Annotated in this window: 46 protein-coding genes (2 of these 46 cut by a window edge); 21 read left to right on the top strand and 25 right to left on the bottom strand. The window is 61.2% G+C overall.

Annotation, left to right across the window (positions count from 1 at the left end; translation table 11 throughout):
• On the bottom strand, positions 1-1186 hold the 5' portion of the coding sequence (locus EOC94_RS16255) for a PAS domain S-box protein (RefSeq protein WP_337125939.1). Its footprint begins 512 nt before the window's first position; the window shows 1186 of its 1698 coding nt (coding positions 1-1186); it begins with the start codon at positions 1184-1186; its stop codon lies beyond the left edge, outside the window.
• Between the two features lie 307 nt (positions 1187-1493).
• Here EOC94_RS16255 and EOC94_RS16250 point away from each other — a divergent pair, with 307 nt between their 5' ends.
• The 3 genes from EOC94_RS16250 (at position 1494) to EOC94_RS16240 (ending at position 3879) form a co-directional block, all read left to right on the top strand.
• On the top strand, positions 1494-2204 hold the full coding sequence (locus EOC94_RS16250) for a helix-turn-helix transcriptional regulator (protein WP_095485208.1): 711 nt from the start codon (positions 1494-1496) through the stop codon (positions 2202-2204).
• A gap of 233 nt (positions 2205-2437) precedes the next feature.
• Complete coding sequence (gene istB / locus EOC94_RS16245) at positions 2438-3076, top strand: IS21-like element helper ATPase IstB (RefSeq protein ID WP_127291734.1); 639 nt, start codon at positions 2438-2440, stop codon at positions 3074-3076.
• 212 nt (positions 3077-3288) lie between these two features.
• Positions 3289-3879, top strand: a complete 591-nt coding sequence (locus EOC94_RS16240; protein WP_127291730.1) for a flavodoxin family protein — start codon at positions 3289-3291, stop codon at positions 3877-3879.
• A gap of 248 nt (positions 3880-4127) precedes the next feature.
• Here the strand turns inward: EOC94_RS16240 and EOC94_RS34095 are convergent, their stop codons facing one another.
• Positions 4128-4337 carry a hypothetical protein gene (locus tag EOC94_RS34095; RefSeq protein WP_185928254.1) on the bottom strand — a complete coding sequence of 70 codons (210 nt, stop codon included), beginning with the start codon at positions 4335-4337 and terminating at the stop codon, positions 4128-4130.
• Between the two features lie 498 nt (positions 4338-4835).
• On the opposite strand from EOC94_RS34095, the gene EOC94_RS34575 reads away from it, so the two are divergent.
• Positions 4836-5069 (top strand): NAD-dependent epimerase/dehydratase family protein, encoded by a 234-nt coding sequence (locus tag EOC94_RS34575; RefSeq protein ID WP_245465577.1) that lies wholly within the window; start codon positions 4836-4838, stop codon positions 5067-5069.
• 156 nt (positions 5070-5225) lie between these two features.
• On the opposite strand, the gene EOC94_RS16225 is transcribed toward EOC94_RS34575, so the two are convergent.
• The 5 genes from EOC94_RS16225 to EOC94_RS16205 form a co-directional block, all read right to left on the bottom strand.
• A complete protein-coding gene (locus EOC94_RS16225) occupies positions 5226-7445 on the bottom strand; it encodes a lipopolysaccharide biosynthesis protein (protein ID WP_127291728.1) in 2220 nt (739 codons plus the stop codon).
• A gap of 73 nt (positions 7446-7518) precedes the next feature.
• Complete coding sequence (locus tag EOC94_RS16220; RefSeq protein ID WP_127291725.1) at positions 7519-9738, bottom strand: exopolysaccharide transport family protein; 2220 nt, start codon at positions 9736-9738, stop codon at positions 7519-7521.
• Position 9739: 1 nt separating this feature from the next.
• Complete coding sequence (gene asnB / locus EOC94_RS16215; RefSeq protein ID WP_127291723.1) at positions 9740-11737, bottom strand: asparagine synthase (glutamine-hydrolyzing); 1998 nt, start codon at positions 11735-11737, stop codon at positions 9740-9742.
• A 4-nt stretch (positions 11738-11741) separates the two neighbouring features.
• Positions 11742-13010: a polymerase gene (locus tag EOC94_RS16210; RefSeq protein ID WP_095485213.1), complete on the bottom strand. Its 1269-nt coding sequence runs from the start codon at positions 13008-13010 to the stop codon at positions 11742-11744.
• Positions 13007-14230: a glycosyltransferase family 4 protein gene (locus EOC94_RS16205; protein WP_095485555.1), complete on the bottom strand. Its 1224-nt coding sequence runs from the start codon at positions 14228-14230 to the stop codon at positions 13007-13009. The genes EOC94_RS16210 and EOC94_RS16205 overlap by 4 nt, the downstream gene beginning before the upstream one ends.
• 1104 nt (positions 14231-15334) lie before the next feature.
• Between EOC94_RS16205 and EOC94_RS16200 the strand changes: the two genes are divergently transcribed.
• From EOC94_RS16200 to EOC94_RS16190, 3 genes are all read left to right on the top strand, one after another.
• The gene (locus tag EOC94_RS16200; protein WP_127291720.1) at positions 15335-17098 is read left to right on the top strand and encodes a calcium-binding protein; all 1764 of its coding nucleotides are present in this window, start codon (positions 15335-15337) and stop codon (positions 17096-17098) included.
• A 252-nt stretch (positions 17099-17350) separates the two neighbouring features.
• Complete coding sequence (locus EOC94_RS16195; protein WP_127291717.1) at positions 17351-19099, top strand: calcium-binding protein; 1749 nt, start codon at positions 17351-17353, stop codon at positions 19097-19099.
• A gap of 503 nt (positions 19100-19602) precedes the next feature.
• On the top strand, positions 19603-20349 hold the full coding sequence (locus EOC94_RS16190; RefSeq protein WP_127291714.1) for an FkbM family methyltransferase: 747 nt from the start codon (positions 19603-19605) through the stop codon (positions 20347-20349).
• A 60-nt stretch (positions 20350-20409) separates the two neighbouring features.
• On the opposite strand, the gene EOC94_RS16185 is transcribed toward EOC94_RS16190, so the two are convergent.
• Entirely contained in the window at positions 20410-20712 is a 303-nt protein-coding gene (locus EOC94_RS16185; protein ID WP_095485216.1) for a DUF982 domain-containing protein, read from the bottom strand.
• Positions 20713-20929: 217 nt separating this feature from the next.
• Between EOC94_RS16185 and EOC94_RS16180 the strand changes: the two genes are divergently transcribed.
• From EOC94_RS16180 to EOC94_RS16170, 3 genes are all read left to right on the top strand, one after another.
• The gene (locus tag EOC94_RS16180; protein WP_127203859.1) at positions 20930-21991 is read left to right on the top strand and encodes a glycosyltransferase family 4 protein; all 1062 of its coding nucleotides are present in this window, start codon (positions 20930-20932) and stop codon (positions 21989-21991) included.
• A 48-nt stretch (positions 21992-22039) separates the two neighbouring features.
• Entirely contained in the window at positions 22040-24202 is a 2163-nt protein-coding gene (locus EOC94_RS16175) for an amylo-alpha-1,6-glucosidase (RefSeq protein ID WP_095485218.1), read from the top strand.
• A gap of 164 nt (positions 24203-24366) precedes the next feature.
• A complete protein-coding gene (locus EOC94_RS16170) occupies positions 24367-26145 on the top strand; it encodes a trehalose-6-phosphate synthase (RefSeq protein ID WP_126106502.1) in 1779 nt (592 codons plus the stop codon).
• Between the two features lie 96 nt (positions 26146-26241).
• Here EOC94_RS16170 and EOC94_RS16165 read toward each other — a convergent pair whose 3' ends face one another.
• The 3 genes from EOC94_RS16165 to EOC94_RS16155 are packed head-to-tail and all read right to left on the bottom strand — an operon-like array spanning position 26242 to position 29160.
• Positions 26242-26913, bottom strand: coding sequence for an ABC transporter ATP-binding protein (locus EOC94_RS16165; RefSeq protein ID WP_126106501.1), 672 nt, complete (start codon positions 26911-26913; stop codon positions 26242-26244).
• Positions 26910-28151, bottom strand: a complete 1242-nt coding sequence (locus EOC94_RS16160; protein WP_095485221.1) for an ABC transporter permease — start codon at positions 28149-28151, stop codon at positions 26910-26912. Before EOC94_RS16160 ends, EOC94_RS16165 begins: the two co-directional genes overlap by 4 nt.
• Positions 28152-28158: 7 nt before the next feature.
• Positions 28159-29160 carry an efflux RND transporter periplasmic adaptor subunit gene (locus EOC94_RS16155; protein ID WP_245329867.1) on the bottom strand — a complete coding sequence of 334 codons (1002 nt, stop codon included), beginning with the start codon at positions 29158-29160 and terminating at the stop codon, positions 28159-28161.
• Between the two features lie 174 nt (positions 29161-29334).
• Here EOC94_RS16155 and EOC94_RS16150 point away from each other — a divergent pair, with 174 nt between their 5' ends.
• Positions 29335-30018, top strand: coding sequence for a TetR/AcrR family transcriptional regulator (locus tag EOC94_RS16150; protein ID WP_245461348.1), 684 nt, complete (start codon positions 29335-29337; stop codon positions 30016-30018).
• Positions 30019-30134: 116 nt separating this feature from the next.
• On the opposite strand, the gene EOC94_RS16145 is transcribed toward EOC94_RS16150, so the two are convergent.
• From EOC94_RS16145 to EOC94_RS16125, 5 genes are all read right to left on the bottom strand, one after another.
• The gene (locus EOC94_RS16145; protein WP_185928248.1) at positions 30135-30533 is read right to left on the bottom strand and encodes a cupin domain-containing protein; all 399 of its coding nucleotides are present in this window, start codon (positions 30531-30533) and stop codon (positions 30135-30137) included.
• Between the two features lie 145 nt (positions 30534-30678).
• Positions 30679-31557, bottom strand: a complete 879-nt coding sequence (locus EOC94_RS16140; RefSeq protein WP_210212081.1) for a methyltransferase domain-containing protein — start codon at positions 31555-31557, stop codon at positions 30679-30681.
• 206 nt (positions 31558-31763) lie between these two features.
• Complete coding sequence (locus EOC94_RS16135; RefSeq protein WP_206616832.1) at positions 31764-32312, bottom strand: cytochrome c; 549 nt, start codon at positions 32310-32312, stop codon at positions 31764-31766.
• A gap of 142 nt (positions 32313-32454) precedes the next feature.
• Positions 32455-34977 carry a two-component system VirA-like sensor kinase gene (locus EOC94_RS16130; protein WP_127291706.1) on the bottom strand — a complete coding sequence of 841 codons (2523 nt, stop codon included), beginning with the start codon at positions 34975-34977 and terminating at the stop codon, positions 32455-32457.
• Positions 34974-35864 carry a cytochrome c peroxidase gene (locus EOC94_RS16125; protein WP_164759029.1) on the bottom strand — a complete coding sequence of 297 codons (891 nt, stop codon included), beginning with the start codon at positions 35862-35864 and terminating at the stop codon, positions 34974-34976. The genes EOC94_RS16130 and EOC94_RS16125 overlap by 4 nt, the downstream gene beginning before the upstream one ends.
• A 59-nt stretch (positions 35865-35923) precedes the next feature.
• Here EOC94_RS16125 and EOC94_RS16120 point away from each other — a divergent pair, with 59 nt between their 5' ends.
• The gene (locus tag EOC94_RS16120) at positions 35924-36901 is read left to right on the top strand and encodes a response regulator (RefSeq protein ID WP_348627344.1); all 978 of its coding nucleotides are present in this window, start codon (positions 35924-35926) and stop codon (positions 36899-36901) included.
• 44 nt (positions 36902-36945) lie between these two features.
• Here the strand turns inward: EOC94_RS16120 and EOC94_RS16115 are convergent, their stop codons facing one another.
• Positions 36946-37248: a DUF982 domain-containing protein gene (locus EOC94_RS16115; protein ID WP_095485556.1), complete on the bottom strand. Its 303-nt coding sequence runs from the start codon at positions 37246-37248 to the stop codon at positions 36946-36948.
• Between the two features lie 316 nt (positions 37249-37564).
• Here EOC94_RS16115 and EOC94_RS16110 point away from each other — a divergent pair, with 316 nt between their 5' ends.
• Positions 37565-39022 (top strand): NCS1 family nucleobase:cation symporter-1, encoded by a 1458-nt coding sequence (locus tag EOC94_RS16110; protein ID WP_095485230.1) that lies wholly within the window; start codon positions 37565-37567, stop codon positions 39020-39022.
• Between the two features lie 154 nt (positions 39023-39176).
• Here the strand turns inward: EOC94_RS16110 and EOC94_RS16105 are convergent, their stop codons facing one another.
• From EOC94_RS16105 to tpiA, 5 genes are all read right to left on the bottom strand, one after another.
• On the bottom strand, positions 39177-39716 hold the full coding sequence (locus tag EOC94_RS16105) for a DUF1697 domain-containing protein (RefSeq protein ID WP_095485231.1): 540 nt from the start codon (positions 39714-39716) through the stop codon (positions 39177-39179).
• Between the two features lie 18 nt (positions 39717-39734).
• Positions 39735-41372, bottom strand: a complete 1638-nt coding sequence (locus EOC94_RS16100; RefSeq protein WP_095485232.1) for a CTP synthase — start codon at positions 41370-41372, stop codon at positions 39735-39737.
• 137 nt (positions 41373-41509) lie between these two features.
• Positions 41510-42640 (bottom strand): L,D-transpeptidase, encoded by a 1131-nt coding sequence (locus EOC94_RS16095; RefSeq protein ID WP_095485557.1) that lies wholly within the window; start codon positions 42638-42640, stop codon positions 41510-41512.
• Between the two features lie 212 nt (positions 42641-42852).
• A complete protein-coding gene (gene secG, locus EOC94_RS16090; RefSeq protein WP_095485233.1) occupies positions 42853-43332 on the bottom strand; it encodes a preprotein translocase subunit SecG in 480 nt (159 codons plus the stop codon).
• Positions 43333-43618: 286 nt separating this feature from the next.
• Complete coding sequence (gene tpiA, locus EOC94_RS16085) at positions 43619-44386, bottom strand: triose-phosphate isomerase (protein ID WP_095485234.1); 768 nt, start codon at positions 44384-44386, stop codon at positions 43619-43621.
• A 144-nt stretch (positions 44387-44530) separates the two neighbouring features.
• Here tpiA and EOC94_RS16080 point away from each other — a divergent pair, with 144 nt between their 5' ends.
• From EOC94_RS16080 to lexA, 6 genes are all read left to right on the top strand, one after another.
• Positions 44531-46423, top strand: a complete 1893-nt coding sequence (locus EOC94_RS16080; RefSeq protein WP_127291704.1) for a SurA N-terminal domain-containing protein — start codon at positions 44531-44533, stop codon at positions 46421-46423.
• On the top strand, positions 46420-47430 hold the full coding sequence (trpD, locus tag EOC94_RS16075) for an anthranilate phosphoribosyltransferase (protein WP_127291701.1): 1011 nt from the start codon (positions 46420-46422) through the stop codon (positions 47428-47430). Before EOC94_RS16080 ends, trpD begins: the two co-directional genes overlap by 4 nt.
• Positions 47431-47434: 4 nt before the next feature.
• On the top strand, positions 47435-48286 hold the full coding sequence (trpC, locus tag EOC94_RS16070; RefSeq protein ID WP_095485237.1) for an indole-3-glycerol phosphate synthase TrpC: 852 nt from the start codon (positions 47435-47437) through the stop codon (positions 48284-48286).
• A gap of 66 nt (positions 48287-48352) precedes the next feature.
• Positions 48353-48850, top strand: a complete 498-nt coding sequence (gene moaC / locus EOC94_RS16065; RefSeq protein ID WP_095485238.1) for a cyclic pyranopterin monophosphate synthase MoaC — start codon at positions 48353-48355, stop codon at positions 48848-48850.
• Positions 48850-50055: a gephyrin-like molybdotransferase Glp gene (gene glp / locus EOC94_RS16060; protein WP_095485239.1), complete on the top strand. Its 1206-nt coding sequence runs from the start codon at positions 48850-48852 to the stop codon at positions 50053-50055. Before moaC ends, glp begins: the two co-directional genes overlap by 1 nt.
• Positions 50056-50159: 104 nt before the next feature.
• Positions 50160-50897: a transcriptional repressor LexA gene (gene lexA / locus EOC94_RS16055; protein ID WP_127291698.1), complete on the top strand. Its 738-nt coding sequence runs from the start codon at positions 50160-50162 to the stop codon at positions 50895-50897.
• Here lexA and EOC94_RS16050 read toward each other — a convergent pair.
• Entirely contained in the window at positions 50891-53335 is a 2445-nt protein-coding gene (locus EOC94_RS16050) for a ComEC/Rec2 family competence protein (protein ID WP_127291696.1), read from the bottom strand. The genes lexA and EOC94_RS16050 overlap by 7 nt on opposite strands.
• Before the next feature lie 102 nt (positions 53336-53437).
• On the opposite strand from EOC94_RS16050, the gene gltX reads away from it, so the two are divergent.
• Together gltX and gltA are read left to right on the top strand one after the other, a co-directional pair.
• Positions 53438-54862 (top strand): glutamate--tRNA ligase, encoded by a 1425-nt coding sequence (gltX, locus tag EOC94_RS16045; RefSeq protein ID WP_126106487.1) that lies wholly within the window; start codon positions 53438-53440, stop codon positions 54860-54862.
• 181 nt (positions 54863-55043) lie between these two features.
• The gene (gene gltA / locus EOC94_RS16040) at positions 55044-56372 is read left to right on the top strand and encodes a citrate synthase (RefSeq protein ID WP_095485242.1); all 1329 of its coding nucleotides are present in this window, start codon (positions 55044-55046) and stop codon (positions 56370-56372) included.
• A 54-nt stretch (positions 56373-56426) separates the two neighbouring features.
• Here the strand turns inward: gltA and lpxB are convergent, their stop codons facing one another.
• Positions 56427-57593 (bottom strand): lipid-A-disaccharide synthase, encoded by a 1167-nt coding sequence (gene lpxB, locus EOC94_RS16035; RefSeq protein WP_127291693.1) that lies wholly within the window; start codon positions 57591-57593, stop codon positions 56427-56429.
• A protein-coding gene (gene lpxI, locus EOC94_RS16030) for a UDP-2,3-diacylglucosamine diphosphatase LpxI (RefSeq protein ID WP_185928246.1) crosses the window boundary here: on the bottom strand, positions 57583-57671 show its 3' portion. It continues 814 nt past the right edge of the window; only the last 89 of its 903 coding nucleotides appear in the window; its start codon lies off the right edge, out of view — the gene reads right to left on this strand; its stop codon occupies positions 57583-57585. Before lpxI ends, lpxB begins: the two co-directional genes overlap by 11 nt.

The raw sequence follows: 57671 nt of genomic DNA, 5'->3' as shown, positions 1-57671 counted from the left end.
CGACCATGTTCACGAGCGCCGTGATCACTGGGAACAGGTTGCTGAATCTGTGACGTTGTTCCAGCATAATGCGCTCCCGCTTCTTTGCCGCGGCGCGCAGCAGTGTGGTTTGTCGTCGCTCAGTCAGGTCGGCGGCCACTCCAAGCCGCTGTAGACGATCATCGTATTTCTCTTCCCTTCCGCGTAAGGCAACCCAGCGGATATGGCCGTCCGGTCGTCGGACGCGAATCTCGACGTCGTAGTTCGTGACCGATGCGAGCTTTCTTGATGCCAACAGCTTTGGCCAGTCCGCCGGATGAATGACGGCCGTCAGGTCCTCGAGGCGGCGGCTAGCCGCTGGGGGCAGCCCGAGAATGTCCCAGAACGTGCCCGAGCCGGTGACGATCCCGTCTTTAAGATCGATCCGCCACGTGGCCAGGCGTCCAGCAGACAAAGCGAGATCTAGCCACTCCTTCTGAGCCCGAAGCGCTTCGTGTGCAGCCCGCCGTTCCGAAATATCGTCGACCACCACGAAGATGCTCTCTAAGAGCACCCCATCGGGCATGGACGAAGACAGGGTTAGCCGAGCCCAGAATGCCGTGCCGTCCTTTCGTGTCAGACGAACCTCCGAAGCGAACGAAGCACTGTCGTTACCCAGGCCCGCCAACAACTGCGCCAAGGCATCGCGGTCGGCCGGATGAACGAGTGTCCTGAGCCGCAAATGGGCAAGCTCCTCCTCCTTGTAACCTGTCATCTCACAAAGACGTCTGTTGGATTGCAGCAGCTCACCATCCTCGTTGGTGTTTGCAAATCCCATGGCAGCACGTTCGAAGGCCCAACGGTAGCGGCTCTCGGTTGCTTCGACGGCGGAGAGCCTGACCTCGGCGATTTCCAGCAGCTCACGCAAGTCCTGGCGCAGCCGATGGAACGTCATGGCAATCACCCCGCCCGAAACCAGAAGCAGGATGGCGCGCGCCCAATCTTCGCTGGAGATCTGACCATGCAGGGTACCCCGTGCCCATAGGCCGGCTGCCACCATCAGGATCGTCGCGGCAAGCGCGGGCGCGCGGTCTTCAAGATAGGAAATGATAATAATAGCTGGAATAAACTCTAGAAAACTCGAGCCTTCCCCAATGTATACTGACGCTTTTGTTTCGAATATCAGTGTGGCGAATAGTACCGATGCGGACGCAATATGAGTTAGCAATCTGGCTGACGGGTCCGAATTCCACCTGCGAGAATGCGAGTTCATAGGCATAGGCTACAACCTTTTAACTAGGCCGTCGAGACTAGAGCAAAAAACGTACAACCTAGTACGACTGCCGGATTGCCATACCACTATCACAGCGCGCATTTTATCAGGGCGGGGGAGCATGACTTGGTCAGAACTCCTCAGAATATATCGAATTTTAAGTTAGATAGGGCCCATTTTTGTGAGCCCTATACATAAAAGTTTGTTTGTAAATCCCGGACAATTTGTTTCGGGATAGTGAACCTTGGGGAAGGTTGGAAAAATGACTCTGATCGATAGACACAGTGATGCTGTTGCGGGCAACCGATACATTGCGATGGGCGCCAAGTATAACGCTGAGGCGAAGATGGCGCGGCCCTCATATGCTTATCCTTCAGCGCGTGCAGCAGATCGTGCGGACGCAGGGGTCGACGAACCAAGGAGACGCAGCCTGGAATCCATCACCGGCATGCTTGATCGCATCGGCTGTGGCTATCTCGTGCTGAACCGCGAAAGAAAAGTAATCGAATGGAACGCAGCCGCTCAAACCACGCTGGAGCGCCAGGGCGAAGCGGCTGAAACAGCCGGTGGGCTTTCGATAGCTCTAAGGCGGCTGATCGCAAATGTTCCGGCTCATTTCCTGCCGGGCTCACTGTCTTGGGTGGTGATCCGCAGCAGAGGCGACAGGCCGGTGATACTGAAAGAGAACGGACTTATCGCTCCTGACGGAACCAGCATCGTGGCATTGCTGGACCGTGAGAACAGATCGGGACCAAATCCTCAGACACTGCAAAGGATGTTTGGCTTGACGAGCGCAGAAACACACTTGGCGTTGCGCTTGGCTCAGGGCGATGCGCCGTTGGAGATCGCCCGCAGTTGGCGCCTCAGCCGCACAACGATCCGCTCACAGCTTGCCTCGCTTTTCGCCAAGACAGAGACGAGACGTCAGGCGGAACTGGTGGCTCTTCTGGGGCGCATTTCGGTCTTGCCATAAGGGCCGCCGCCTGAAGCCTGTTCCATCCCGATAGAATCGGGATGGAACCATAACTTATTGTTTATTAATGATCTATTTCTAAAACCAGCTTCCATTTTTCTGGATCCAGGCGCCGGGCGTGGGCATCCACCGGGGTTCAGGCGCCCGGAATTTGGAGCTGTTTCGACGTAGGTTGCCCAACTGCCGCTGGCTCCGATGCGCCGGCGTTCGCGGTCAGACCGCTCCGGGATGAAATTAACGCGGACGAACTCGATCGCCCCACCGTCGTGGCCGACCTGCTCACCTCCGAGATCGCCGAGAAGCAGGCTCGCTCGATCAAGTACCAGATGACCATGCTGCCGCTCGCCAAGGATGTCGAAGACTTCGACTTTACCGAGACCGGGATCAACGAGACCCTGTTTCAGGACCTCGCAGGCGGTGACTTCCTCGCCCATGAACGCAATGTCGTGCTGATCGGCGGCACCGGCACTGGAAAAACCCACCTGGCCATCGCCATTGCCCGCGCCGCTATCCGCAATGGTGCCCGCGGCCGCTTCTTCAATGTCGTCGATCTGGTCAACAAGCTCGAGGCCGATACCCGAGCCGGCCGGCAGGGACGCATGGCCGATTATCTCGGGCGCAAAGACTTCGTCGTGCTCGATGAACTTGGCTATCTGCCATTCGCCCAGTCCGGTGGCCAACTGCTATTCCACCTGGTCAGCCGCCTCTACCAGCAGACCTCGGTCATAGTCACCACCAACCTGACCTTCGGGGAATGGCCCTTGGTCTTCGGTGACGCCAAGATGACCACCGCGCTCCTCGACCGGCTCACTCACCACTGCGATATCGTCGAGACCGGCAACGAGAGCTGGCGCTTCAAGAACCGCGCCTGAACCCCAACCCGCTGAACCGCCCAGGTGCGCAACCCCGAGCAGCCTCGACGGATCGGATCGGCTCACCGACCTTAGGAGGTCAATATTGTGATCCGGAAAATTCAAAGGTAAAGAGCGAGTATCGTCGACTTTGAAGCCATCGGTGGGGATACTCAAAACTTCGCCCCGTGCCATTCGGTATCGAGCTGTCACGCCTTACTAGGGATCCTCACATGGACAAAGCGACGACCATCATTGGAATAGACTGCAGCCCACGCGCGTCCAGTAACTCAGCGCGGATGCTCGGCGAGGTTTTTCGCTCGCTCGAGAGAGATCGGCGGGTGAAGGTCGTGGAACAGGTGCGTCTGGCCGATGAGCGTATCGACTGTCTCGGGTGCGAGCAGTGTTATCAAACGTTCGGATACCACGGCGACGGGATCGATCGTGTTCTGTCACTCATGAAAGAGTCGGACGTGATTCTGGTGGCTACTCCCACCTGCTTCGGAATGCCGCCGGCCCTGGGCGTCGTCTTGCTCGACAGATCGGATCCCCTGTGGCGCGACGGACAACAGCTCAAAGGAAAACTCGGAGCGGTCATCGTCAACGGCGCCACCGATCCCGCGGACGATCCGAGTGTGCGCCTATGCGCGGACAACATGATCAAGTTTTTCGAACAGCACGAGATGCCCTGCGTCCAGCCGGTCCATCTGGGGGGAACGCTCGCGTATCCCGAGCAACGGTTTCCGGACCCGCTCCCCGCCGGGACGATGGGCGTTCTCGAGCAATTGGCTGACGAGATCCAGCAGTGGGTCGGGAGCAGGTGATACCGGCACATCTCTTGCCTCCTCGCGTGGTGAGACACGAGGGCCCAAACATGACCAATCTTCCCACCCGACTTTCGGAACACCTGAGTCTCAGCCGGTTACCGCTTTGCGTCCTGAAATCGCAAGAGCTCCTCGTGCTCGGCGCGGGTATTCAATCGGCGGTGGAGCAACTATCTTCCCAGCCCGATACCGCATGTTCGTTCGGAGTGTACGGTAGGCAGGGAAGTAAATGGGTGTCACTGGCGGAATTACTCGCCCCGGGTGCCGACGAATGGTGGGCCGGGCCGATCGAGTTCGAGCGCCTCGCCGATGATCACGCGGCGCCGTTGTCGTATCCCACGAACGGCCTCTTTCTCTTCACGGTCGAAACGGAGCCGGTGGCGCTTCTCGTTTGGCACGACGATGACGAGCACCCGCTTCTTCTGCGGCTCGAAATCGCCTGTCGTTCCGTCGATCACGCGGACCGAATCCTCGCGCAACTCATGAATGCGTCGCGCGAACGGCTTCGATCGTCTCCGTGCGCGATGTCCATCACGCCCGGGCCGTCGAAGGGCTTTATCTCCCGAGTCGTTTCGTCACCTGTCTCCGACCCCGAACAGCTCTTCCTTTCGGCAGACCTCACCGAGCGGCTTCGTGATTTCGTCGCGCCTGAACCCCAACCGGCTGAACCACCCAGGTGCGCAACCCCGAGCGGCCTCGACGGATCGGATCAGCTCACCGACCTAGGGGGTCAATATTGCACGCCGATAAGGGGTCAATCTTCAACGCCGTTTGACAGTGCCGAGCCGGGGTTCACACCCCGCTGCGAATGGATGTGGCGGACGCGGCGTGTTCAGCTGCTGCTGTTTTCAGATTTTCGGCCGTCACACTTTTGCGCGCCTCCCGCTCAGGCCGCTGTGCGTTACTCACTCCTTGACTGCATACCTAAGCGCGCTCGAACACCGTAGCGTTTCTCAATGTGCCGGCACTTCGGCATTAGTCACCTCGTTTACGCCTCGTCCAGATCCGTCTATGGCACAAATCGAACCATGCCGTTTTCCGAGCACCATGGCGCGCCGACCATCTCGTCAGCCTCTACCCCCACCAGGCGCTCAAGCAAATTCATAGCGCATTCGTATAACCATCTGTTCGGCTTGCCCGCGACCGGATTGCGCTTCTTCACGTCTGTGGCCCACAAGGCGTCCATGTAGTCTGAGAACACGAGTTGTCGGCCGCGCCCTGTCGGACCGGCGCGCCGTCAGCGTGACCAATCTGACGTTCGCAAATCAGTCTGGAGCAGCCCTGTGTTGAAGCGGCTCAGTGAGCGGATTGGAATCCACTGTCACACCAGCTCCGACAACCCCAGGTCAGCGCATGAACCAATACCGTTGCCGGCCGCCGACTGCGCTTGCTCTGAACGACGTTAGCGCAAAGATCAGCGCAGGCATGATCTTCAGTCGTTTGCTGATATAGATTGCCATAACCACGTTCCAAACGGCCAATGCAAGCGCCAAGCCTACTGCGGCGCCCAGCGGACCGTAAAGCTCGATTCCTGCCGCACAGCCTATGATGCCGGCAGTCGCGCCAACGATCATGGCTGCTGCTGCTGCCCATTCGTTTCCGGTCATGGTCAAGAGATTCAGCTGGGGCCCGCACAGCGCGACAAAGACATACCCGAAGATCAGTACCCGCGCGATGGGTGCTCCTGTGCTGAAATCGTCACCGAACCAGTTCATGAGAGGTTTAACAATCACAACCAGCGGGATAGCCATCGCTATGGCGCCGGCAGCGGAAAGTATGGCGGCTCGTGAAAACAACTGCTGCAGACCCTTCCGATCGCCTCGGGTATGAAGGGCAGCCGCTGCCGGCGAAAACATCACGCCGACGGCCACGAGGGCAAGACTCACAAGCAACGCGACGTTCAGTCCCAAGGCGAAGATTCCTGCGTCTCGAATATGACCTGTCCAGCCGAGCACCATAACCCCAGCCCGACTGATGAAAATATCGAGCCCAGCCATGAGCATGATTGGTGGAACCGCCGCCCACCACTCTTGCGACGCGTCGCTGGGTTGAGTGTGCCGCAACCCAGGCGGCTGAAATTTTGCCACCATGATGAACACCAGTCCGACCGTGATGCCCGAACTTGCCAGCACCGCCTGCATCACCAAGGGTGCGTTGAGGGTCCATGATCCGGAAAAGGCCGCGACTCCCAGCAACATCAACAACAGGCCGTCGCGCACGATGCGTTCCGGCAAAAGGGCTGAGACACCACCGCCGAAGGCACGGATAAGTGCTGCGCCCAATGCGGAAGCGGTGACCAAGGGGACCGCGGCCATGCCAAGGAGCTGGCTGATTTCAAGTTCCTTGTGGGAGGGATCTGAAAAGAAAAAGATCAGAACGGCGCCGATCATGCCGAACAGTGTCGCCGCCGCCAGCGATCTTTGCAGAGCGAACCTGACTACACCATGTGCCAGGTCAAGCCGCCCGTTTGCCCTATAGGTGGACACGAAGCGCAGTAAGGAAATATTGAAACCAAGCGTTGCAAGATAGCCGAGCACGGAGGTCCAGGCCAGGACATAGGAATAGATGCCATAGCTGGTGGAACCGACGAGGCGGGCAATCAACAACTGCGCCAAGCTGGTCAACCCAGCACCGCCGATATAGATCATCAGAGCGAAAATACTGGCGTAGCCGAGGCTCCGGCCCATGTCTTTCTTGTGAGACAAAACTATATCCACCGCGGCAAGAGAGGCCACAGAGGTTCGTGCGGTCTTCACAGGATTACAATCGTCGATGTCGCTTGGGTCAGCGTCGAATGTCTCGTGGTCTTGGCTGGCTTTGGCCGCAGGTCCACCTCCGGCTTCCACAATTTTCGAGATTATCTTCCGCTCGACACATTGAATGCCTTCTAACGACGACTGATCGTCGAGAGTTCGGATCGGAATGACTTTTCGGTCGGACGCGACAAGGATTTCATTTATGCTTTGAAACACCCCAAAAGCGCGCATGTTTGTGTCAAAGTCTGCCTCGAAAATTCGTTCCGCAGGCGCTTCATGCTCCATCCGCTGCTGCAAGCGTGTCTCCACGATCGCGCGTGGCGCAACGACTCTGAGCGTGAAATCAGCCGCGGGCGCGAGGCTGAGCGCCTTTGCGAGGGCGGCCCTGTCTGCGGTTCCATTGAACATTGCCAGCGACGCGATCGCCTGGACGTAGCCCTGATCGAATATGACCACATCTCTGGATTGCTTCGCCTCATCCCAGCGGCGCGAAAGCTTCAAAATGTGCTGCCAGAGCCGAGCTCGCCATATTCGTTTTTTTGGCGGCATCATTCTTATTATGGAAAGGGACGTTGAAAGATCCTTGATCCTGCCTCTTGGAGAAAGCAGGATTTTTGATGTTGAAAATATTGCCGATATGATCCTGAAAATTGCCAGGAAGATTCCGAGATCGACGCTCGATCCCCTCTCGCGAGGCCGGTGACTGAGGGCGACCGTGACCTGGTACCCCTCCCCGCGCAGTCGCCGGGCAAGGGCGTGAGCGAACGTTCTCTTGCCGGATCCAGGCGGTCCGAAGAGTTCAATGATCATGGGTCCAATCCGATCGTGGCAATACCCGCGCGATTTCCGCGACCGTCGTTGCTTCGACGTCCGCTTGTGACGCTCATGATGGTTCCTCAAGCAAAAGATCAGCACTGTCCCCGAACTGGTAGCTGGCATGCTTCTTGAGATTAACCTGCGTGAGAACGCTCCCCACAGGGACCGAAACCGACGCATCGCTCGCAAGCGTTTCCAAAACCCCACGCGCCATGCTGCGTCGCGTCCTGCCCCAGCGAACGGCGAAAAGAACCGCATCAGCCCAGCCAGTCAGAAGCCCGGCCTCCGGTCCTCCAAGTCCCACCGGTCCATTTATGATGACGACGCTGTAGATCGAGTGCAGCTCATCCGTGAACAGGGAACTGTCGGCCGTGGAAAGCAATGCCAGCAGATCCTCCGAGGGTGCGAGAGCCATGAAGTCGATTCCGATTTCAGGCATTCCCGCGATTGCATCGCGCAAGGCACAGCGTTCACTCACATAGTCTCCGAAGAAAAAGTGAGGCTTGAGAGCCTTGAATTCGTCCAGGAATTCGTTCGTGAGGCGGGCGCCCGTACGGTCAAGATCGAGGAAAAGCACTCGTCCCCCCAGTCGGGTGGCTGCCAAGGCCAGGCTCCATGCAAGCTCGGTCTTGCCATCATCCTGGACGGTGGACGTTACGAGAATGACGTGCGACGAGCGATCCCCCGCTTGCTTGGGCGCCGCGGCGATAAGCAGGGACGTCACGGCGCGGCTGTATCTGGACCTCTGCTGCGCTAAAACCAGCTGCTTCAGCCGCTTGGCGTGCATCGTGGGAGCTTGTGGTATCAGCCCCAAGCATGGAACCCCGAGCGCTGCTTCAGTTTCGGCCTCGCCGCGCAAGGTCTGATCGAGGCGGTTGCGAATAACAACGAAGACGCCGCCAAGAAGCCCAAACACAACCATACCGGGTGGAATAAGGAAAATCGGCGACAGGGTCTTTGGATTCGTCGGCGGCCATGCCGCCGAAAGGACCGACACTCCGGCCGAGGGAGTTGCGATGCGCCGTATCAATTCCTGTTGTTGGGTCAGAAGCTGGTTGTATCGTTGCGTCAAGATACTGACCTGCGGCTCCAGCGCACGCAGCCCGGACAGCCGGCCCGCGGTATCGGCCACAACCGCATCGAGCACATCCTTGCGGCTTTCCAGAGCTGCAATTTGGGCACGGTAGATGCTGGCCTCCGCTGCGATCCGAGCGGTGGCTTGTTCGATCTCGCGATTGATCGCATCGCGCAGATTTTTATCTGCCGCGTCATTGGCCTGGCGAGCCGCCAATTCGGCCAACACCGGCGATCCGATGGCTTGAGCGAGCGAGGCGACCGATGCCCCCTCCTTTCGCAGTTCCTGAATACGTCGAAGGCGAGATTCCGTGGCGGAGAGATCTGCTTTCGACAAGGAAATCTGCTGGCTGAGTTCAGCCGTCTCCTTAGCGGCGTTGTCCGCAGCACCTTGGTCGATTGCACCATGGCTCAGCCGATACTTTTCCAGGCGATCGGTCGCTGCTGCCAGATCGCGTTGCACACCTGGCAGGGCAGCGACTATCGAGGTGAGTTCCACTCTGTCCGCTGCCTGACGTCTCTTTGCGAGATCGTCGATGTACGATTGGGCGAATGTATTAGCTACCATTGCGGCTCGCGCCGGATCCGGATCGGTAAAGCCTATGCTGATGACTCTCGATCGCAGCTCCTGGCCAACCCTCATGCCCTTCCGCAACGCCTTTAGTTCAGCCGCATCCGCAGCGTCCGGCTTGCTCTGCGGCAAAATTCCGCCCAACAGACCGTCTGCAAATGAGCGCAAATTCGGCCGGTCGCCACGAGCGGGGTTGGGACGAGAATTTCCAGTTCCGGCATCACCTTGTTCAGCAGTGCTGCCAGCCTCCGTCTTGCGCAGCGCTGCCATCACGCGTCGCAGATTTCCTTGCGACAACAGCATGGTTATATTGTCGTCAATGCTGGCATCCAGCATCTCCGAGGCGGGCTCCGCGCCGGCGGGCCCGTTCCTGCTCGGAGCATCGAGAATAACTTGCGTGCTCGCCTCATACCCGACGGGAACTGCCAAACCCGCAAGCCCGGCCAAAACACCGCCCAGGGCTACCATGGCGAGCAGGAACCATTTTCTCCTCGCGATGGTCGTGAGTAGCTGATGGATCGGGGCCTGCGTGTCCATCGGCTCACGCAGCGGGCGCCTCATGCGCGGCCTGTTCTCGTGCGCGGCAACGTGCATCTCAGTGGCGCGCGGAAGTTGCTTGCGGCTGACTATGGAACCTTCCATCTTACACTCCTGCCAGTTCGAACACGCGACGCAGGTTCGTTGCTGGCGCCGGTGCCCTACGGGCCTCGTTGCGCCAAGCCTGGAACATCAACGCCGCCCACAAATCACGAGAATGATCCTGCCTTCCATCCAAGTGATCTCGCCAGCACGCCTCGACCTTTGCAAAGTCGAATATCCCGTCTCCGGAGAGGCGCATGTCGGTGAGAACATCGCTGGCCCAGATGCGCAGCGGACCTCTCAGCCAGACTGCTATGGGAACATCGAAACCTTGCTTCGGACGATCGATCAGCCGCTCGGGAACATACCGATGCAGCAACTGACGAAGGAGCCACTTGCCTTTGCCGTGGCGCACCATTACGTCCGCCGGTAGGCGCCAGGCGAAGTCGACAACGCGATGGTCGAGAAGCGGGCATCGTCCCTCGAGGCCGGCGGCCATGCTGGCGCGATCCAGCTTCACCATTATGTCGCCAGGCAGGTAGCCGACCATGTCATCGTACAAGAGACGGGACAGCAGATCATCAAACGGAGGTTCGCCCTGAACCGATACGGGTGTTTTCTGATGGGTGAGGTTCTCGGTCGATGATCCACTGAGCCGCTGATACAATTCGTTCTCATCTGCCGCTGCGAGCAGCCGAGCCAGGCGATCCAACCGGTCGCTCCGCAGCGCGTGCCGGGCATGCACCGAAAGCGGCAGCTTACCGACGAGATCGTGACGGGCTGCACGAGCAAGCAATCCAACACCTGCAGCAAGCGTCTGACGCAGCGGCGACGGCAGCGTATGCAGTCGTCTCGCTCGAGCTGCCATAAGGTGGCGAGCGTAGCCGGCGAAGCATTCGTCGCCGCCGTCGCCCGTCAGAGCCACCGTAACGTGCTGGCGAGCGAGCCTCGCCACGAGCAGAGTTGGTATCTGCGATTCGTCGCCGAACGGTTCGTCCCAAATTTGCGGCAGTTCTGGAATGACCTCCTGCGCGGCCGCGCTGGAAAGGTGGAGTTCGGTATGGTCGGTGCCCAGATGTCGGGCGACCGCCGCAGCGTGCGGAGCCTCATCGAACCCGCACTCTCCGAAAGCTATGGTGAATGTGCGCACCGGCTTCTGCGACTGCGCTTGCATCAGGGCAACAACGGCTGAACTGTCTATCCCCCCCGACAGGAAGGCTCCCAGCGGGACGTCAGCGATCATGCGCTCCCGAACGGCAAGTCGAAGCAGGACATCGAGCTCATTCGTCAGTTCTTCATCGGTGCCGACAATCGGGTCCGCCCTACCCTTCGTGGCGGTGTCGGCCAGCGACCACCAGTACCGGATGCGATCCAAAAGCGACGCGGCACTGCGCGCCTCGGTAAAATTTGCGGCCGTTACGGACAGTACCGAACCAGGCGGCAACTTGAATACGCCTCGCCAGATGCACTTGTCATCCGGTACCCATCCCCTCGACAGCATCGTCGTGGCGACATCGAGATCGAGTTCCTGACAGAAACCTGGAAAGCAGTTGATCGCCTTCAACTCGGAGGCAAAAACGAGCGCGTCGCGTGTTGAAGCAACGTAAAGCGGCTTCTTGCCCATTCGATCGCGGGCGAGATGAAGGGTCCTGGTCTCCCTGTCCCACAATCCAAAGGCGAACATGCCGGCGAAGCGCTTGAGTGCGGCATCGAGCCCCCAACTCTCAATCGCGCACAGCAAGACCTCGGTATCGCAGGTGCTGCGGAAACGATGGCCCGCGCCTTCAAGTTCGCGGCGCAGGTCGTGGAAATTGTATATTTCGCCGTTAAAGGTGATGGCATATCGGCCAGTTGCCGAATGCATCGGCTGGTGTCCTGCTTCCGACAAGTCGACGATGGCCAAACGCCTGTGGCCGAAGGCAACGCCGGCTTCCCGATCTCGCCAGAAGCCGTAGCCATCAGGCCCACGATGACGAAGGGCTGTCGTCATTTGCGCTATTGCCCTCAGCGGCTTCGCACTGGCCGCATCGGTTGCAAGAAGAATTCCGGTGATCCCACACATCCCGTCACCCCAAGTCCGTGGATGTTTTTCTAGAAGATACCGAAGCTGCTCGCGGCGTTCCGGCAACGAGACAGAGGGTCAGCCCAAACCAAACGATCGGGTGGCGGATGATCAGGTGCGGAAACCCGTAAATCATGATCGCCACCACCAGCGCAAAAAGCGCGTCGAGCTTCGCACGCCATGCTGACATGGCGGCCGAGCCGACGATCCAAAACAGGGCCAGGATCGCAATCAGACCACCTTGAGTGTACAGATCGAGTACCGTGTTGTGGGCCTCGAAAGGTTCGGGCAGAAACTGCCGATAGTAGACGGAGGGGCGGGCCACATGCGGGCCGGGACCGAGGCCAAGTGACGCTGACGTCACGCCCTTGTAGACTGCATCACCCCAGAGCCTGACGCGAAGTGTAGCGGTTGAGGCGGTCTCCTCGCCGCCCCCCCCCTTGCTGAGGCTCTTGGCGAAATTTTCGACGCTGCTCATGTCCTTGAGCACGTAAGGCGTCATCGACATCGCCAGGGGGAGGAAGCCGATCATCAAGAGCACGGCGACTTGCCGGGAAACGCCGACCTTGTCACCGGTCGTGAGCCATGTCCGAACCCGCAGCCCTAGAAATATCAGGCAGGTCAGGACGCTTGTAAGAAGATACGCATCACTCCTTGTCAGCCTTCCGACATAGACGGTCAGTACAAGGCTGCTGAACCCAAACAACCTTCCCCATGGACTGCTTGTGGTCGTCGCAAGATGTAAGGCCAGGGGGCCAAAAAGTGCACAATAGATCGCGAGTTGGTTCGGATTCTCGGACCAGCCGGTGAAGCGATCCCAGAACCAGGGATTGACACCGGATTGGTGGATCCAACCCCACCCAAGTGCCAGCTGAAAGGTAAAGCATGCACTCACTATCCCGATCGCCCACCAGGCAGTGCGGCGCAGATGGCGACCAGCGTCGGGCTCCGCAGCGGCCAGGCAGGTGACGCTGGCCAACAGCAGGTAGGCCATTGTGTCGTGAATCGGCCCCGAGAGGTCCAGAACCGTCGTGGTCAGCAAACCGACAAGGGCCCCGACCCCCTGAGCAAACGTCATGATCAGCCAGAAGGTCACAAGACGGAACAGGGCCGGCGTCGCCTCCAGGCGACCACCAACGACTACGCGCCCGATCGACAGCATGATCCAGAGCGATAGGAACAATTCGGTATATCCGAGGTGCAGTCCCGGAACACTGATCTGCGCCGCATAGCCCATCGAAATGCCGGCGGCCAGCAACGCGCTCCGGATCATCGGGGCGCTCCACCCAATTCGCGGTTTGCGGCATTTTCTTTGAGCAAGACCGGGGACGCCGGTCGAGCAAGACCGCCGTGGGATTCGGCGCTAAGGACATTTTTGTACAGATCGCAATACTGATCGACCACCCGCGGCAGCGCGAACTGCTCCCGGACCAGTTCGACGGAACGACCGCCCATGACCTTTCCACGGCCGCGGTCGGACAAGATGTCTATTATTCGAGACGCAAGCCCATCAGCATCGTGCGGTGGGACGAGATAGCCGTTCCATCCGTCCTCAACCACGTCATTGCAGCCAGGCATCCTTGAGGCGACGATAGGCAATCCCGCCAGTCCTGCCTCGAGCAAGACGCGCGGAATCCCTTCCCGATATTGCGTCGGAAAGGCGAACAGATCGGCCATGCCAAGAAGGGCTGGAACATCGCGTCGTGGACCCAAGGCTATGACATGGGGTGCATATTGATCGATATCCGATTTATCGACGGCAAAGGGCCCCTCAGATTCCCATGGGCCGACAAGCACGAAACGTGCATCAGGCCTTTTTGACAGGATGCGTGGAACTGCTTTGAGGAGTGTCGGGATGCCCTTCTGGCGGGTCAGCCGGCCAACGAAAATTACGACTTCGGCGGACTGGAGCCCAAACTCTTCGCGCATTTTCATCGCCGACGGAGCAAGGTGCCTTGCCATGGCGAACGCATCGACGTCGATTCCAGAACTGCGGATCAGCCGCCCGCTGCCGCGTCGGATTAGTCGGTAGCGCTCAAAGAAAGCCTGATCGTCCTGATTTTGGAAGACCGTCGCAGCCGTCCAGAAGGACGAGAGCCATTGCAGTCCGCAAAAGATTGGACGTAGGGCCAGAGCCCGTGGCTCCAGCGACGAGAATGTCCAGCCCAGACCATTGATGGTGCGGATCACTGGAACCTTCCCGCGCGCCGCAAGCGGCGTCAGCAGGTTCGGCTTGGTGTCGAAACTTTGGACAATGTCCGGTCGCAGTTCCGACATTAATTTTCGAATCGCTCTGATGGCCCCCCATCCCCCGCTACTGCTGGCAAATCGGTCGAAACCATAGCTGCGATGCGGAATGCCATGTCGCAAAAACGCGGCTTCAGCACCACTGGAGACGGCAGTGACCCGAAAACCCCTTTCGCGCAGCGACATCAGGAACGGAATTCTTAAGGCGTGATCCTCGCCTCCCACGCACATGAGATGCGGGTTCATCCTGCCTCTCCCGACCATGCGCCGTCTCCCAATCGCGGGAAGTGGCCGGCTTTTGCTTCTGCCTTCATGATCTTGGTTTCGCTTCTTCTGCGCGTAAGATGCCAAGTCACGGTAAGGGCAGGCTTGCCTACTGTCCTCGTCTGTTTGAATGAGGCAAACCGCATTTGGATCAAGGTGTTGCGAGCTTCAGGCCGTTAGGTCTCCCGGCTTGGCGCGACAATCCGCACCAAGGACCTGCACAGGTGTGGTACCGAGGCCGTATGGCGGGCCGTCTTGACGCGCATATCCTCCTGCGCAATGAGGGGGTGGCGGGGTCATTTACGCGTGGAAGTTGAGGAATCCTGCGGGCACATTCGCCCATGGGCGGGCAACCGAATACTGCGCTTCCGACAGCCGTCGGTTGTTAGACCTCCGTCTGGGCCGGTGCCTAGGTATGCTGGTTGAGCCGCATCTCAGTCACATCCGTCTTGGCTGCCTTCCCGCGACTGGCAGCTAAGCCAAACTCGACTACTCCGATGTCGGCAACCTTAGTTTTATCGGTTGTAAGCGAGCACCCGCCCACTGTGTCCACAACAAATTTGGTTGCGACAGCAGAGGACATGGCCCGGCCCAGAAACTAGCTTAACGTGATCGGATTTGCTCGCAGGCAAGTGCGCATACTGTGCAGAAGAGCCATTCTGCCTGCCGTTCTATTTATGGCCTCTAGTTGTCGGCAGTCAAAAATCCGATTTTTGCCACGCCACTTCAGCGGGGTCAGCACCGCCAAGGCACCATCATAACCTACCAGCTTCGGCGCCGTCCAAATCATATTAAAAGCCAAGCCACTCATAGCAAAGTATTTTTGAAGGCAAGTTCATATAAATAGTTACCAAGATCAATTCGCTGAAAATATAATTTATCTTAATAGGCGTTTAGAGACTGCGATGAAAAAACGCTTTTTTTGATCTCGAACCAGTCGGTTGTCATAAGTAGAATTTTCGCTTCCGTGCGGCAATCCTGTCGGCGATCAACGAATCTATCAGAAGGGTGCGGGTATTTGATTTGTTGCTAATATACGCCATCTAGTAGGCAGGCACCGCGGGGCGCTAAGAAAAAGGAATATAAATGGCACTTCATTTTGCAGCGGGTGGATCCGCCACCGAAGTCGCAAGCGCCGGCTTCAATCTGGTTGACGTTCAATACGTTGATCAGGTCAACGAGCTGCCGGATGGCACGAAGGGCTTGGTCTGGCTCAACGAGGGCGAGGGCGTAACTCAGTCCTTTATCGACAAAGTCACCCCCTTCCTTGGCAATCCGAAGGTATTTGGGTTTTTTCTCGTCGACGAGCCGGATCCCACCGGCCAATACCACACACAGGTAGACGCTGAGGATCTGAAAGCCGAATCCGACTGGATCCACTCTCGTATGCCAGAAGCCAAGACCTTCATCACCGCGATGGACATGGGGTCTGCCGAAAACCCGGATTTTTCCAACACCTACAACTATGACAACACGCATATCGATCTGTTCGGAATAGATCCTTATCCGGTGCGCACCGGCACAGACACGGTCGACTACGACATGATCGACAGAACCGTGGCTGCAGCGGTGGAGTCGGGCATCCCGACCAGCGCGATCGTTCCGGTCTACCAGACCTTTGGCGGCGGCAATTATACGACCAACACGGGCGGCAAATATGTCATGCCGACGACGGATCAGTTGGAGACCATGATGGACCACTGGGAACAGCTGGTTCCCAATCCTGCCTTTGACTTTGCCTACGCCTGGGGTTCACAGGAAGGCGATACCGCGCTTGAGAGCTCACCGGAGCTGCAGGCTGTTTTCCGGGAACACAACCTTGCTACGCCTACCACCGTGCCTGACGTTGCTCCGCCTACCCCCGTGCCTGACGTCGCTACGCCTACGCCCGTGCCTGACGTTGCTACGCCTACGCCCGTGCCCGACCTTGCTACGCCTACGCCCGTGCCCGACCTTGCTACGCCTACTCCTACTCCCGTGCCCGACCTTGCTACGCCTACTCCTACTCCCGTGCCTGATGGCGGCAACGACGATTACTATGTCGACAATGCCGGCGATAGGGTGATCGAGTCCGCTGGCCAAGGTCAAGACAGGGTGTGGACCGCTGTGGACTATGCGCTCTCAGCCGGCTCGTCGATTGAAGTCCTTGGCACCACTGAGGACGCCGGCACCACGGCGATCAACCTGACCGGCAACGAATTGGCCCAAACCATCCAGGGCAATGCCGGCGCCAACGTCATCAACGGCGGCGGCGGTGCTGACAAGTTGAACGGCTTTGGCGGCAACGACGATTACTATGCCGACAATGCCGGCGACGAGGTGGTCGAGTCCTCTGGCCAAGGTCAAGACAGGGTGTGGACCTCTGTGAGCTATGTGCTCTCAGCCGGCTCTTCGATTGAAGTCCTCGGCACCACGAAGGACGCCGGCACCACGGCAATCAACCTGACCGGCAACGAATTGGCCCAAACCATCCAGGGCAATGCCGGCGCCAACGTCATCAACGGCGGCGGCGGTGCCGATAAGTTGAGCGGCTTTGGCGGCAACGACATTTTTGTCTTCAATAGCGCCCTTAGTGACGGCAATGTCGACAGGATTACCGACTTCAATCCGTCCCAGAACAAGATCCACCTCGACGACGCGATTTTTGCCGGGCTCAAGTTGGGCACGCTCACATCCGACGCTTTCTTTGCGGGTAGCGCCGCGCATGATAGCGCCGACCACATCATCTACAACAGTTCGACTGGAGCGCTCTCCTTCGACAGTGACGGGATCGGCGGTGCGTCTCAAACACAGTTCGCCACTCTCTCACCCGATCTGTCGCTTAACGCAGCCTCATTCTTTGTGACCTGAAGGAGCTAGCGGCAAACGAGACCGCGCCAGGGCCCGCGGTCACCTACAGAGACAGGTGGACAAACTGCACCTTGAAGCCTGTCTCTTTGGCGAGCGTGAATGCTCTGGCGCGGACCGTCAGTCAAATCACATGACAGCTCCGTCGAAGATCAATGATTCTATCAATGGCATGTCGCTAATTGATTAGGCGCTAATATGGGCCGTCGAGTAGGCAGGGGAACGGGGGCTATCGAATCAGACGAGGATATTCGCATGGCCACAATGCACTACACTTGGGGCGCGTCAGCCGCCCAGGCCAAGGCCGCTGGTTTCAACCTGGTTGATCTTCAATACGCGTCATCGGTCAACGCGTTGCCGGATGGCTCGAAGGCCCTGATCTGGCTCGGCGAGAGCAACGGGGTAACCCAGTCCTTTATCGACAAGGTAACGCCTCTCATCGGCAATCCGAAGGTTCTTGGATTTTTCCTGACTGATGAGCCTGATCCCACCGGCAAATACCATACCCAGGTCAGCGCTGCCAACCTGAAGGCGGAATCCGACTGGATCCATTCCCATTTTCCGGGCGCCAAGACTTTTATCACCCTGATGGACATGGGGTCGTTCGCAGATTCGGACTATTCCAATACCTACAATCCTGCCAACACAGGCATCGATTATTATGGAATAAACCCTTATCCGGTGCGCACGACTGCGGTGGACTTCAACTACATTGACAGAGCCGTGGCTGCGGCGTTGGAAGCAGGCATCCCGCAGAGCGCGATCATTCCGGTCTATCAGGCGTTTGGCGGCGGCGGCTGGGCGACCAATACGGGCGGATCGTATGTCATGCCCACCACGTCTCAGATGCAGACCATGATGGACCACTGGGAAAAGCTGGTTCCCAATCCTGCCTTTGACATGGCTTATAAATGGGCCTCGCAGAACGGCGAAACCTCGCTTGGCAACACTTCGTCAATGCAATCCTTTTTCCTGCAGCACAACACCAGCACGACCACCCCGCCTCCAACCAACAACCCGCCTCCTACCGACAACCCACCACCTACCGACAACCCACCACCTACCGACAACCCACCTCCTACCGACACGCCACCTCCGACTACCGACAAACTCGACGGCACCAGCGGAGCCGATGTTCTTCGGGCAACCGGAGCCCACACAATGGCCGGCCATGGCGGCAATGACGATTACTATGTCGACAATGTCGGCGACAAGGTGGTCGAGTCCTCTGGCCAGGGTCAAGACAGGGTGTGGACCGCTGTGAGCTATGCGCTCTCAGCCGGTTCGTCGATTGAAGTCCTTGGCACCACGAAGGATGCCGGCACTACGGCAATCAACCTGACCGGCAACGAATTGGCCCAAACCATCCAGGGCAATGCCGGCGCCAACATCATCAACGGCGGCGGCGGTGCCGATAAGATGAGCGGCTTTGGCGGCAACGACGATTACTATGTCGACCATGCCGGCGATAGGGTGATCGAGTCCGCTGGCCAGGGTCAAGACAGGGTGTGGACCTCTGTGAGCTATGCGCTCTCGTCCGGCTCGTCGATTGAAGTCCTTGGCACCACGAACGACGCCGGTACCACGGCAATCAACCTGACCGGCAACGAGTTGGCCCAAACCATCCAGGGCAATGCCGGCGCCAACGTCATCAACGGCGGCGGCGGTGCCGACAAGTTGAGCGGCTTTGGCGGCAACGACATTTTCCTCTTCAATAGCGCCCTTGGTAACGGCAATGTCGACAGGATTACCGACTTCAATTCGTCCCAGAACAAGATCCACCTCGACGACGCGATTTTTGCCGGGCTCAAGTTGGGCACGCTCACATCCGACGCTTTCTTTGCGGGTAAGGCCGCGGATGATAGCTCCGACCATATTATCTACAACAGTTCAACTGGAGCGCTCTCCTTCGACAGCGACGGCATCGGCGGCGCAGCTCAAACACAGTTCGCCACCCTTTCTCCAGGTCTCTCGGTTACGGCAGGCGCATTCTTTGTGACCTGAAGAGCTGGCGGGAAACGAGATCGCGCGAGGGCCAGCGGTCGCCAACAGAGACAGGTGGACAAACTGCACCTGAAGCCTGTCTCTTTGGCGAGCGTGGATGCTCTGGCGCGGACCGTCCCCAAAACCATTCTAGGCCATTTCGGCATAGTCGATTCCCCTCATGTCTTGCAAAGCAGGCTACCCTCAGCCCGTGGAGCTCCAGGAAACGGCAAGATTAGCTTAAAGTGCCGGTTCCCCTGAACCAGCAGCAGGCCAAAGGAACCGCGCTGGTTTCGTTGCGCAGTGTTTCGGCGAAACGTGTATGGCCTGTCATTCATTCGTAGGATGAGAGTTCATATCTCAATGGCTAGAAATTGAAGATGAGTGGACCTGCCCTTCTCCCGCACAAGGCGATGCGTGTCTGAGCTTGGAGAGAGTCCGGTAGACGTCAGTTCCGCGGGCAAAGCAGCAAGCGGGTTGCTAGGCCGCAACGGAGCCGGCAGTGCTATTGGCAATGAGGGGTCATGGGAAAGATCAAGCAATCCTTAGAGGTCTTACGAACCGAGGGACCTGGTCGACTCCTCCAGTTGTCGGCCCTGTCGCTGACCGAGCCGCTTAGATCGCAAGGGCTTCGCCCTCGCGTTGCGTCTGATGCAAGGCAGGCATTGTCCCATCTCAATTTGACAAAGCGAAGTCGCGGATTGTTTATCGATTGCGGCTCAAATATAGGCCAAGGGTTTAGATACTTTTCTGCATACTACACGCCCGATAGATTCGATTACATTTTGATCGAACCCAACAAGAATTGCCTTGCTCAGCTTAATGCTTTGCGCGCAGAAAATTTGACTATGGAGATTGTCGCAAAGGCGGCAAGCGTGAAAGATGGCTACGCTGAATTGTTTGGCCCCCCTCCAGAACGGTCGGAGGCCACCCACCAAAGTTGCTCGCTAGTCTTGGACCACAACGGAAGCCTGTATCAATCGCAGCGATTTGCGCCGGACCTCGTCGAAACGTTTTCGCTCTCACAGATGATCCGGACAAAGCGTAAGCTGTATGATGTGATCGTTCTCAAGCTCGACGTCGAAGGGGCAGAGTACGAAATTCTTGATGATTTGATCAGGGCTGGGACCCATCGTGATCTATATGCCGCCTATGTGGAATTCCACTCTCTTAAACTGAGGAATCCCGCGAGACGGGAGAAGCGCGCCCTGGAAGCTCAAATGGTGCGCGAATTCGATGAAGCCGGCATTCGATTTAGAAGGTGGATATAGCGTCCCGACAGGAACGCCGGATCCGACACAGCGCTAGATCGAAGAAAAGTGGGCGGGCGTCTATCGCCTCGGCGAGTATACGCTGTCCATCTTTTCGCTGCCTATCGGCAGCGTCATGTCGTCATCCAGCAACCGGGTGATCCGGGCAAAGCCCGCAAAAGCCTTTCTTGCTTCCTCGGCAGACATCTGACCTGCCAGAGCCGCAGCGCAGCAGTTCAGCGCGCATTGATACACCGGCCCGCGCCGTCCTCTCGGCCATTTCCGCAAAAACGCCATCGCTTCATTAACGCCCTCAATGTCCTCCACAGGCTGTCCCTGCCCGTGCGAAATCCGCACAGGCGAAAAGAATTGTAGGCGATCCATTTGTTCCTCCCGGTCGATCGCGATGCGTTCGATCGAACCTAGTTAAATTCACGGCCAGCCAATTGGTTCCCGGCAAAAATGCCCACGGCCTTGATAAATGGCTGCGGACCAGCTGAATGAATCGCCAGTCATCGCCCGACTTCTTGCCGTTGCGGGAACGTTCGGGGGGCTGATGCATTTCGACTTCAGCGATGATCTTTGAGGGAAACGCCAGACTATGAGAATAGCCCATGTGGCGCCGCTCCATGAATCCGTGCCGCCTCGGCTCTATGGAGGTACGGAGCGCATTGTCTCCTATCTGACCGAAGGATTGGTCGAGCTTGGCCATGACGTAACCTTGTTCGCCAGTGGCGATACAAGGACGTCGGCAAAATTGGTACCGTGTCGCGAGCGAGCGCTGCGTCTTGACCCGCGCCCGCTGAAATCCGAGACAGCCGCGCATCTTTCGATGCTTTCCAAGGTGAGGAAACAAGCTCAAGAGTTTGATATCATTCACTTCCACCTCAGCCATTTTCTGCACTTTTCCTTCTTCGAGCACATGCCCGAGCGGACGGTGACGACGCCGCATGGCAGGCTCGACTATGTCGATCTGGCGCCGGCCTATGAACGTTTTCCACGCTTTCCGATGATCTCCGTTTCCCGTAGCCAAAGAACGGGGCTCGCCAACGCGAACTGGTTGGCGACGATCCACCACGGGCTGCCGACCGAGATCTACAAACCGGTTTTCGAAACGAGCCCAGGGAAGCCGTACCTCGCCTTCCTTGGCCGGATGTCGCGCGACAAACGTCCGGATCGTGCCATCGAGGTCGCGCTGCGCTCGGGGCTGAAACTGAAGCTTGCGGCAAAGGTCGGCGATGACGACCGCGCCTATTTCCGCAAGATGGTCGAGCCGCTGGTCGACGGTGACCGTGTCGACTATGTCGGCGAGATCGAGGAGGACAAGAAGGCGGAGTTCCTGGGCAAGGCAGCAGGCCTCATATTCCCGATCGACTGGCCCGAGCCGTTCGGTCTCGCCGTCATAGAGGCGATGGCCTGCGGCACTCCGGTGATCGCCTGGAACTGCGGCGCCATGCCGGAGATCGTCGATCAAGGAGTGACCGGTTTTATCGTGGATTCCATGGAGGACGCGGTCGCGTCTGTGCCCGGCATGCTGCGGCTCGACAGGCGGGAGGTGCGGGCTGTCTTCGAAAGGCGGTTTTCCGCTAAAAGAATGACCCGCGACTATGTTTCCGCCTATGCGCGCCTGATCGGTGCCTCGGCCGAAGCAAGGGCGTCGTAAGCGGCGTTACCTCGGGGGCGCAGAGCGAACGTGAGAGATGTATAGCGAATGACCCAACTCGACGAGCGCAAGCTTGATCCCGCGGTGGCACTTGCCTCCCTGGACGCCACCGCACCGCGGGAGCCGCACCGGCTGTTCGCCCTCAAGCAAGGCGATTGTTTTGCCGTGGCCGACGCTTACGGCGATATCCGCGGCGCCGGCGACGGTTTCTTCCGTGACGACACGCGAGTGCTTTCCGAATTCCGGCTGACAGTCGGCGGCCGGCAAACGTCGCTGCTCGGCGCGTCGCTCAGTCAGGACAATGTGCTCTTCACCTCCAACCTGACCAATCTGCCGATGCAGAGCGTCCGCGGCCGAGACATTCCGCAGGGCGCGATCCATATCGAACGTGTCCGTCTGCTTTGGCAGGACCGGCTGTTTGAACGCATCACCCTTTCCAATTACAGCCAGGAACACTCCACCATCCGCGTTTCGCTGCACTTTGCCGCCGATTTCCGCGACATGTTCGAAGTGCGCGGCTCGACAAGGCTAAAGCGCGGTATGGCCCATGCTGCCGAGACGGATGCGACCTCCGTCCTGCTTCGCTACGACGGATTGGACGGGCTGGCGCGGATGTCGGCGATATCGTTCTCGCAGGCGCCGGACCATCTGGCGGCCGACCATGCGGATTTCCTGATTGCCGTGACGAGGCGCAGCAGCAAGGTGCTGTATGTCGAGGTTGGTCCCGAGGTCGCGGAAACGCCGAACCGCGATCGCTACCGCGCCGCCGCGGCCCGGGCTCGCTTCGGCATGCGGGCCAAGCGCCGCCATGGTGCCACGGTGCATAGTTCCGGGCGCGTCTTCAACGATTGGGTCGCGCGCGCCCGCGCGGATGTGGCGCTGCTGACCACCGAGCTTACGACCGGACCCTACCCCTATGCGGGCATTCCTTGGTTTTCGACGGCGTTCGGCCGCGACGGCGTGATCTCCGCGTTGCAGATGCTGTGGCTTAACCCGGGCTTGGCGCGAGGCGTGCTGGCCTTCCTTGCCCAGCACCAGGCGACGGAAACATCGCCGTTCAGCGACTCGCAGCCGGGTAAGATCATGCACGAGACCCGCAAAGGTGAAATGGCGGCACTGAGGGAGCTCCCCTTCGGCCGCTACTATGGCGGTGTCGACACGACGCCGCTCTACATCCATCTCGCCTGCGCCTATGCGGACCGCACCGGAGACATGGCGTTTGTCGACAGCCTGTGGCCGTCGCTCTGCGCGGCGGCTGAATGGACCGAGGACGCAAGCCGGCCGACCGGCTTCGTTACCTATCAGCGTGCCGCCGCGTCCGGCCTCACCAACCAGGGATGGAAGGACAGTATCGATTCCGTCTTCCATGCAGATGGCCGAATACCCAAGGGACCGATCGCCCTGGTGGAGGTGCAAGGCTATGTCTTTGCCGCGTTCCGGGGGCTGGCGGCGCTCGCCCGTCGCCGCGGCGAGGACGACAGGGCCGATCATTGGGACAGCCGCGCCGAGGCGATGCGCACCTCCGTGGAACGCCATTTCTGGCTGGACGATCTCGGCTTCTATGCCTTGGCGATCGACGGCGCCGGCGAGCCCTGCAAGGTGCGGACGTCTAATGTCGGGCATCTTCTCTATGTCGGGCTCCCCGAGCCGATGCGGGCGCAGATGGTCGCCGACCAGCTGCTTTCGGCGTCCTTCCATTCGGGTTGGGGGCTGAGGACGCTCGCCGACGATGCTGTGTTCTTCAACCCGATGTCGTACCACAACGGTTCGATCTGGCCACATGACACCGCCATGTGCGGCGCCGGTCTGGCACGCTTTGGCGAGCGTGAAAGCGTGGTCCGGCTGATGAGCAGCACCTTCGAATCGGCGGTCCATTTCAACATGCGGTTGCCCGAACTGTTCTGCGGTTTTACCCGCGCGCCGGGCGAAGCGCCGATCGCCTATCCCGTCGCCTGCTTGCCGCAGGCGTGGTCGGCCGGGTCTGCCTTCATGCTGATGCAGGCCTGTCTCGGCCTGGAGATCGACGGCTGGAAGGGCGAAATCCACGTCACCCGGCCCAGGCTGCCGATTGGTATCGACATGCTCACGCTGAGGCATCTGGGCGTTGGCGCAAGGGCGGTGGATCTGACATTTCAGCGCGTCGGCGACAGGGTCGTCGCCTATCTCGCCGACCGGCACGAGGGATTGGTGCCGCTCATCGTGCGGACCTAGTTTGGCTTTGCATATCGAATTGCCGCCTCGCTCCAACTACCGGAACCGATGGCCCATCCGTGCGTTGCAAATCATGCCGGCGCACAGCGGCATGTCACCAGTGGCCGGCTTCGAAAAACAAAGAAAAATGGCCACCGACCGGCCAAAGGGAAAACGCTGTTCCAATGTCAGACTATGGCATAGAGGCTCTCTTGCTTCTGATCCTTGCAAGCCTCGGTCTTTCTGCTGCTGCCGTGGTATTCTCGGCATTCCAACGACGCCACAGCCACACGCCAGCTGTCGCATACGCTTCAGGCGAGGACGTGGCTTCGGAAGCGGCTCGCAAAGTGCTGCGAGAATTTGAAAAGAACGGACACGCGGCCGATGCAGCGCTGATCACATGGTCACCCGACACCTTGCGCAAGATTCTGGCCGACGATCTGCCGGAAACGCAGGTGATCGTGGTATCCAACCGCGAGCCCTACATCCACAACATCGGGGATGATGGCGTCGAGCTCTTGGTACCGGCCAGCGGGCTGGTTTCCGCGCTCGAGCCGATCACCCGCGCCTGTGCCGGCACCTGGATCGCCTACGGCGGCGGAACAGCGGACCGTCTCATGGTCGACAAGAACGACCGGGTTGAGGTGCCGCCTGGCAATCCGTCCTACGCGCTGCGCAGGGTCTGGCTGACAGAGGAAGAATACAAGGGCTACTATCTGGGCTTCGCCAATGAAGGTCTGTGGCCGCTTTGCCATATCGCCTTCACCCGCCCGATTTTCCGCGCGTCGGATTGGGAGGCCTATGAGTCCGTCAACCGGAAGTTCGCTGATACGGTGGTTGCCGAAGCGCGCAACGCGCGGCCGATTGTGCTGGTCCAGGACTACCATTTCGCGCTCTTGCCGCGCATGATCCGCGAGCGCCTGCCCGAGGCGATCGTCATCACTTTCTGGCATATCCCGTGGCCCAACCCGGAAGTATACAGCATCTGCCCTTGGCGTGAACGGGTCCTGGAAGGCCTGCTCGGCAGCTCCATCATCGGCTTTCATACCCAGTTCCATGCCAATAATTTCGCCGAAAGCGTCGATCGCTTCCTGGAAAGCCGTATAGAACGGGCCGATGCGGCGATCTCCTACGGCGGACAGACGACGCTGGTGCACGCCTATCCCATCTCCATAGAATGGCCGGCCGAACTTTTGGCGAAACTGCCCGAGGTCGAAGAATGCCGCACCCGCCTGCGCGAGAGGTTCGGACTGAAAGCGGATGTCAAACTGTGCGTCGGCGTCGAACGTCTCGACTACACGAAGGGCATTCTCGACCGTTTCCGGGCGCTGGAAGAATTGTTCACGAGACATCCCGAATGGGTCGGGAAACTGGTTCTGCTTCAGATCGCGGCACCCAGCCGGGGCACGCTCCCGGCTTACAGGCAACTCCATGATGAATGCCGTCGCTATGTCGAAGAGATCAACCAGCGCTACGGCAGCGAGGATTACAGTCCTGTCCTGATGATAGACAAACATCACGCGCAGGAACAGGTCTACGAGATCTATCGCGCCGCCGACATATGCATGGTCACCAGCCTGCATGACGGCATGAACTTGGTGGCCAAGGAATTCGTCGCAGCGCGCGACGACGAACAGGGTGTGTTGTTGCTCAGCACCTTTGCCGGCGCTTCGCGCGAGCTTCTGGAGGCATTGATCGTCAATCCGTACGATACGGCTATGACGAGCGAGGTGCTGCTGCAGGCGCTGACCATGACGCCGGAGGAACAGCGCGAGCGCATGCGACCCATGCGCGAGATGGTCCGCGACAACAATGTCTATCGCTGGGCCGGCAGCATGCTTCTGGATGCGGCCCGCCTTCGCAAGCGCGGCGACCTCGACCGGGTGATGGGTAACGGCGAGCGACCATCGAACAACAACAACGTCATTCCCATATTCGAGCGGGCAAGAAAGGCAGTGTCGTGACGATCCTTCGCTGACGCCGGCGCCGAAGCTGTCGGAAAAGATGCCCTCGATCGCATCAACGCCCTGCCCCACGGCCCCGGCAACCGAAGAAGCTGATCAGCCGATCTTCCCGTCCACGATGTGAATGCGGCGATCCATGCGCGCCGCCATGTCGAGATCATGCGTAACCGCCACGACGGTCTTGCCGCGCTCGCGCACCAGATTCTCCAGGATTGCGAAGACCTGCTCGGAGCTCTTGCTGTCGAGGCTCCCTGTCGGCTCATCGGCCAGGATAAGCGGCGGGTCGTTGGCGAGCGAGCGTGCCACCGCGACGCGCTGACGCTGGCCGCCCGAGAGCTGGTCAGGCCGCTTGTCGAGATGCTCGCTGAGCCCCAGGGAGGAAAGCAGCTCCCCTGCCCGTTCGCGCATCTGAGGCCGCGCCAGTCGGCCCAGCTTGCGCATTGGGATTTCGACATTTTCGCGCGCCGTGAACTCCGGCAGCAGAAAATGAAACTGGAACACGAAGCCCAGCATCGAAAGCCTGGTCCGCGCGCGCTCCCTTTCATTCATCGGCTCGGTGTCGCGGCCGCCTATCCTCAACGTCCCAGCGGTCGGCCGGTCGAGCAGCCCGAGCAGATAGAGCAATGAGGATTTGCCGGAGCCGGAGGGACCGGTGACGGCGACGAATTCTCTCTCGTCGATCGCGAGCGTGATGTCCTTGACCAGCGTGACGGGAACCGTCTCAGGCAACACGCGCGTCAGTTTCTCGGCCTCGATGAGTGCGCTCATGACGCGCCTCTGATGATCTCGACAGGGTTCAGGCGCGCCGCACGGCGCGCCGGCAGGTAGCCGGCCACTGCCGCCGAGCCCAGCGCGAAAGCCGACGCGATGACGTAGTGCATCAAGCTCCAGGCGATCGGTAGCCGGGTCATCTCCTGGCCGGTCGCGGCGATCTCGAAGCGCACCAGCGACAGCGCATAGGTCATGGAGAAGCCGAGCAGCGCGCCGAGCACGGACCCGGCAGCGCCGATGGCCACGCCTTCCAGCAGAAAGAGCCGGCGCATGTCGGACTCCGGGAAGCCAAGCGATTTCATGATGGCGATATCGCGCGCCTTCTCATGCGTGATCGTGGAGATGATGTTGTAGATGCCGAAGCCAGCGACCAGCATGATCGCGCCGACGACGGTGTACATGATGACGTTGCGCACGACGAGCGCTTCGAGGATCGATTCATTCGCCTCCTGCCACGCCACGGCTTTGTAGCCCAGTTCGGCCTCGGCACGGTGCGCCACCGCCGGAGCGCGGTTGGGATCGTCGAGCTTGATGCGGATCTCGTTGATGGCGTTCGGCCGCGCGGAGAGGATCTGCGCGTTCTTCAGAAGCACATAGGCCTCACCTTCGTCGCGCGCGGTGGTGCCGGTGTGGAACAGGCCAGCGATCTTGAAGTTGCGCGTCAGCCCCTCGGAGGAGACCGCCGTTATCGTGTCGCCGAACCCGGCGCCGAGTCGGCTCGCCATCGTGTCGCCGATGAGCACGTTATTGCCGCCCGCGGCAAGTGCCGAAAAGCTGCCTTCGACGAAGTCTCCGACGATCGGCGACACGCCGGACTCGCGCTCCGGTTCGATCCCAATGATCGCCGCGCCCACTTCGCGGCTGGAATAGCGGATCACCCCTTGCGCTTTGAGGCTTGCCGCGAACCGGCCGGGAAGCCAGCTCTCGAGCCAGGAGGTTGCGGCGGTCGGATTGATGATGCCGCGGCGATCGTCGCGCGGCCTGAGCCCGGAGATCGCAACTGTCGCGAAGGCATCCTCGGCTGGCTGTCGGCGAGCGGTGCGCTGCTCGTCGGTGATGTCGACATGCGGCATCGTGTCGACGAGCTGCCTGACGAAATCGTCCTGCCCGCCCTGCATCAGCGCCGCCATGGCGATGGAGAATCCGACACCGACCGCAACGCCGATCACGGCAACCAGCGTCTGGCGACCGCGGCCGGCGATATGCGTGATGGCGATGTCGAAGATGAGCGGCATCGTAGCTTTATCTCTCCTGAGCGGCGGTGATGCTTACGCGCCCTCCATCGGCCAGATCGGCGGGATAGGGCGAGATGACGCGAGCCTTCTCGTCGACACCAACCTTCCCGTCGGCACCCGACAGAACCTCGACGCCATTGGTGCCGCGAATGCCCGTTCGGATTTCACGCCGCGAGGCCTTGTCGCCTTCGACTACGAACACCTTGTTCCCATCCATCGCAGCGGACGGGATCAACAGGGCATTTTTCGCAACGCGGATGACGATGTTCACGTCGGTCGACATGCCTATACGAAGCGGCGTGTCGTCCGGCAGGCGGAAACGGACGCGATAGGTCTTCGTCACCGGATCGCCCTTGGGCGTGATGCTGTCGACCACCGCTTCCAGGTTCTGCCTGAGAAACGCATCGGATTTAAGCAGCGCGCGCTGGCCGACCTCGACCCGGGGTATGTCCTCCTCGTTGACCTCGGCGACCACCAGGAGTGGCTTGGGCTCGCCGACCCAGAACAACACCGTGCCGAGCTCGGCGACTTCACCCACCTCGCCGTCCTGCCTGAGCACGACACCGGCGCTCGGCGCACGTAAGACGTAGGTGTCGAGTCGCGCTTTCTGTCCGGCAACCAGCGCCTCGATCTGGCCGAGCTCGCTCTGCGCACGATCGAGCGCCTGCTGGCTCGCCGCACGCCTTTCAGCAAGCACCGTCAGCCGCCGAAGCTCTTCCTGGGCAAGCGCCTGGCGCGCTTCGAGCTCGCCAAGCACGGCCCGGGCTTCGCTGTCGTCGAGCTTGGCGAGCACGTCGCCTTGTGCAACCCTCGACCCCTCGCAATTACATTGCTCGACGATCCTCTCGCGGACCACGGGAGTGACCTTGGCCCAGGTTTGCGGCTCGACGGAGCCACTCGCGTAAACGATTTCCGCCGCGTCGCCGCGTTGTGGCGTCACGACCGAAACCTTGGCCGGCTGCCACAGATACCAAGCGCCGACAGCGGCAGCCGCCGCGACAAAAACGATGCCAACAGTCCAGCGTAGCCGTCGCAAGAAACTCTCCCTCCATCATCGAATCCGAACGTAGGGCGATAGCAGACATAGCACTAGACCGACCGTCGGTCTATAAAAGTTGCATAAAGATACGGTTCGTGCTCCTCTTGCCCCAACCTGTACTTTGCGAGGTCGATTTTGCCCCGAGTGATAAAGCCGCCGGAGATACGATCCGCCGAACTCCTCGACTGTGCCCAGCGGCTGTTCTTCGAGCAAGGCTACGACAGCACGACGGTGAACGACATCATCCGCGAGGCCGGCCTGTCGAAGGGCGCGTTCTACCACTATTTCGCATCGAAAGAGGCTCTGCTAGAGGCGCTCGCCACACGTCTGGCGCGCGACAGTTTCACCGAGCTGCAACCCGTGCTCAACGATCCCTCACTCGATGGGCTTGGCCGGCTTAATGCGCTCTTTGCCGGTTCGCGGCGGCTGAACGTCGAGCTTGCCCCGCAATTGCGCAAGACATTTTTCGTCCTGTTCCGGCCCGAGAACCTTGCCCTCTTCCATCGGGTCGACCAGGCGGCCAGGGAATTGGCCATGCCGATAATCACCGACCTGCTCGGGAAAGGGAGCGAGGAAGGCATCTTCGACGTGCCCGACCCGGAAGCTTTTGCCGAGATGTTTTTGCAGCTGCGGCTGATCTTTCGGGATGTGATGCACCGCGCCTTGCTGAAGGCCGAGCAGGGCAATATCGACGAAGCGGCGCGGCTGCTCGACGACCGGCTGCGGCTCTATGGCATCGCAATCGACCGGCTTTTGAAGCTACCCGATGGAACGATAGAAGCGGCGCAACCCGGGTTTGCCCGGGCTTTCCTCGAATCAGGTCCGTGATCCGCCGAGCCCGCCAGGCCGCGGAGCAGCAATTCACCGCTTCGGTAGATCGGACCCACCCCGACCCAGCGACTCCTCGTACTGCCGTGGAGAGGGCTTTGCCGATGCTGTTCAAATCACGTCAGTGAAAGACCTACACTCGCATTCTCTTCCGGCGTCGCGTTCCAGTAGCCGTATGCCGCGGCAGTCTTCAGGAAATGCTGGACCGCTTCGGCTGAGGGAGGATCCGAATGCCTGCTTTCCCCGGCGGTCGGCTTTCCGACTTCCCGGAAGAACCGGCCTATCCTTGACGTGCTGACGAGGATCATCACGGCCGCCTCAGTCGACAGGTTTCGAAAGGCGTGCTTCGCCCCGCCCGGCACATGGAAAATGTCGCCCGGCCGGATCGATACCCAGACGAAGCCTTTCGGCGACTGCGAAAGCCCTTCGATCTCGCCGGAAATCTGGATGAAGGTCTCCGGGTCGGCGTGGCTGTGCAGCGGCACGGTAACACCCGGCGGGATGGTGCCGCGCATGACGCAAGGCTCGCCGTCGCGCGGCGCTGAGAAACTGGACCACAGGGCCCAGCACGTCGAGCGTCTCGACATTGCGAGGGTCGACGAGATGCGCCGCGCGCTCGCTGATGGCAGTGTCGAGCATCCGATATCTCTCTTTGGTTCGTTATCCCGGCGTATTTGTCCATGCGCCGACAAAGGGCGGCAGCATGATGCACATCTGCTGTTCGACAGCCTCGTTGCGCAGTCGCTCGGCGAGCGTGTCGACCTTCATTTCGGCAGCGGTCGCGGCACCGACGGCCTCGGCCATCGGCAGCAGGCCACGCAAGGTGCCCGCGATATAGTCGTAGATCGGCGAGTCAGGCCCGCTGCCGGCGAGGCCGGCGGAATTCAGCTGCGGCGCAGGCAGCCCTGCGCCGGCGAAAACCATGGGCAGCCTGCCACCCATGTCGACCTCGAAACCCGCCCGCTCGATCGTCTCGATGATCCAGCCGCGGCATTTGCTGAACAGCGGCGCCTCTGGAAAACTGCGGGCGAGCGGCATCGCCATTTCCTGGAAGGCGATGAGGCCACCCGGCCGAAGAAACCCGGCAAGCCTGCGCAGGGTTGCAGCCGGGTCGGGCAGATACATCAGGACCAGCCTGCCGATCACCGCATCGAAGGTCTCGTCGGGCGAGAATTTATCAAGCTCGCCCACAGTGAAGCGTGTCCAGTAACACTGGCCGGATTCGGTGGCGCGCCGCTCGGCAATGTCTACAGCCTCTGCCGAGCGATCGACGCCGAGCACCCTTCCGGTCGGTCCGACCAGCTTCCCGGCCAGCAAGGAGACGTCGCCGACGCCGCAGCCGATGTCGAGCACGCGCATGCCTGGTCCTATCCCCGCGCTGCGCAGGACATGCTCCGTAAGGTCGTGAATGAGCGCTCCCTGCAGCTCCAGGCGCTTGAATTCACCCTCCGTGTAACCCAAGGCATAGGGACGCGGATCCGTGGTGCTCTGATCGCGATCGATCTTCGGCGCGTGTTCGGCAAGCAGATTGTACATCATTTGACTCCATGATCGATTTATCTGGATTTGACTCCCGATTATCTGGCCCTCGGCTGCCATATGGCCGCCTGAGCTGGACCGTCACGATCGGAGATCAGTGCTACAAGGTGATTTCCGGAATCGGGAATTGCGTTACGACTGAAACACGCGGCCGTGTCTGACGTACCGCAGAGGCGGAGAACCCTCCGCCGGGCCTTAGGATGCGCCTATGACTTCGGAGCCTGCGGTACGAACACAATGTGCGGTGTCTTCGGCGGACGATCGGGCGGCACATAGTCTGGAACCGGCGTATCGTCTGCCGGCAGCGAAAGCACATATCGGTGTATGGCGCGCAGGTCGGCCTCGGTCATGGCACGCAGGTTGAACCACGGCATAGGGGGGCGCGTCTCGATTGTACGCGCTAACTGTACCCAGTCGTCCTCGTCCATGGTGCGCAAAAGGTAGCGAAGATTGGTTGGATAAGTCGTGCCCCACGGCCCATTGAAGCCGAGAGAGCCGCCGATCAGCCATCGATCCTCGGGGGCGTTGCCGGCCTTCTCCAAGTACCCTGGCGTGTGGCAGTCGTTACAGCCGCCAATTTTCACCAGGTATCGACCGTGCTCGATCGAGTCGGCCGCTGTCGCCGAACCCAGCCCATTTCGGTCGACCATCGCGACTGTGAGCACTCCGCCCAGCCCAAGGGCGGCAATTCCGATGAGAGCCCGTCGTATCATCAGCTTCTCCGGTTTGCTGCCATTTGACGCCGACGAGACCATGATCTTTTCCGAAAACCGGTTTCCATTTTTCAGGGATCATGGTTTGGGCGCAGGAGAAACATCGAACAGCCCGGCTACGGGTTGATTTCAGCCAGGGGGACTTTTGGTTACGTCTGTAACGAAGAAACCCACCCGACCCTGATCAGCCTGAATGCAGATGGCGGGCGAGGCATTTTGCAATGGCGGCCGGCAGCAGCGGCTTCTTGATGACTTCGCTTATGCCGGCTGCCGTCAGTTGACGCGATCGGAGCGGGCGGCCGTAACCGGTCATCAGGACAATTGGAAGGTCCGACCGGATCTCATGCAACTGGCCGGAGAACTCCATGCCTGTCATGTCAGGCATGACCTCGTCCGTCAGCACCAGGTCGAAGCGCTCCGGATCGGTGCGGAATGCATTGAGAGCCGCAGGGCTTCGGTCGAACCCGACGGGCTCGTAGCCAAGCGCGGCGAGCATCTCCTCGGCAAGTTGCATCAGCGGCGTGTCGTCGTCCACGACCAGGATCGTCTCGCCATTGCCATGCTGGATCGGAACCTCGGCGCCGGCGCCCTCGTCCTCGTCCGCATCGGTCGCAGCGGATTCGATCTGCGGAAAATAGACCTCGAAGATCGTGCCTTCGCCAAGTTGGCTCTTCACGTCCACCGCGCCTCTATGCGCCGCGACGATGCCGTGCACCGTCGACAGGCCGAGCCCGGTGCCTTGCCCCGCCGGCTTGGTCGTGAAGAACGGCTCGAAAATACGCTCGAGCGTCGCCTGATCCATGCCGCTGCCGTTGTCCCTGACGGCGAGGCGGAGATGGCGGCCGGCCGGCAGGTTTCCGTGCGAAAGCATCCGCGCCTCCACGAGTTCCGTCGTGTTGAGAGCGACCTCCAATACGCCGCGGTTGTTCATCGCCTGCGCCGCGTTGGTGCCGAGGTTCATCACCACCTGCTGAAGTTCGGTCGGATCGCCCATCATCGCGGCATCCGCGCCTGCAAGATGCGTCTCCACTGAAAGTGTGGCCGGGAACGAGGCGCGCAGCAGGTCGACCGCCTCCGCAACCACGGGCTGCGCCCGCAGCGCGTGGTGCTGCCGCTCGCGGCGACGGCCGAAGGCAAGGATCTGCTCCGTGACGTCCTGCGCCCGCCGGCCGGCCTTCATGATCTGCTGGACGTAGCGCCGCGCACGAGACTCCTTCAGCAGCACCGCCAGCGCCATCTCGCCATAGCCGAGGACGGCGCCGAGGATGTTGTTGAACTCGTGCGCTATGCCACCGGCGAGTATTCCGATTGCTTCCAGCCGCTGCGACTGGTTGAGCCGCGCCTGCAGCGCCTCGCGTTCACGTTCATTGTGCTCGCGCGCGATGGCATTGGCGAAAATCTCGGCGGCGGTGCGCAGCAGGGCGATGTCGTCGTCGGTCCAACGCTTTTCGTGCGTGACGGTATCGAGAGCCAGAAAACCTAGCCGCTCGCCGGCATGCGACATCGGTATGCACAGCCAGGATTGAAACTGGTGCGCCTGCAGGCATGCCTTCTCCCGCCCTTCAGGAAGGTCGCCGACGCGGGGAACGTCGATGCAGCCTTGCCGCTCGTGGCCCGCCAGCGTCCAGCGTGAAGCGAGCTCGATCATGTCTTTCGACAGGCGGGCCGGCGTGTTCCCGCTCGGACGGCGATAGAAGTAGCCTCCGGAAGATTCCGCATCTTGTGTGCGGCTGACGATAATCTGGGCGCCGTCGAGCCCGGCATGTTCCACCAGGCGCGCGAGGCCCTTGCTGATGCCGGCCCGGATGCGGTCGCGCGGCAGATTGATGAACTGGGTGGAGATCGAGGCGATCAGACCCTCGAATTCCAGCCGCTCGCGCAGGATCCGCGCATTGTGGCGCAGCCGGGCGAACAGATAGACCACATAGCACACGAGAACCAACGCGGCGATGTAGAGCAGCGTCTGAAACCGCGCGGCCCGCGCCGCAGCGCGCCCATGCGCATCGAGATAAAGGTCCTGCAGCGCGCGGGCCAGTTCGCTCGTTGGCGCAGTCTGTAGGCGGGCGACGAGGTCGTCGACCGCCGGAAGCCTGGTGACGATAAGCCGGCCGTGGGAGACGAGCGAGTGGACGTCGCTTGGCTGCACGGCATCGACGGACGGCTTGGCCAGCCGGTCGAGCGCAGCGGTCACTGCCCTTGCCGCCTCCGGTTGGGGATCGCTGATGAACCGCGACATTGTGATCATCAGGGCTCCGATCTCGACCGCTCGAAGGCCGTCACCCTCGCTCGTAAGCCGACCGCTCATGTAGTTGAAATAGTTCAGCGAGTTCTGCAGCAGCGCGTTGTCCGACTTGAACGCCTCGACAAGCGTTTCCTCGTCGCGCACCGCGGCGGCGACATCGGCGATCCCCCGGTCGATCTCCGCCCGAACTCCGCCGCTGGCGATGTCCCGGGCGGCTGGCAGCGTCTGCGTCGCAGCGTTCAGGTTCTCGATCGACCGCACAAGCGGATCGTAGCTGCGCAGCAGTCCCGTGCGTGCCCGCAACACATCGCGCTGGAGGGCGGCGTTATAGAGGATGACGGTCCTGAGAGCATCGAGCGTGCGTTCGTGGCGCGCGGCATCAGGAGCCGCGCCCTGCACCAGGAAATAGGTCAGGACGATGAGCAGGCAGGCGACGACCGGCGCCAGGACGCGTAGCGACTTCATTGCTGCAGACGATCGGCTGCGCTGGTCAACGGCTGGCCGCGATACTCGCCCGTCAGCGTCCCGAGGAATTCGACGATAAGATCGGCATCGCGCTGGTCGATCTCCCTGCCGAGCTGGTTCCGCGCCATGATCCTCACTGCCTGTCCAAGCGATGCGGTACGGCCGTCGTGAAAATACGGCGCCGTCACCGCGACGTTGCGCAGGCTGGGAACGCGGAACACATGGCGGTCGCTCTCGGCACCTGTAATGGCGAAACGGCCGAGATCCGCCTGGCTCAAGGTCTTCTGGCCGGCGAAGGGATCCTGGAAGATGCCGAACTTCTGAAACAAATTGCCTCCTACATTGGCGCCTTGATGGCAAGCGATGCAGCCATACGCCTTGAACAGCTGATAGCCATGTTCCTCGTCCGCCGTGATGGCGCCGCGCTCGCCCTTGAGATAGCGGTCGAAACGGGCGTTGGGCGTGATCAGCGAGCGTTGAAAGATGGCTAGGGCGTCGAGCACTTCCGCCTGGCCGGGGGCGGCGCCGTAGACGTCTGCGAATCGCTGCGAATAGTCCGGATCGGAGCGCAATTTCGGCAGCAATTCCTCCCAGCTCGTGTTCATCAGCCTGTCATCGAGCAAGGCTGCCTCGTTCTGCTCCTCGAGAGTGCGGAAATTGCCACGCCAGTTCAGCCGGAAATCGAGCGTTGCGTTGAAGACCGTCGGCGTGTTGAAGTCGAGCGGCTCGCCATCCGCCGCCGTGGAACGAGCCCTGCCGTCGTCGCCGCTGAGATCGAGCCTGTGGCAGCCGCTGCAGGCGATGACATCGTCATGTGACAGCCGGACATCGTTGAACAGGCTCTCGCCAAGTGCGATCTTCGCCTGGTCGGAAGGACCAATGCCCACTATCGGAGCAATCGGCTCGCCGATCGGAGGGGCCGGCTGATTAACCAAGGCCAACGCAAATGGTGCCGCCGCTGCCAGGCAAAGCGGAACAAAAAGCCCCGCACGAACCTTACCAATCTGCTCATGCGCCATCGAGTGAGCCTGTGGTATCCGATCACGAAGATCATCGGCGCTTACCAACAAATCGCCGAAAATCAACGGTAAGTCTAATAAAGCAACGGCTCGGTCATGGGTTCCATACGTGCGGACGGTCTGAGATGTCAGTCGAACAGAACACTCGCTACAAAGAGCAGTCGAAAGGCAGAATCGAACAGGCAGTGACGCCGAAGCATATTCTTGTCGTCGATGACGACCCCGAAATCCGCGAAATGCTCACCAATTACCTGGAGAGCGAGAACTTCAGGGTCAGCGCTGTCACCGACAGCCGGTCCATGTCGCGTGTCCTCAATGAAAGACCGGTAGACCTGATGATCCTCGACATGCGGCTTGCCGATGAGGACGGGTTTGAAATCATGCGGCAACTCGGCAGTCCGCCGGAAGCTCCCATCATCATTATCACCGGCCACAGGCGCGACGAAGTGGATCGCGTCGTTGGATTGGAACTCGGAGCCGACGACTACATCACCAAGCCCTTCAGCCTCAGGGAACTGCTTGCGCGCGTTCGCGCCGTGCTGCGGCGATCGGGGTCAACGCGCCAGAATTCGCGGGGCAAGAAGCACAAACGCTACCGCTTTGCCGGCTGGGAGCTCGACATGCGGATGCGGCGCCTGAAATCGCCCGCGGGCGAAACAACGCCGCTGACCGCGGGGGAGTTCAACCTGCTGGCAGCGTTCCTGCAATCGCCGCAGCAGATCCTGAGCCGCGAGCAGCTTCTCGCTGCCAGCAGGATTCACGACGAAGAGGTGTTTGACCGCAGTATCGACGTGCAAATACTGCGACTGCGCCGCAAGCTCGAGGTCAACCCGAGCGAGCCGAAGCTCGTTGTCACCGAGCGGGGCGCTGGCTACCTGTTCGCTGCCTCGGTTGAGGTGCTGTGACTTTGCCGTAGGCCACGTTCACGGCGGGGCGCAAATATGAAGGTTCATCGCCTTAGCGCATGCACGCTATCAATATTTTCGCCGCCCATCGGCAGCGCCATATCGTCGTCGAGCAAGCGCGTGATGCGGGCGAAGCCGGCAAAGGCCTTCCTTGCTTGCTCTGCCGACATCCGGCCCGCCAGAGCCGCGGAGCAGCAATTCACCGCGCATTGGTAGACTGGCCCCCGACGGCCTATTGGCCATTTACGCAAGAACCCCATCGCTTCGGCTACGCTATAAATTTCTTCGACAGGGCTTTCCTGCCCGCGCGAAATCCGCACAGGCGTAAAGAATTGCAGGCGATCCATCGTTTCCTCCCGGTCGATCGCTATGTGCTTGATCGAACCTTTAAACTCACGGCTGGCCATTTGGATTCCGGCAAACAGAGCCCGGAAAAAAGAGGTCGGGCTAAAATGAAGTCTCTCACATCGTTCGACCGAAATCGAATCACCAAACATGACAAACATGCGACGAACCGTTGCGCAGCGCCGATAAGCGCGATTCTCATTGAATATCTTTAAGGTCAAAGCCGGCAAATCAATCGGTTGCCGGTTCTCCAGCGTCAGGCTTAACCTGCGTAGTCAACGCGTGGAGGCGCGCGGCAACCAAGGGGAGGACATCGCAATGACCATACAAGGCGCATCACCCGACTTATACAACGAAGATCTCGCTCCGGCGAAGGTTCGAAACTGGGGACCGTTCTCGATCTTCAACGTCTGGACGTCGGACGTCCACAGTCTCTGGGGCTACTATCTGGCGGCAAGCCTGTTCCTGTTCTGCGGTGGCTTCGTCAACTTCATCATCGCCATCGGCATCGGTTCGCTGATCATCTACGTGCTGATGAACATGGTCGGCTATGCCGGCGTGAAGACCGGAGTGCCCTACCCCGTGCTTGCCCGCGCATCCTTCGGCATCTGGGGCGCCAACATACCAGCGCTGGTGCGCGCCATCGTCGCCTGCTTCTGGTACGGCGCGCAGACGGCGGCCGCGTCCGGCGCGATCGTGGCGTTGCTGATCCGATCGCAGTGGTTCGCCGATTTCAACCAGAACACGCATTTCCTCGGGCACACGGGCCTGGAGGTGATCTGCTTCGCGGTGATCTGGGCACTGCAGCTGCTGATCATCCAGAAAGGCATGGAAACGGTGCGCCGCTTCCAGGACTGGGCCGGACCGGCGGTATGGGTGATGATGCTGATCCTGGCGATCTATCTCTGCGTCAAATCCGGGACTTTTGCCTTCACCAGCGACATCCCGATGGACGTGCTGCTCGACAAGACCAAGGACGCTGGCGTGCCCGGCACGCCGGGCTCATGGACCTCGCTGTTCGCGGTGGCGGCGATCTGGGTGACCTATTTCTCGGCGCTCTATCTCAACTTCTGCGATTTCGCCCGCTATGCGCCGGACAAGGCGTCGCTGCGCAAGGGCAATATCTGGGGCCTGCCGGTCAACCTTATCCTGTTCTCGCTGGTCGCCGGCGTCACCACGATTGCCGCCTTCGACGTCTATGGCGAGGTGCTACTGCATCCAGACCAGATATCGGCCAAGTTCGACAGCTGGTTCCTGGCGGCGCTCGCCGCCTTGACCTTCGCCGTGGCGACGCTCGGCATCAACGTGGTGGCAAACTTCGTGTCGCCGGCATTCGATTTTTCCAACGTCTTTCCACGGCAGATCGACTTCAAGAAGGGCGGCTATATCGCGGCGTTGATCGCGCTGGTGCTCTATCCCTTCGCGCCATGGGAAGGCAGCGCCGCTTCCTTCGTCAACATCATCGGTGCGACGATGGGGCCGATCTTCGGTGTCATGATGGTCGACTATTACCTGATCCGGAAGGGCGAGGTCGACGTTGAGGCCCTCTACAGGGAAGACGGCGAGTTCCGCTTCCAGGGCGGCTGGCACGTCAACGCCTTCGTCGCCGCCGGTATCGGCGCGATCTTCTCCTCGGTCCTGCCGAACTTCACCAACTGGCTGCCGTCGTGGTGGGGCGTCTATGGCTGGTTCTTCGGCGTGGCCATCGCCGGCGCCATCTATTACGTGCTGCGTACGATGGCACTGGGCGCCAGGGCCAGGATGGCAAAGGCCTGAGCGGTTTCTGCCTTCTCCCCTTGTGGGAGAAGGTGGATCGGCGCGCAGCGCCGAGAGGGGTGTTCCAGCGGAGTGAGACGTTGGCGTTCCCTGGAACACCCTCATCCGTCGCCTTCGGCGACACCTTCTCCCACAAGGGGAGAAGGGAAAGCGCCTATCCGCCAACCATCTCCGCCAATTTGCGGACTGTGTTCCAGTTGCGCGACGTGCCGACACCGAGACGTTTATGGCTTGCCGCCGCAAGCAATCGCGAACTTGGCGTTTCGCGGGAAAAGACGACCCAGATGTCGCCGCTGACCGCCCGCATCTTTTCATCCTTGCCGACATAGGCGTCCAGCGCCGCGACGGCTTCCGCCGGAACGGGCTTGCGCATTACGCGCACCGCCACCTGGTCCGCGGCGGCAGCCGATTCGGCGGGAAACGGATTGCCGGCCGCAAGCATCAACCAGTCATTTGCGCAGCGCACGATGATATCGACATGGCGGCCGAAGGTTGCCTCGAACGCTGCTTCGAGCCGCCCTTCCAGCACTGCAATTTCCGTTTCTTGCGCCTCGAAGACCAGATTGCCGGTCGCCACCAGCGTGCGCGGGTTGCTCAGCCCCAGGCCTTGCGCCATAGCCCTGAGATCGGACATGACGACCCGGCGTCCCTCGCCCAGGACGATGCTGTAAAGCAGAGCGACATAGGTTTGCACGGCAGCCGGGCGGCAGGCCTAGACCAATCGCGACTGTTCCACTGCCGCTTCGATGAAGCTGGCAAACAGTGGATGCGGGTCGAGTGGCCGGCTTTTTAGTTCGGGGTGGTACTGCACGCCGATGAACCAGGGATGGTCTGGATATTCGACCGTCTCCGGCAGGACGCCGTCCGGCGACATGCCGGCAAAGACCAGGCCGCAATCCTCGAGCCGCTCCTTGTAGTCGACATTGACCTCATAGCGGTGGCGGTGACGCTCGGAAATCTGCGTGTCACCATAGATGTCGGCGATTTTCGAGCCCTTGGCGAGGTCCGCCTGATAGGCGCCGAGCCGCATGGTGCCGCCGAGGTCTCCGGTTTCCCTGCGCTTCTCCAGCATGTTGCCTTTCAGCCATTCGGTCATCAGGCCGACGACCGGTTCCTCGGTCGGGCCGAATTCGGTCGACGAGGCATGCTCGACGCCGGCCAGCGAACGCGCTGCCTCGATGCAGGCCATCTGCATGCCGAAGCAGATGCCGAAATACGGCACTTTTCGCTCGCGGGCGAACTTCGCCGCCAAGATCTTGCCTTCCGCGCCGCGCTCGCCAAAGCCGCCGGGGACCAGAATGCCATGGACCTTCTCCAGCCACGGCGCAGGATCCTCCTTCTCGAATATTTCGCTCTCGATCCAGTCGAGCTTGACCTTGACGCGGTTGGCAAGACCGCCATGCGACAGCGCCTCGATCAGCGATTTGTAAGCGTCCTTGAGACCGGTGTATTTGCCGACGACGGCGATGGTCACCTCGCCTTCCGGATTGTGGATGCGCTTCGACACCGCTTGCCAGGGCTCCATACGCGGCTTCGGCGCCGGATCTATGCCGAAAGCGGCCAGCACTTCCGAATCCAACCCTTCATTGTGATAGGCCATCGGCACGTCGTAGATGTGCGGCACGTCGAGTGCCTGGATGACTGCACTTTCGCGCACGTTGCAGAACAGCGACAGTTTACGGCGCTCTTCCCTAGGGATGGGACGGTCGGCGCGGACCAGCAGGATGTCGGGCGCGATGCCGATGCCGCGCAATTCCTTGACCGAATGCTGGGTCGGCTTGGTCTTCAATTCGCCCGCCGTCGGGATGTAGGGCATAAGCGTCAGATGCACATAGACGGCGTTGTTGCGCGGCAGGTCGTTACCGAGCTGGCGGATCGCCTCCAGGAACGGCATCGCCTCGATGTCGCCGACGGTGCCGCCGATCTCGCACAGGACGAAGTCGTAATCGTCATTGCCGTTGAGGACGAAATTCTTGATCTCGTCGGTAACGTGCGGAATGACCTGCACCGTGGCGCCGAGATAGTCGCCGCGCCGCTCCCGCTCGATGATGTTCTTGTAGATGCGGCCGGTGGTGATGTTGTCCTGCTGGTTGGCCGAGCGACCGGTGAAGCGCTCATAATGGCCAAGATCGAGATCGGTCTCGGCGCCGTCATCGGTCACGAAGACCTCGCCATGCTGGTATGGCGACATCGTGCCGGGATCGACATTGAGATAGGGATCGAGCTTCTTTATGCGCGCGCGATAGCCTCGCGCCTGCAAGAGGGCCCCAAGGGCCGCTGCGGCGATGCCTTTTCCGAGTGAGGAGACCACGCCGCCTGTGATGAATACATATCGCGCCATGGGAGTCATCGCTTAACGCGGCCGAATTGATTCCGCCAGAGAAAAAACCGCCGCGAAGGCTTTTTCCCAAGAAGGCGCTGTGGTGATGGATGAGCAAAACAAAAGGGCCGGCGAGGCCGGCCCTTTCGGCAGTATGGGTTAATACGTCAGATGATGACGACCTTGGTGCCGACTTTCACCCTGCGGTAAAGGTCCATGACGTGCTCGTTGATCATGCGGAAGCAGCCATTGGAGGCGCTCGTTCCGATCGACTGCGGCGCGATGGTGCCGTGAATGCGCAGATGCGTGTCCTTCTTGCCTTCGTAGAGATAGATGGCGCGCGCGCCGAGCGGATTGTCGCCGCCGCCGGGCATGCCGTCCTTGTACCGGCCATAATTCTTCGGTTCGCGCTTCTGCATGTCGAGCGTCGGGATCCAGCGCGGCCATTCCTGCTTATCGCCGACCGCGACCGTGCCCTTGAACTGCAGGCCGTCACGGCCGACGGCGATGGCGTAGCGGCGGGCCGTCGACGAGGACTCGACGAGATAGAGGCGGCGCGCGCTCGTATCGATGACGATGGTGCCGGGATTGTAGCCGGTGAACTCCACGCTCTGCGGCACGAACTCCGGCTTTACCGTGAACTGTTTCTTGGCTTCCTTCCTGGCGAGTACGGCATCAAGAGCGCGCGTCTCGGGGAGCAGCGACATCGAAGAGGACGAGGCGGTGCCGCCGAACAGACCGGCAAAGAGCCCGACGTTCTGCGGCTTCTGTCCGACCGGCTCGCTGCGCAATTCGCCGTTGTTGCGGACCAGCGCGACGTTCATGGCCTCGGCGGAAACTGGTTCGGCCGACTGGATCGGCGCGATGGGTTGAACCGGTTCGATGATCTTGACGGTCTTCTTCTTAGCCGGCTTGGCGTCGGCCAGCTGGGCAGGTTTATCTTTCTTGGCAAGGCCCTTCTTGGCAAGAAATGCCTGCCGTTCCGCGTCGGCCTTGGCTTTGGCCGCCTCCCGCATCGCCAGCTTCCTGGCTTCGACCGCCTTGGCTCGAGCGGCCTCCTTGTCGGCCGCGATCTTGGCTTCGAGCTTGCTGATCTGGGCAAGATCGTCCGAGGTCGGTTTTTTCTTCTTCTTGAGGAGTCTTAGTTGCGCCGTGTCGCTTTTGGCGGCGACGTTGACGACGTCAGTTGTCACTGCGGCTTTAGAGGCCGAATTGCCCGCCGGCATAGCCGCGTAAGCGGGCGCACCAAGGCTGAGCACGGCACAAAGGCCGGCTAAAATGAAGCTGCGAAGCTGCATGGCGAAGATCCGATCGTTCAATGCTTGTTGCCCACGGCGTCGCCCGGCGTCCCCCAAGGACCCCGAAAGTGCCGCGCGCAATCTATAATCGATTAAGCGGAGACGCCTCAAGCGCCCTGTCGTGCCGTGCCCGGTCGAATCGTCGTGATCGTGCGGCATTTGCCGCGACTGTGTTCAAACAACAACAGATCGCGGCGCCGGACGCCTGCCGATTACTGGTTTGGGACCTGCGGCGTTACTGGCAGGGTGACGCCGTTTGTGGCCGGCGGTGTGGTCGAACCCGCTGCAGGCGGCGCAGCGGGAGCCGGAGCTGCGGCATCATTGCCGGAAGGTGGCGTTGGTGCCGTGTTGCCGGAAGGTGCCGTGTTGCCGGAAGGCGGCGTCGGCGCCGTGGTGCCAGGCAACTGGTTGAGCACGCCACCACCCGCGCCGTTCGCCGCCGGCACGCGATCGAGAATATCGATCGGCTTCTCGCCGTAACGGGCGATGATCGACAGCGTCAGCGAGGTGGCGAAGAAAGCCGCGGCCAGGATCGCCGTCGCCCGCGTCAGCGCGTTGGCGGCGCCGCGCGCGGTCATGAAGCCCGATCCGCCGCCGATGCCGAGGCCGCCGCCTTCGGAGCGCTGCAGCAGCACCACACCGACAAGAGCGAGCACGACCATGAGGTGGACGACGATTAGTACGGTTTCCATAGTTTATCCTGGCAAAGCCTTGCGCGGCCGTGGATACGACCGGTGATTTGGAGGCGGCTCAATACAATGCTTTGACGGCATTTCCAAGCCCGTGGCCGGAATATGGGAAGCAATGCGCCCTTTGCAACGATTTCCGCTGCGGCATGGCCTATCCGAGGTGCCCGACAGGATCTGGCTGCTACGAGATATTTCGATAGGCTTCGGCGATGCCGAGAAAGTCCGCCGCCTTCAGAAACGATTTCCGCTGCGGCATGGCCTATCCGAGGTGCCCGACAGGATCTGGCTGCTACGAGATATTTCGATAGGCTTCGGCGATGCCGAGAAAGTCCGCCGCCTTCAGACTGGCGCCGCCGACCAGCGCGCCGTCGACATTTTTCACGCCAAGCAGTTCGACGGCGTTCGACGGCTTGACCGAGCCGCCATAGAGGATACGCATCTTCGCCGCTGCACTGCCAAGCTTTTCCGACAGTTTTTCGCGAATATGCGCATGCGCCTCCGTAACGTCGGCGGCGGTCGGCGTCAGCCCCGTGCCGATCGCCCATACCGGCTCGTAGGCGATGACGGTATTCGACGCCGTGGCGTTGGGCGGCACCGAGCCGGCGATCTGGCGCGACAGCACGTCGAGTGTAGCGCCAGCTTCGCGTTCGGCTCTCGTCTCGCCGATGCAGATGATGGCCACCAGCCCGGCCCGCCACGCAGCGGACGCCTTGGCCTGAACGATCGCGTCGTCCTCGTTGTTATCGGCGCGGCGTTCGGAATGACCGACGATGACGTGGCTGGCGCCCGCATCTTTCAGCATCTCGGCCGAAATGCAGCCGGTATGGGCGCCGCTCTCCTTGGTGTGGCAATCCTCGCCGCCGGCCCGGACCGGCGTGCGCGACAAAATCTCTGCGGCGTGCGCAAGCAGCGTCGCCGGAACGCAGACCAGCGCTTCGGTCTCCGCATCGAGCCCACTCATGAAGCCGTTGCCGATCATCCTGAGTTCGTTGAGCGAGGCGCTGGTGCCGTTCATTTTCCAGTTGCCTGCGACCAGCGGGCGGATTCCTGGCGTCATGGGATTTGTTTCTCCGGGCAACATTCGGCTGCGTCCTCACTACCAAACTCAGCCCACAAAGCAATCGACAGTGGGCCGGAAGGACGCTATTGCGCTTGTTTCAGACTCGGCGCATGCGAAAATGCGCAAAAAATCGGAAGTGACATGCTTGGTATCTTGAGAAGCGCGGCGGGGACCTGGGTGGCGAAGGCGCTGCTGATATTGTTGGTGTTGAGCTTCGCCGTCTGGGGCATTTCGGGACAGCTTCTGGGTGGTTTTGCAGGCCACGACGCGGTTATCACGGCCGGAGGCACCAAAGTATCGATCAACGAGTATCGTCTCGCCTATGATCGCCAGATCAGCGTGATGTCGCAGCAATTCGGCCAGCGCATCAGCCGCGAGCAGGCGACGGCGCTCGGCCTGGACAACCAGGTGCTGGCGCAACTCGTGTCGGGTGCAGTGCTCGATGAGCAGGCCCGCAAGCTCGGGCTTGGGCTGTCCAAGGACCGCCTGGCCCAACTCACGCATGAGGACCCGGCCTTCAAGGGCCCCGGCGGCACCTTCGACAGAAGGACTTTCGAATACATACTGCAACAGGTCGGCATGCGGCCTGAAGACTATCTCAGGAATCGCGCCCAGGTGGCTGTGCGCCAGCAGATCGTCGAGGCGGTTTCGGACGGTCTCAAGACCCCGGATACCTTCTTGAAGGCGGTCGCGCTCTATCGTGGCGAAGACCGCACCATCGACTACCTGACTTTACCGAAATCGCTGGTCGAGCCGATTGAAGCGCCGTCCGACAGCGTGCTTTCGACCTATTTCGAGGAAAACAAGAAGACCTATGCGGCGCCTGAATACCGCAAATTCTCCTATGTCAGGCTCGAGCCGCAAGACATTATGGATCTGAGTGCCGTGACCGACCAACAGGTCAGCGACGACTACAACAAGAACAAGGGGCGCTACACCACGCCGGAAACGCGCACCATCGAACAGCTCGTGTTCAAGACACCTGATGCCGCCAAGGCCGCGCTCGATTCACTCAAGACCGGCGCGACCTTCGACAAGATCGTTGCCGCCGAAGGCAAGACGCAAGCCGACACGCTGCTTGGCACGCTGCCCAAGGACAAGATTGCCGACAAGGCGGCGGCCGACGCCGCCTTCGCGCTCAACGCCAACGAGATCAGCCCGGTCGTTCAGGGCGCCTTTGGTGCGGTGCTGCTGCGCGTCACCGACATCAAGCCCGAAGTGGTGAAGCCGCTGGCCGAAGTGTCCGCCGAGATCCGCAAGGATCTGGCGTTGAGCGAGGCAAGCCGCATTCTGCTGGACGTGCATGACAACTACGAAGACATGCGCGCTTCGGGCAGCACGCTTACGCAAGCTGCCGAAAAACTGAAGCTGAAGGTCGTCACTATCGATGCGATCGATCGCACCGGCCAGAGGCCGGACGGCACCATCGTCAACGACCTGCCGGAATCGCCGGATCTCATCAAGGCGGTGTTCGACGCCGAACCCGGCACCGAGAATCCCGACCTCACCACCGCCGGCAACGGCTTCGTGTTCTACGAGGTGGATTCGATCACGCCGGCCCGCGACCGCACGCTGGATGAAGTCCACCAGAAGGTAGTGGCCGACTGGACGGCGGCGGAAACGACCAAGCGGCTCACCGCAAAAGCGGTCGAACTCGAAAAGCGTCTCAAGGCCGGCACCACGCTCGATGTAATCGCAAGCGAGCTCAAGCTCGAGAAGCAGACCAAGCGCGGCGTCAAGCGCGAGGCGGACGACGTCGATTTCGGCAAGGAAGGGGCGGCAGCGATGTTCGGCGAAGGCGAAGGCGGGACCGGGTTGATCCCCTCGCCCACCGGCGACGGACAGATCCTGTTCAAGATTGCCGAAGTCTTCGAGCCTGCCGGAGCCGACGCCAGCTCGGTGCCGGACGACGCGCAGAAATCCTTCACATCCGGCATGTCCGACGACCTGCTCGACCAGTTGGTGGCGCAGTTGCAGACGCAATACGACGTTCGTATCGATCAGACAGCCGTTGCCCAAGCCCTGACCAGATGAGCGCGCTCAAGACCCATATCGCAAAGGTCGCCGCAGGCACCGCCCTTTCCTTCGAGGAGGCGCGCGAGGCCTTCGACATCATCATGTCGGGCGACGCTACGCCCGGCCAGATCGGCGGCTTCCTGATGGCGCTGCGGGTGCGCGGCGAGACGGTGAGCGAGATTTCCGGCGCCGTCGCCACGATGCGCGCCAAGATGCTGCGTGTCGATGCGCCCGCTGACGCCATCGACATCGTCGGCACCGGCGGCGACAATTCGCACAGCGTCAACATCTCGACCGCTTCCGCCTTCGTCGTCGCCGCTTGTGGCGTGCCGGTGGCTAAGCACGGCAATCGCGGACTGTCCTCGCAGACCGGCGCCGCCGACGTGCTGACCGCGCTCGGCGTCAAGATCGATATCCCGCCGGAAACGATCAGCCGCTGCATCCACGATGCAGGCGTCGGCTTCATGTTCGCGCCGGCGCATCATCCGGCGATGAAGCATGTCGGCCCGACCCGCGTCGAGCTCGGCACCCGCACCATCTTCAACCTGCTTGGCCCGCTCTCCAATCCGGCTGGTGTCAGCAGGCAGATGGTTGGCGTCTTCTTGCCGGAATGGATCATGCCGGTGGCCGAGACGCTGAAGGCATTGGGCGCCGAACACGCCTGGGTCGCCCATGGCGACGGCTATGACGAAATCACCACCACTGGCGAAACCCAAGTGGCCGAGCTGGTCGGCGGTGAGATCCGCAGCTTTACGCTAACCCCGGAAGCAGTCGGGCTGAAGCGGCACACCAAGGACGAGTTGCGCGGCGGCGACGCCGCCTATAACGCCCAGGCGCTGCGCGACATGCTGGGCGGCGCCGCCGGCGCCTTTCGTGATACGGTGCTGATGAACGCCGGCGCCGGACTGGTGGTGGCTGGCAAGGCGACGATGCTTGCCGACGGCATGGCGACGGCGGCGCACGCCATCGACAGCGGCCGGGCGCTGCAAGTGCTCGACCGGCTGGTCGAGATTTCGAACGGATAGAGCCGTGTCTGATATCCTGCGCAAGATCGAAGCCTACAAGCGCGACGAGATCGCGGCGGCGAAGGCGCGCGTGCCGCTCGCCGAGATCAAGGCGCGGGCGAAAGACACCGATGCGCCGCGCGGCTTTCTCTCGGCCCTTGAAGCCAAGCGCAAATCCGGCAGCTTCGCGCTGATCGCCGAGATCAAGAAGGCGAGCCCTTCCAAGGGGCTGATCCGAGCCGATTTCGATCCGCCGGCACTGGCCAGGGCCTATGCGAAAGGTGGCGCCGCCTGCCTCTCGGTGCTGACCGACGCGCCGTCCTTCCAGGGCGCGCCTGAATTCCTCACCGATGCGCGCAGCGCCGTGACATTGCCCGCCTTGCGCAAGGATTTTCTGTTCGAGCCTTATCAGGTGTTCGAAGCCCGTGCGTGGGGCGCTGACGCCATTCTGATCATCATGGCGAGCGTCGATGACGCCGTGGCCAGGGAGCTCGAAATGACGGCTTTCGAGCTCGGCATGGACGCGCTGGTCGAGGTGCATGACGAAGCCGAGACGGAACGCGCGCTGAAACTGTCGTCACGGCTGATCGGCATCAACAACCGCAACCTCCGGACGTTCGAAACCAGTCTCGATACTTCGGAGCGGCTCGCGACGATGGTGCCGGCGGACCGCCTGCTGGTCAGCGAGAGCGGTATTTTCTCGCACGAAGATTGCCGCAGGCTTGATAAAAGCGACATCGGCACCTTCCTCGTCGGCGAGAGTCTGATGCGGCAACAGGACGTGGCCGCCGCAACGCACCTGCTTTTGACCGGCAAGGCGCCGGCCCATGCATCGGCCCGAAAATCGGAATCGGTTTTCGGAGAGCACGATGCATAGATTCAAAGTGTTAGAGCGTACTATGTGCGTCCAAACGGACGCACGTCGCTCTAAGGCCGTCTGACGATGACGGCTGCCCTCACCCATCTTGGCGCGAAAGGCGAAGCCAATATGGTCGATGTCGGCGACAAGGCGGAAACGACCCGCACGGCGATCGCCGAAGGTCTTGTCTCGATGCGGCCAGAAACGCTGAAGATGATCCTCGACGGCGATGCCAAGAAAGGCGACGTGCTGGGCACGGCGCGCATCGCCGGCATCATGGCGGCCAAGAGGACGCATGAGCTGATCCCGCTCTGTCACCCGCTGCTGTTGACCAAGATATCCGTCGACATCGAACCGGACGCGACGCTGCCCGGCCTGAAGGTCACGGCGCTGGCCCGCGTCACCGGCAAGACCGGCGTCGAGATGGAGGCGCTGACCGCCGTCTCGGTCGCTTGCCTGACCATCTACGATATGGCTAAGGCGGTCGACCGCGCCATGGTGATCTCCGGCATCAGGCTGGTGGAAAAGACCGGCGGCAAATCCGGCGACTACAAAGTAGACGCCCAAGAGGCAGGCCAATAATGGCGCTGCTTCCGGTTGCCGACGCGCTCGAGCGCCTGCTTGAAGATGCTGCGCCCTTGCAAGCTGAAAGCGTCACCCTGATGGACGCCGCCGACCGGATACTGGCGGAGCCGCTCGCGGCGCTCCGCACCCAGCCGCCCTTCAACGCGTCCGCCATGGACGGCTATGCAGTGCGGGCCGAGGATGTCGCCTCCGTGCCGGCAACACTTGCGGTGATCGGCATGGCGCCGGCCGGACGCGGCTTTGCCGGAACAGTCGGCCCGGCGCAGGCCGTGCGCATCTTCACCGGCGCGCCGCTTCCCGCAGGCGCTGACACCATCGTCATCCAGGAGAATGTCCGCGACCTCGGCGGCGGCAGCATCGAAGTGACCGCGTCGACAGTTGAAGGCCGCAACATCCGCCGCCTCGGGCTCGATTTCTCGAAGGGCGACGTTCTGCTGGAGAAAGGCCGCCTGCTTGATCCGGCGGCGTTGTCGCTGGCGGCGTCGGCCAACCATCCGCAGGTCAGCGTGGTGAAACGGCCGCTGGTCGCCATCATCGCCACCGGCGACGAATTGCTGCCGCCAGGCAGCGACCTTGGCCCGGACCAGATCATCTCGTCCAACGCCTATGGCGTCGCTGCCGCGGCCCGCTCGGCCGGCGCCAGCGCGCTCGACCTCGGCATCGCCCCCGACCGCAAAGAGGCGATTGCCGCGCTGGTGAAAAAGGCGGTTAACGCAGGGGCTGACGTCATCGTCACGCTGGGCGGCGCCTCGGTCGGCGACCACGACCTCGTCCACGACGTGTTGACCGGCGAAGGCATGACGCTCGATTTCTGGAAGATCGCCATGCGGCCCGGCAAGCCGCTGATGTTCGGCCGGCTGGGCGACATCCGCTGCATCGGCCTGCCCGGCAATCCGGTGGCGAGCCTGGTCTGCACGCAGCTCTTCCTGAAGCCGCTGCTTGCGCGGCTTGGCGGACGCGCCTACCGGCAGGACATGCGTCAGGCGCGGCTCGGTGCCGCCATGGCGGCCAACGATATCAGGCAGGACTATGTACGCGCCGTGGTGAAGGAAGACGCGGGCACGCTCAAGGCGACGCCGTTCGGCATCCAGGATTCCTCGATGCTCAGAATGCTGGCCGACGCCAACGGGCTGATCGTGCGCGAGCCATTCGCTCCCCCCGCCGCGACAGGTGCCGCCTGCAGCGTGCTGATGCTACGCTGAACAAAACGTCAACGCATTCATTAAACTTTAAACAGTTGCGGAACACAACTGGAACAGATAGTGTTTGTTCTGGGTTTGTTTTTCTGATTCTGTCGGGGGTCGCGATGCTGACACGCAAACAACATGAGCTGCTGATGTTCATCCACGAGCGGCTGAAGGAAAGCGGCATTCCGCCCTCGTTTGACGAGATGAAGGAAGCGCTCGATCTCGCGTCCAAATCGGGAATCCATCGGTTGATCACGGCGCTGGAGGAACGCGGCTTCATTCGCCGGCTGCCCAACCGCGCCCGCGCGCTGGAAGTGCTGCGCCTGCCCGATTCGATCGCGCCCGGCCTCAATGCGGCGCGCAAATTTTCGCCGAGCGTCATTCAGGGCAGCCTTGGGCAGGGCAGCCTCGGCCGACAGATCAAGCCGGCGCCGTCTCGCATGCCTGCGGCCGGCAATGACGACGACGTCATTGCCACTGTCTCCATCCCGGTGATGGGCCGCATCGCTGCCGGTGTGCCGATCGATGCCATCCAGCACCAGACGCATTCGATCTCGGTGCCACCGGACATGATCACAGGCGGCGCGCACTACGCGCTGGAGGTCAAGGGTGATTCGATGATCGAGGCCGGCATCTTCGACGGCGACACGGTCATCATTCGCAACGCCGACACCGCCCAGCCTGGCGAGATCATTGTCGCCCTGGTCGACGAGGAGGAAGCGACGCTGAAGCGGTTCCGCCGCAAGGGCGCCTCGATCGCCCTGGAAGCCGCCAACCCGGCCTATGAGACGCGCATCTTCGGGCCGGACCGGGTCAAGGTGCAAGGCAAGCTCGTCGGATTGATCCGACGTTACTGAACGGCAGCTTTCTTGGGTTTCTCAGGCTTACGGTATGGCGGCAGGCCCCTCGCCTCGCGCGAAAATCTCCGCTGCTCATGCCAAGGCCTATATGGCTGTTTGACGGCAAAACGGATTTCTGCGCGCGTCGTCGCCGATAGCGGATCGAAAAAGACGGCGGCACTGCCCATGCGAGCGAGCTGCCGTTTGGTCACGACGAGGACCAGCGGGTTGCGGCAGGGATTATAATAGGCCGTGGCATCGTCGATGACGATCAAGTCCGCAAAGGCACAGGCTGGCCGCGCGATTTTGCGGTCGTCGGCGAGCGCGATGATCGCGCCGGACGGATGCCGGGCGAGGCACAGGCCGGCAGTGCAATAGAAAGGCGCTCCCGGCGGCAGGTCGGCCGGGTCGGCGATGTCGAACCGCACGTCTCCTTTTTCGAACGTCTCCGGCTCGACAATGGTCGCTGAAGTCAGCGCATGTTTCCAGTTGTCGGTGGTGAATTCGTTCGAGCGCACCCGGTTGACGGCAAGTTCGCCGCCGCCGATCGGCAGCGCCACCAGATGCGCATCCTCCGAGATCAGCACGTCGGGGGTTCGCGTCTCGGAAATCGTCAGCAGGCCGGCAAGCGCAAAGGGAAGTGCCGCAAGCCGCAACCATGTCGTCGCCATCGTGGCGATGACCAGGGCGACCGTCACCAGCAGAACCGACTGCAACGAAATCAGCCCGACTGCATCGACCGGCGAACGTTCGGAGATCCATCCCGATATTGCAATCATGGCCGTCAGCCCCTTGCCCATCATGTCGAGGAAAGGTCCGTCGAAGCCGAAAGGCATTGCCAAGGCGCTGACGACCGCCAGGAACATGACGACCGTGACGATCGGCATGACGGCCAGATTGGCAAACAGACTGAGCGGCGAGACGCGCTGGAAGTGCCAGATGGCGAAGAGCGCGGTGGCGCTCCCGGCAATGATGGAGGTCATGGCGATGGTGCCTGTTCCAGCGACGAGCTTCCGCGTGACGAAAGCGGCCGGTGACCGTCGTTGTGGCGGCGCCGTGGCCTTGTCGGCACGATAGTCGGACCAGCCGGCATAGGCGCCCACGAGAGCCGCGGTCGCGGCGAAGGACATCTGGAAGCTTGGGCCGACCACCTCGTGCGGCGACACGACGATGACGGCGATGGCTGAAATCGTAAGATTGCGCATGGTGAGCGCAGCCCGGTCGAACAGCACGGCGACAAGCATTACCGCCAGCATGATGAAGCTGCGCTCAGCCGCGACCACGATGCCGGAAAAAATGAGATAGGCAGCGATGGAAAGGAGTGCGGCTGCAGCCGCATATTTTTTGACCGGCCGGCGCGACGAAAAATCGGGAAACAGCGCAAAGGCGCCGCGCAGCAATCCCATGATGGTGCCGGCGACAAGCGCCATGTGCAGGCCGGAAATGGAGATGATGTGGTAGATGCCGGTGCGCCGCATCGATTCGTTGATCTCTTCGGGGATGCCGGTACGCACGCCGACGATCAGCGCAGCGGCAATCTCCCCCTCGGCGCCACCGATGCTGTCCCTGATATGGTCGGCGATGGTTTCACGCGCCTTTTCGATCGACGAAGAAAGGCGCGCTGCTAACGGTGCATCTTCGGAAGCGACGATCTTCGGATTGCCGAGGAAAAAGCCACTGGCGCCGATACCGGCGAAATAGCTGTCAAAGGAGAAGTCATAGCTGTCGGGCCGAACCGGGCCAGTCGGAGGCAAAAGCCTTGCATAGCCGGTTGCCACCGAGCCTGCGGTCATCTCAGCGGGAATTTTGCGTGCCGAAACCCTGACACGTTCCGGTGCATAACGCAGTGTCGGCCGGGCGGTCGATATCACGTCGAGGGTCAGCCTGATCCGGCCGTTCGCCATCTGGTCGAGCCTGACGACGCGGCCGGTGAGTTGGGTCTGGATTACCGAACCGAGCATCTGCGTTCCCGCGCGCCAGGTTTCAACCTTGGCGGCGAGCACACCGAGCGCGCACAGCAACGCTGCCATGAAACACAAATGTGTTTTGCGCCATGACCGCGTGACCGCTGCGCACAATGCCGTGAGGACCACCACGGCAATGGGCTGCGGAAAGTCCGGTTCCACGGCAAGCGAGAAATAGACGATCACTCCGGATGCCAGGAAAACCGGCACCAGCAGGAAGGCGACGCCGCGGTCGAGCTCCATGCCCGCCGCCGAAACCACGCTGTTGCGGATAGCGGATAGTGAAAGACAGCGGAAATGAACGACAGGCCCGGGTATTGGAGCCGGTATTGGCGCGGAGCGGTCCGGCGAGAGAGGCTGGATGCCGGGGTGCGACGCAGGCAGCGAAACGGGTAGCGGCTCGACGGGAGAAACGTCGGCAAACAGCGATCGTTCGCTGACGCTCGCGATCGCGCCCTCGCTCTCGTCCACGCCGCGGCCTGGTCCAGCCATCGGGTCTGCCCCTTGCGCCCTTGACCTCCTATGCTACATGAACGCGCGACGCGCGAAAGTCCGCGCAACCACATCGGTTTCCTGCACTTACCCGAGAGTTCCATGTCCGACAAGGTCGTCACCCGTTTTGCCCCGTCGCCCACCGGCTTCCTGCATATTGGCGGGGCCCGGACGGCGCTGTTCAACTGGCTGTATTCGAAACACACCGGCGGCAAGATGCTGCTGCGCATTGAAGACACCGATCGTGAGCGTTCGACCGATGCGGCAACCGCCGCCATTCTCGAGGGGCTCTCCTGGCTCGGCCTCACCTGGGACGGCGAGCCGGTATCGCAGTTCGAACGCGCGCCGCGCCACCGCGCTGTCGCCGAGGAGCTGGTACGCCTCGGCAAGGCCTATTACTGCTATGCGACGCCGGCTGAGCTGGAGGCGATGCGTGAGAGCGCGCGGGCCAAGGGGCTGCCTCCCCGCTATGACGGCCGCTGGCGCGATCGCGACCCGTCGGAGGCGCCGGCCGGCGCCAAGGGCGCCATCCGCATCAAGGCGCCGGCCGACGGCGAGACGGTGGTGCATGACCTCGTGCAGGGCGATGTCCGCTTTCCCAACAAGGATCTCGACGATTTCATCATCCTGCGCTCGGACGGCAATCCGACCTATATGCATGCCGTCGTCGTCGACGACCATGACATGGGCATCACCCACATCATCCGCGGCGACGACCATCTGACCAATGCCGCCCGCCAGATGGTGATCTATCGAGCCATGGGCTGGGACGTGCCGTCGATGTCGCATATCCCGCTGATCCATGGCGCCGACGGCGCCAAGCTGTCGAAGCGGCACGGGGCCCTCGGCGTCGAAGCCTATCGTGCCATGGGCTATCTGCCCGAGGCACTGCTCAACTACCTAGCGCGGCTCGGCTGGAGCCACGGCGACGACGAGATCATGTCGATCGCCGACATGATTGCGTGGTTCGACATCGGCGACGTCAACAAGGGAGCCGCCCGCTTCGACTTCGCCAAGCTCGAGGCGCTGAACGGCGTGCACATGCGCCGCATGAACGACGCCGAATTGCTCGATATCTTCATCGCCACCTTGCCCTATCTCGAAGGCGGCCCGGCGATCGCCGCGCGCCTCGACGACACGCGCAAGGCGCAGTTGCTTGCCGCCCTGCCCGGCCTGAAGGAGCGCGCCAAGACGCTGGTTGAGTTGGCCGACGGTGCCGCCTTCCTGTTTGCCGAGCGCCCGCTGCCGATCGACGAGAAGGCGGCTGCATTGCTCGGCGGTGAGGCGCGCGAGATCCTGCGGGGCGCGCACGTGGCGCTGAAGACGATTTCAGGCGACTGGACGGCCGAAGCGGCGGAAGCCGCGATCCGCGAATATGCGCTGGCCGGCGGCCATAAGCTCGGCGCCGTGGCCCAACCTTTGCGTGCCGCGCTCACCGGCAAGAGCACCTCGCCCGGCGTGTTCGACGTGCTTGCCGTGCTTGGTCGCGAGGAAAGCCTGGCGCGCGTCGCGGATCAAATCGATTAGCAAAACTGGCCCAAGAAGATTGGCATTGAAAGGTGGGTTTCGCAGTGCAACATTAGGTCTTGGCCCAATTTGGCACGCAAATCCAATTGCGGGCGCAAACGCGCGGACTCCGATCCTTTCGACGTGTTGCGTTGCAGATATTTCGCCTTTGCCGGCATGAGAAAACCAAAAGGAGTTTGCAATGTCCGAAGCTGCGACAAAAATGGAATTTGGCGGCAAAACCCAGGCGTCGACTGCAAAACTTGAGTTCGGTGGCAAAACTCACGAACTCAAGGTGCGAAGCGGCTCGGTCGGACCTGATGTCATCGATATCGGCTCGCTTTACAGCACCACCGGGGCCTTCACCTACGATCCCGGCTTCACGTCGACGGCAAGCTGCGAGTCGGAGATCACTTTCATCGACGGCGATGCCGGCATCCTTTTGCATCGCGGCTATCCCATCGACCAGCTGGCCGAGCATGGCGACTTCCTCGAAGTCTGCTATCTCTTGCTCTACGGCGAATTGCCGACCAAGGCGCAGAAGGACGATTTCGACTACCGGGTGACGCGCCACACCATGGTGCATGAGCAGATGTCGCGCTTCTTCACCGGCTTTCGCCGCGACGCGCACCCGATGGCGGTGATGTGCGGCGTGGTCGGCGCGCTGTCGGCCTTCTATCACGATTCCACCGACATCTCGGACCCGTATCAGCGCATGGTCGCATCGATGCGGCTGATCGCGAAAATGCCGACGATCGCGGCGATGGCCTACAAATATCACATCGGCCAGCCCTTCATTTACCCGAAGAACGAGCTGAATTTCGCGGCCAACTTCCTGCATATGTGCTTTGCCGTGCCATGCGAGGAATACAAGATCAACCCGGTGCTGGCCCGTGCGATGGAGCGCATCTTTATCCTGCACGCCGATCACGAGCAGAACGCCTCGACATCAACCGTCCGCCTCGCCGGCTCGTCGGGCGCCAATCCGTTTGCCTGCATCGCAGCCGGCATCGCCTGCCTGTGGGGACCGGCCCATGGCGGCGCCAACGAGGCGGCCTTGAACATGCTGGGCGAGATCGGCCATGTCGACCACATCCCGGAATTCATCGCCCGCGCCAAGGACAAGAACGACCCGTTCCGGCTGATGGGTTTCGGCCACCGCGTCTACAAGAACTACGATCCGCGTGCCAAGATCATGCAGAAGACGGCACATGAGGTTCTGGGCGAACTCGGCATCAAGGACGATCCGCTGCTCGACATCGCCATGGAGCTGGAAAAGATCGCGCTGACCGACTCCTATTTCATTGAGAAGAAGCTCTATCCGAACGTCGATTTCTATTCCGGCATCACGCTGAAGGCGCTGGGCTTCCCCACCACCATGTTCACGGTGCTGTTCGCAGTCGCCCGCACCGTCGGCTGGATCGCGCAGTGGAAAGAGATGATCGAGGATCCGCACCAGAAGATCGGCCGCCCGCGCCAGCTCTATACAGGTGCGCCGGAACGCGACTACGTGCCGATTGCGAAGCGGTGAAAAGAAAAAGTGAGTAGTGAGTAGTAAATAGGAATTTTCTTCACTACTCACTACTCACCCCTTGATGTACTTCATCACGACCCCCGCTGCGATGTCGCCCGAAGGTCTGTCGACGGCCATGCGTCTGGCCACCTCGGCAAAACCGTCCTTCTGCCATGCGCGATAGGGGGTGTCGGAAAACAGCGCCTCCAACTGCCGCGCCAGATAATGCGGCCGCACATATTCGTTGTAGTTTTCCGGCACGAGGGGGCGGTCGGCGATGAGATTTGGCAAGGCGGCGCTCCATACGGTGATCAGGCGCTGGGCCATCCGCATGACCGGATCGAGCCGGTAGCAGGAGATCATCGGCACACCCGACAGCGCCAACTCCAGCGACACCGTTCCCGATGCGATCAGCGCCGCATCGGCCTTGCCGAAGGCCTGCCATTTGCGCTCGGGATCAAGGATGATCTCCGGCTTCTCGTCCCAGCTTGCGACCGAAGCCCTGACCAGGTCGGCGACATGCGGCACAGTCGGCAACAGCAGGCGCAAGCGGTGTCCGCGCGCGCGCAGGATCGAGATCGTCTTGCCGAACGGGCCGACCAGCCGTCGCACCTCGCCGCGACGCGAGCCGGGCAGCACAAGCAGCGTCTTCACACGATCGTCGGACAGATCGCGCGGCAGGCTTTGCGCCTTGGCAGCGCCGAGCACGCCCGGATCATGTGTGAGGCGATGGCCGACATAGGTGCCGGGCGGACCGCCGAGGCGTGCGAGCTCCTTCACTTCGAAAGGCAGGATGCAGAGGATATGGTCGACATACGGTTTCATCGCCACCGCCCTGCCCGGTCGCCACGCCCAGACGCTCGGGCAGACATAGTGAACGATCGGGATCGTCGGATCGGCGGCGCGAACCTTCTTCGCCACGCGCAGCGAAAAATCCGGGCTGTCGATGGTGATGAGACAGTCGGGCTTTCCACCGGCGACCGCGCTGGCCGTCTGGCTGATCCGCCGCATCAGGCGCGGCAGGTCGCGCAGGATGGCGCTCAAGCCCATCAGCGCGATCTCGCCGCCGTCGAAGAGCGGCGTGAGGCCGAGCGCCTGCAAATGGCGGCCGCCGATGCCGACGAGCCGGACCTCGCGGCCGGTCGCGCGCTTGAGCGCCTCTACGATGTCGGCACCAAGCAGATCGCCGGATTCCTCGCCGGCAACGATGGCGATCTTCAGCGGTTTGTCAGTCGCCATGCGCCGGCTCCGCAGCGGGCAGGCCAATCACGAACAGGCCGAGCGCATTGGCGCGTGCGACGACGGTGGGGCCTTCCA

It is taken from the genome of Mesorhizobium sp. M6A.T.Ce.TU.016.01.1.1 (assembly GCF_003997065.1).
In the GTDB taxonomy this organism is placed as follows: domain Bacteria; phylum Pseudomonadota; class Alphaproteobacteria; order Rhizobiales; family Rhizobiaceae; genus Mesorhizobium; species Mesorhizobium mediterraneum.
This window is presented reverse-complemented; position numbering and strand designations above follow the sequence as displayed.

Bases quoted from the DNA above. Each gene is read 5' to 3' on its own strand.
- EOC94_RS16220 (WP_127291725.1), bottom strand. From the start codon at position 9,738: ATGGAAGGTTCCATAGTCAGCCGCAAGCAACTTCCGCGCGCCACTGAG.
- EOC94_RS16110 (WP_095485230.1), top strand. From the start codon at position 37,565: ATGACCATACAAGGCGCATCACCCGACTTATACAACGAAGATCTCGCT.
- EOC94_RS16120 (WP_348627344.1), top strand. From the start codon at position 35,924: ATGGTGCCGCCGCTGCCAGGCAAAGCGGAACAAAAAGCCCCGCACGAA.
- gltA (WP_095485242.1), top strand. From the start codon at position 55,044: ATGTCCGAAGCTGCGACAAAAATGGAATTTGGCGGCAAAACCCAGGCG.
- EOC94_RS16160 (WP_095485221.1), bottom strand. From the start codon at position 28,151: ATGCCGCTCATCTTCGACATCGCCATCACGCATATCGCCGGCCGCGGT.
- lpxB (WP_127291693.1), bottom strand. From the start codon at position 57,593: ATGGCGACTGACAAACCGCTGAAGATCGCCATCGTTGCCGGCGAGGAA.
- gltX (WP_126106487.1), top strand. From the start codon at position 53,438: ATGTCCGACAAGGTCGTCACCCGTTTTGCCCCGTCGCCCACCGGCTTC.
- EOC94_RS16165 (WP_126106501.1), bottom strand. From the start codon at position 26,913: ATGAGCGCACTCATCGAGGCCGAGAAACTGACGCGCGTGTTGCCTGAG.
- asnB (WP_127291723.1), bottom strand. From the start codon at position 11,737: ATGTGTGGGATCACCGGAATTCTTCTTGCAACCGATGCGGCCAGTGCG.
- EOC94_RS16225 (WP_127291728.1), bottom strand. From the start codon at position 7,445: ATGATCATTGAACTCTTCGGACCGCCTGGATCCGGCAAGAGAACGTTC.
- EOC94_RS16210 (WP_095485213.1), bottom strand. From the start codon at position 13,010: ATGATCCGGAGCGCGTTGCTGGCCGCCGGCATTTCGATGGGCTATGCG.
- EOC94_RS16205 (WP_095485555.1), bottom strand. From the start codon at position 14,230: ATGAACCCGCATCTCATGTGCGTGGGAGGCGAGGATCACGCCTTAAGA.
- EOC94_RS16185 (WP_095485216.1), bottom strand. From the start codon at position 20,712: ATGGATCGCCTACAATTCTTTTCGCCTGTGCGGATTTCGCACGGGCAG.
- EOC94_RS16140 (WP_210212081.1), bottom strand. From the start codon at position 31,557: ATGATGTACAATCTGCTTGCCGAACACGCGCCGAAGATCGATCGCGAT.
- EOC94_RS16240 (WP_127291730.1), top strand. From the start codon at position 3,289: ATGGACAAAGCGACGACCATCATTGGAATAGACTGCAGCCCACGCGCG.
- EOC94_RS16200 (WP_127291720.1), top strand. From the start codon at position 15,335: ATGGCACTTCATTTTGCAGCGGGTGGATCCGCCACCGAAGTCGCAAGC.
- EOC94_RS16195 (WP_127291717.1), top strand. From the start codon at position 17,351: ATGGCCACAATGCACTACACTTGGGGCGCGTCAGCCGCCCAGGCCAAG.
- EOC94_RS16115 (WP_095485556.1), bottom strand. From the start codon at position 37,248: ATGGATCGCCTGCAATTCTTTACGCCTGTGCGGATTTCGCGCGGGCAG.
- EOC94_RS16130 (WP_127291706.1), bottom strand. From the start codon at position 34,977: ATGAAGTCGCTACGCGTCCTGGCGCCGGTCGTCGCCTGCCTGCTCATC.
- EOC94_RS16100 (WP_095485232.1), bottom strand. From the start codon at position 41,372: ATGACTCCCATGGCGCGATATGTATTCATCACAGGCGGCGTGGTCTCC.
- moaC (WP_095485238.1), top strand. From the start codon at position 48,353: ATGACGGCTGCCCTCACCCATCTTGGCGCGAAAGGCGAAGCCAATATG.
- EOC94_RS16080 (WP_127291704.1), top strand. From the start codon at position 44,531: ATGCTTGGTATCTTGAGAAGCGCGGCGGGGACCTGGGTGGCGAAGGCG.
- tpiA (WP_095485234.1), bottom strand. From the start codon at position 44,386: ATGACGCCAGGAATCCGCCCGCTGGTCGCAGGCAACTGGAAAATGAAC.
- EOC94_RS16050 (WP_127291696.1), bottom strand. From the start codon at position 53,335: ATGGCTGGACCAGGCCGCGGCGTGGACGAGAGCGAGGGCGCGATCGCG.
- EOC94_RS16095 (WP_095485557.1), bottom strand. From the start codon at position 42,640: ATGCAGCTTCGCAGCTTCATTTTAGCCGGCCTTTGTGCCGTGCTCAGC.
- EOC94_RS16180 (WP_127203859.1), top strand. From the start codon at position 20,930: ATGAGAATAGCCCATGTGGCGCCGCTCCATGAATCCGTGCCGCCTCGG.
- EOC94_RS16170 (WP_126106502.1), top strand. From the start codon at position 24,367: ATGTCAGACTATGGCATAGAGGCTCTCTTGCTTCTGATCCTTGCAAGC.
- lexA (WP_127291698.1), top strand. From the start codon at position 50,160: ATGCTGACACGCAAACAACATGAGCTGCTGATGTTCATCCACGAGCGG.
- EOC94_RS16145 (WP_185928248.1), bottom strand. From the start codon at position 30,533: ATGCGCGGCACCATCCCGCCGGGTGTTACCGTGCCGCTGCACAGCCAC.
- glp (WP_095485239.1), top strand. From the start codon at position 48,850: ATGGCGCTGCTTCCGGTTGCCGACGCGCTCGAGCGCCTGCTTGAAGAT.
- EOC94_RS16250 (WP_095485208.1), top strand. From the start codon at position 1,494: ATGACTCTGATCGATAGACACAGTGATGCTGTTGCGGGCAACCGATAC.
- EOC94_RS16175 (WP_095485218.1), top strand. From the start codon at position 22,040: ATGACCCAACTCGACGAGCGCAAGCTTGATCCCGCGGTGGCACTTGCC.
- trpD (WP_127291701.1), top strand. From the start codon at position 46,420: ATGAGCGCGCTCAAGACCCATATCGCAAAGGTCGCCGCAGGCACCGCC.
- secG (WP_095485233.1), bottom strand. From the start codon at position 43,332: ATGGAAACCGTACTAATCGTCGTCCACCTCATGGTCGTGCTCGCTCTT.
- EOC94_RS34575 (WP_245465577.1), top strand. From the start codon at position 4,836: ATGTGCCGGCACTTCGGCATTAGTCACCTCGTTTACGCCTCGTCCAGA.
- EOC94_RS16135 (WP_206616832.1), bottom strand. From the start codon at position 32,312: ATGGTCTCGTCGGCGTCAAATGGCAGCAAACCGGAGAAGCTGATGATA.
- EOC94_RS16190 (WP_127291714.1), top strand. From the start codon at position 19,603: ATGGGAAAGATCAAGCAATCCTTAGAGGTCTTACGAACCGAGGGACCT.